The 57,187-nt window shown below is 66.3% G+C and carries 53 protein-coding genes and 1 rRNA gene (1 of these 54 cut by a window edge); 26 read left to right on the forward strand and 28 right to left on the reverse strand.

Annotated features, from left to right (window positions below):
- The 5 genes from ACFC4D_RS33470 to ACFC4D_RS33490 form a co-directional block, all read right to left on the reverse strand.
- Positions 1 to 85 (reverse strand): 16S ribosomal RNA (locus tag ACFC4D_RS33470); the annotation flags it as partial.
- Positions 86 to 536: 451 nt separating this feature from the next.
- Complete coding sequence (locus ACFC4D_RS33475; RefSeq protein ID WP_376069142.1) at positions 537 to 1,127, reverse strand: hypothetical protein; 591 nt, start codon at positions 1,125 to 1,127, stop codon at positions 537 to 539.
- 42 nt (positions 1,128 to 1,169) lie between these two features.
- Entirely contained in the window at positions 1,170 to 2,012 is an 843-nt protein-coding gene (locus ACFC4D_RS33480; RefSeq protein WP_376069767.1) for a ParA family protein, read from the reverse strand.
- Between the two features lie 277 nt (positions 2,013 to 2,289).
- Positions 2,290 to 3,225 (reverse strand): hypothetical protein, encoded by a 936-nt coding sequence (locus ACFC4D_RS33485; RefSeq protein ID WP_376069144.1) that lies wholly within the window; start codon positions 3,223 to 3,225, stop codon positions 2,290 to 2,292.
- Positions 3,226 to 3,341: 116 nt separating this feature from the next.
- On the reverse strand, positions 3,342 to 4,214 hold the full coding sequence (locus ACFC4D_RS33490; RefSeq protein ID WP_376069147.1) for an alpha/beta fold hydrolase: 873 nt from the start codon (positions 4,212 to 4,214) through the stop codon (positions 3,342 to 3,344).
- Between the two features lie 209 nt (positions 4,215 to 4,423).
- Between ACFC4D_RS33490 and ACFC4D_RS33495 the strand changes: the two genes are divergently transcribed.
- Positions 4,424 to 5,047: a hypothetical protein gene (locus ACFC4D_RS33495; protein ID WP_375968256.1), complete on the forward strand. Its 624-nt coding sequence runs from the start codon at positions 4,424 to 4,426 to the stop codon at positions 5,045 to 5,047.
- Positions 5,048 to 5,061: 14 nt separating this feature from the next.
- On the opposite strand, the gene tuf is transcribed toward ACFC4D_RS33495, so the two are convergent.
- From tuf to ACFC4D_RS33510, 3 genes are all read right to left on the reverse strand, one after another.
- Positions 5,062 to 6,258: an elongation factor Tu gene (tuf, locus tag ACFC4D_RS33500; protein WP_375968257.1), complete on the reverse strand. Its 1,197-nt coding sequence runs from the start codon at positions 6,256 to 6,258 to the stop codon at positions 5,062 to 5,064.
- A gap of 163 nt (positions 6,259 to 6,421) precedes the next feature.
- Positions 6,422 to 6,979 carry an RNA 2'-phosphotransferase gene (locus ACFC4D_RS33505; RefSeq protein WP_376069149.1) on the reverse strand — a complete coding sequence of 186 codons (558 nt, stop codon included), beginning with the start codon at positions 6,977 to 6,979 and terminating at the stop codon, positions 6,422 to 6,424.
- Between the two features lie 44 nt (positions 6,980 to 7,023).
- On the reverse strand, positions 7,024 to 7,629 hold the full coding sequence (locus ACFC4D_RS33510; RefSeq protein ID WP_376069152.1) for a GNAT family N-acetyltransferase: 606 nt from the start codon (positions 7,627 to 7,629) through the stop codon (positions 7,024 to 7,026).
- A 91-nt stretch (positions 7,630 to 7,720) separates the two neighbouring features.
- Between ACFC4D_RS33510 and ACFC4D_RS33515 the strand changes: the two genes are divergently transcribed.
- The 6 genes from ACFC4D_RS33515 to ACFC4D_RS33540 all read left to right on the forward strand — a co-directional run bounded on the left by ACFC4D_RS33515 (position 7,721) and on the right by ACFC4D_RS33540 (position 12,985).
- Positions 7,721 to 8,494, forward strand: a complete 774-nt coding sequence (locus ACFC4D_RS33515) for a TetR/AcrR family transcriptional regulator (RefSeq protein WP_376069770.1) — start codon at positions 7,721 to 7,723, stop codon at positions 8,492 to 8,494.
- A 91-nt stretch (positions 8,495 to 8,585) separates the two neighbouring features.
- Complete coding sequence (locus ACFC4D_RS33520) at positions 8,586 to 10,091, forward strand: leucyl aminopeptidase (RefSeq protein WP_375968260.1); 1,506 nt, start codon at positions 8,586 to 8,588, stop codon at positions 10,089 to 10,091.
- A 123-nt stretch (positions 10,092 to 10,214) separates the two neighbouring features.
- Entirely contained in the window at positions 10,215 to 10,553 is a 339-nt protein-coding gene (locus ACFC4D_RS33525) for a WXG100 family type VII secretion target (RefSeq protein ID WP_376069156.1), read from the forward strand.
- 7 nt (positions 10,554 to 10,560) lie between these two features.
- Entirely contained in the window at positions 10,561 to 10,833 is a 273-nt protein-coding gene (locus tag ACFC4D_RS33530) for a WXG100 family type VII secretion target (RefSeq protein WP_376069159.1), read from the forward strand.
- A gap of 160 nt (positions 10,834 to 10,993) precedes the next feature.
- Positions 10,994 to 12,370 (forward strand): hypothetical protein, encoded by a 1,377-nt coding sequence (locus ACFC4D_RS33535; protein WP_376069161.1) that lies wholly within the window; start codon positions 10,994 to 10,996, stop codon positions 12,368 to 12,370.
- 18 nt (positions 12,371 to 12,388) lie between these two features.
- Complete coding sequence (locus ACFC4D_RS33540) at positions 12,389 to 12,985, forward strand: hypothetical protein (protein WP_376069164.1); 597 nt, start codon at positions 12,389 to 12,391, stop codon at positions 12,983 to 12,985.
- Here ACFC4D_RS33540 and ACFC4D_RS33545 read toward each other — a convergent pair.
- Complete coding sequence (locus ACFC4D_RS33545) at positions 12,975 to 13,301, reverse strand: oxidoreductase (protein ID WP_364650579.1); 327 nt, start codon at positions 13,299 to 13,301, stop codon at positions 12,975 to 12,977. The genes ACFC4D_RS33540 and ACFC4D_RS33545 overlap by 11 nt on opposite strands.
- Positions 13,302 to 13,691: 390 nt before the next feature.
- Here ACFC4D_RS33545 and sucB point away from each other — a divergent pair, with 390 nt between their 5' ends.
- From sucB to ACFC4D_RS33575, 6 genes are all read left to right on the forward strand, one after another.
- On the forward strand, positions 13,692 to 15,431 hold the full coding sequence (gene sucB, locus ACFC4D_RS33550; RefSeq protein WP_376069167.1) for a 2-oxoglutarate dehydrogenase, E2 component, dihydrolipoamide succinyltransferase: 1,740 nt from the start codon (positions 13,692 to 13,694) through the stop codon (positions 15,429 to 15,431).
- Between the two features lie 8 nt (positions 15,432 to 15,439).
- Complete coding sequence (locus tag ACFC4D_RS33555) at positions 15,440 to 16,339, forward strand: TIGR01777 family oxidoreductase (protein ID WP_376069170.1); 900 nt, start codon at positions 15,440 to 15,442, stop codon at positions 16,337 to 16,339.
- A gap of 97 nt (positions 16,340 to 16,436) precedes the next feature.
- Positions 16,437 to 16,949, forward strand: a complete 513-nt coding sequence (locus ACFC4D_RS33560; protein ID WP_364650629.1) for an N-acetyltransferase family protein — start codon at positions 16,437 to 16,439, stop codon at positions 16,947 to 16,949.
- Positions 16,946 to 17,707: a lipoyl(octanoyl) transferase LipB gene (gene lipB / locus ACFC4D_RS33565; protein ID WP_376069172.1), complete on the forward strand. Its 762-nt coding sequence runs from the start codon at positions 16,946 to 16,948 to the stop codon at positions 17,705 to 17,707. The genes ACFC4D_RS33560 and lipB overlap by 4 nt, the downstream gene beginning before the upstream one ends.
- A 22-nt stretch (positions 17,708 to 17,729) precedes the next feature.
- On the forward strand, positions 17,730 to 18,806 hold the full coding sequence (gene lipA, locus ACFC4D_RS33570; RefSeq protein ID WP_376069175.1) for a lipoyl synthase: 1,077 nt from the start codon (positions 17,730 to 17,732) through the stop codon (positions 18,804 to 18,806).
- A gap of 210 nt (positions 18,807 to 19,016) precedes the next feature.
- A complete protein-coding gene (locus ACFC4D_RS33575) occupies positions 19,017 to 21,209 on the forward strand; it encodes an elongation factor G-like protein EF-G2 (protein ID WP_376069178.1) in 2,193 nt (730 codons plus the stop codon).
- On the opposite strand, the gene ACFC4D_RS33580 is transcribed toward ACFC4D_RS33575, so the two are convergent.
- Positions 21,206 to 21,526: a TerD family protein gene (locus ACFC4D_RS33580; protein WP_376069181.1), complete on the reverse strand. Its 321-nt coding sequence runs from the start codon at positions 21,524 to 21,526 to the stop codon at positions 21,206 to 21,208. The two genes, ACFC4D_RS33575 and ACFC4D_RS33580, sit on opposite strands and share 4 nt — an antisense overlap.
- 33 nt (positions 21,527 to 21,559) lie before the next feature.
- Positions 21,560 to 23,209, reverse strand: a complete 1,650-nt coding sequence (locus ACFC4D_RS33585) for an exonuclease domain-containing protein (protein ID WP_376069183.1) — start codon at positions 23,207 to 23,209, stop codon at positions 21,560 to 21,562.
- 243 nt (positions 23,210 to 23,452) lie between these two features.
- Between ACFC4D_RS33585 and ACFC4D_RS33590 the strand changes: the two genes are divergently transcribed.
- Complete coding sequence (locus ACFC4D_RS33590) at positions 23,453 to 24,199, forward strand: DUF4191 domain-containing protein (RefSeq protein WP_364650561.1); 747 nt, start codon at positions 23,453 to 23,455, stop codon at positions 24,197 to 24,199.
- A 173-nt stretch (positions 24,200 to 24,372) separates the two neighbouring features.
- Positions 24,373 to 25,239, forward strand: a complete 867-nt coding sequence (locus tag ACFC4D_RS33595; protein WP_376069186.1) for an alpha/beta fold hydrolase — start codon at positions 24,373 to 24,375, stop codon at positions 25,237 to 25,239.
- 69 nt (positions 25,240 to 25,308) lie between these two features.
- On the opposite strand, the gene ACFC4D_RS33600 is transcribed toward ACFC4D_RS33595, so the two are convergent.
- The 5 genes from ACFC4D_RS33600 to ACFC4D_RS33620 all read right to left on the reverse strand — a co-directional run bounded on the left by ACFC4D_RS33600 (position 25,309) and on the right by ACFC4D_RS33620 (position 28,783).
- Positions 25,309 to 25,596, reverse strand: a complete 288-nt coding sequence (locus ACFC4D_RS33600; protein ID WP_376069189.1) for a DUF6510 family protein — start codon at positions 25,594 to 25,596, stop codon at positions 25,309 to 25,311.
- 2 nt (positions 25,597 to 25,598) lie between these two features.
- Positions 25,599 to 26,408: a ferredoxin reductase gene (locus ACFC4D_RS33605; protein ID WP_376069191.1), complete on the reverse strand. Its 810-nt coding sequence runs from the start codon at positions 26,406 to 26,408 to the stop codon at positions 25,599 to 25,601.
- A gap of 15 nt (positions 26,409 to 26,423) precedes the next feature.
- Positions 26,424 to 27,023: a sulfite oxidase-like oxidoreductase gene (locus ACFC4D_RS33610; protein WP_376069193.1), complete on the reverse strand. Its 600-nt coding sequence runs from the start codon at positions 27,021 to 27,023 to the stop codon at positions 26,424 to 26,426.
- Between the two features lie 111 nt (positions 27,024 to 27,134).
- The gene (locus tag ACFC4D_RS33615; protein ID WP_375968274.1) at positions 27,135 to 28,034 is read right to left on the reverse strand and encodes an alpha/beta hydrolase; all 900 of its coding nucleotides are present in this window, start codon (positions 28,032 to 28,034) and stop codon (positions 27,135 to 27,137) included.
- A gap of 215 nt (positions 28,035 to 28,249) precedes the next feature.
- Positions 28,250 to 28,783 (reverse strand): RDD family protein, encoded by a 534-nt coding sequence (locus ACFC4D_RS33620; protein WP_364650541.1) that lies wholly within the window; start codon positions 28,781 to 28,783, stop codon positions 28,250 to 28,252.
- Between the two features lie 437 nt (positions 28,784 to 29,220).
- Here ACFC4D_RS33620 and glnA point away from each other — a divergent pair, with 437 nt between their 5' ends.
- The 4 genes from glnA to ACFC4D_RS33640 all read left to right on the forward strand — a co-directional run bounded on the left by glnA (position 29,221) and on the right by ACFC4D_RS33640 (position 33,143).
- Positions 29,221 to 30,657, forward strand: a complete 1,437-nt coding sequence (glnA, locus tag ACFC4D_RS33625) for a type I glutamate--ammonia ligase (RefSeq protein WP_375968275.1) — start codon at positions 29,221 to 29,223, stop codon at positions 30,655 to 30,657.
- Positions 30,658 to 31,090: 433 nt separating this feature from the next.
- Positions 31,091 to 31,558, forward strand: a complete 468-nt coding sequence (locus ACFC4D_RS33630) for an SRPBCC family protein (RefSeq protein ID WP_376069195.1) — start codon at positions 31,091 to 31,093, stop codon at positions 31,556 to 31,558.
- 45 nt (positions 31,559 to 31,603) lie between these two features.
- A complete protein-coding gene (locus tag ACFC4D_RS33635) occupies positions 31,604 to 31,999 on the forward strand; it encodes a hypothetical protein (RefSeq protein ID WP_376069198.1) in 396 nt (131 codons plus the stop codon).
- A gap of 298 nt (positions 32,000 to 32,297) precedes the next feature.
- Positions 32,298 to 33,143 carry a tyrosine-protein phosphatase gene (locus ACFC4D_RS33640; protein ID WP_376069773.1) on the forward strand — a complete coding sequence of 282 codons (846 nt, stop codon included), beginning with the start codon at positions 32,298 to 32,300 and terminating at the stop codon, positions 33,141 to 33,143.
- Here ACFC4D_RS33640 and kstD read toward each other — a convergent pair.
- From kstD to ACFC4D_RS33685, 9 genes are all read right to left on the reverse strand, one after another.
- On the reverse strand, positions 33,136 to 34,803 hold the full coding sequence (kstD, locus tag ACFC4D_RS33645; RefSeq protein WP_376069200.1) for a 3-oxosteroid 1-dehydrogenase: 1,668 nt from the start codon (positions 34,801 to 34,803) through the stop codon (positions 33,136 to 33,138). The two genes, ACFC4D_RS33640 and kstD, sit on opposite strands and share 8 nt — an antisense overlap.
- Positions 34,804 to 34,846: 43 nt before the next feature.
- Positions 34,847 to 35,440: a TetR/AcrR family transcriptional regulator gene (locus tag ACFC4D_RS33650; RefSeq protein WP_375968280.1), complete on the reverse strand. Its 594-nt coding sequence runs from the start codon at positions 35,438 to 35,440 to the stop codon at positions 34,847 to 34,849.
- 103 nt (positions 35,441 to 35,543) lie between these two features.
- The gene (locus ACFC4D_RS33655) at positions 35,544 to 36,425 is read right to left on the reverse strand and encodes a LysR family transcriptional regulator (RefSeq protein ID WP_375968281.1); all 882 of its coding nucleotides are present in this window, start codon (positions 36,423 to 36,425) and stop codon (positions 35,544 to 35,546) included.
- Positions 36,422 to 37,192: a TetR/AcrR family transcriptional regulator C-terminal domain-containing protein gene (locus tag ACFC4D_RS33660; RefSeq protein WP_364650518.1), complete on the reverse strand. Its 771-nt coding sequence runs from the start codon at positions 37,190 to 37,192 to the stop codon at positions 36,422 to 36,424. The genes ACFC4D_RS33655 and ACFC4D_RS33660 overlap by 4 nt, the downstream gene beginning before the upstream one ends.
- 293 nt (positions 37,193 to 37,485) lie before the next feature.
- On the reverse strand, positions 37,486 to 37,953 hold the full coding sequence (locus tag ACFC4D_RS33665) for a hypothetical protein (protein WP_364650515.1): 468 nt from the start codon (positions 37,951 to 37,953) through the stop codon (positions 37,486 to 37,488).
- 331 nt (positions 37,954 to 38,284) lie between these two features.
- Entirely contained in the window at positions 38,285 to 40,123 is a 1,839-nt protein-coding gene (locus ACFC4D_RS33670) for a hypothetical protein (RefSeq protein WP_376069204.1), read from the reverse strand.
- A gap of 41 nt (positions 40,124 to 40,164) precedes the next feature.
- Positions 40,165 to 41,934, reverse strand: a complete 1,770-nt coding sequence (locus ACFC4D_RS33675; protein ID WP_376069207.1) for a hypothetical protein — start codon at positions 41,932 to 41,934, stop codon at positions 40,165 to 40,167.
- Between the two features lie 148 nt (positions 41,935 to 42,082).
- Positions 42,083 to 43,645 (reverse strand): flavin-containing monooxygenase, encoded by a 1,563-nt coding sequence (locus tag ACFC4D_RS33680; RefSeq protein ID WP_376069209.1) that lies wholly within the window; start codon positions 43,643 to 43,645, stop codon positions 42,083 to 42,085.
- Positions 43,642 to 44,277, reverse strand: coding sequence for an SRPBCC family protein (locus ACFC4D_RS33685; RefSeq protein ID WP_376069211.1), 636 nt, complete (start codon positions 44,275 to 44,277; stop codon positions 43,642 to 43,644). The genes ACFC4D_RS33680 and ACFC4D_RS33685 overlap by 4 nt, the downstream gene beginning before the upstream one ends.
- Positions 44,278 to 44,452: 175 nt before the next feature.
- Here ACFC4D_RS33685 and ACFC4D_RS33690 point away from each other — a divergent pair, with 175 nt between their 5' ends.
- The 3 genes from ACFC4D_RS33690 to ACFC4D_RS33700 all read left to right on the forward strand — a co-directional run bounded on the left by ACFC4D_RS33690 (position 44,453) and on the right by ACFC4D_RS33700 (position 47,582).
- Positions 44,453 to 45,121: a TetR/AcrR family transcriptional regulator gene (locus tag ACFC4D_RS33690; protein WP_376069214.1), complete on the forward strand. Its 669-nt coding sequence runs from the start codon at positions 44,453 to 44,455 to the stop codon at positions 45,119 to 45,121.
- A gap of 51 nt (positions 45,122 to 45,172) precedes the next feature.
- Entirely contained in the window at positions 45,173 to 46,567 is a 1,395-nt protein-coding gene (locus ACFC4D_RS33695; RefSeq protein WP_376069218.1) for an ABC1 kinase family protein, read from the forward strand.
- A gap of 100 nt (positions 46,568 to 46,667) precedes the next feature.
- The gene (locus ACFC4D_RS33700) at positions 46,668 to 47,582 is read left to right on the forward strand and encodes an oxygenase MpaB family protein (protein WP_376069221.1); all 915 of its coding nucleotides are present in this window, start codon (positions 46,668 to 46,670) and stop codon (positions 47,580 to 47,582) included.
- Here ACFC4D_RS33700 and ACFC4D_RS33705 read toward each other — a convergent pair whose 3' ends face one another.
- Positions 47,583 to 49,547: a WD40 repeat domain-containing serine/threonine protein kinase gene (locus ACFC4D_RS33705; protein WP_376069224.1), complete on the reverse strand. Its 1,965-nt coding sequence runs from the start codon at positions 49,545 to 49,547 to the stop codon at positions 47,583 to 47,585.
- Between the two features lie 163 nt (positions 49,548 to 49,710).
- On the opposite strand from ACFC4D_RS33705, the gene ACFC4D_RS33710 reads away from it, so the two are divergent.
- The 3 genes from ACFC4D_RS33710 (at position 49,711) to ACFC4D_RS33720 (ending at position 53,755) form a co-directional block, all read left to right on the forward strand.
- The gene (locus ACFC4D_RS33710) at positions 49,711 to 51,363 is read left to right on the forward strand and encodes a CocE/NonD family hydrolase (RefSeq protein ID WP_376069227.1); all 1,653 of its coding nucleotides are present in this window, start codon (positions 49,711 to 49,713) and stop codon (positions 51,361 to 51,363) included.
- The gene (locus ACFC4D_RS33715; RefSeq protein WP_376069229.1) at positions 51,360 to 52,766 is read left to right on the forward strand and encodes a M20/M25/M40 family metallo-hydrolase; all 1,407 of its coding nucleotides are present in this window, start codon (positions 51,360 to 51,362) and stop codon (positions 52,764 to 52,766) included. Before ACFC4D_RS33710 ends, ACFC4D_RS33715 begins: the two co-directional genes overlap by 4 nt.
- Positions 52,767 to 52,915: 149 nt before the next feature.
- Positions 52,916 to 53,755, forward strand: coding sequence for an alpha/beta hydrolase (locus ACFC4D_RS33720; RefSeq protein ID WP_376069231.1), 840 nt, complete (start codon positions 52,916 to 52,918; stop codon positions 53,753 to 53,755).
- Positions 53,756 to 53,759: 4 nt separating this feature from the next.
- Here the strand turns inward: ACFC4D_RS33720 and ACFC4D_RS33725 are convergent, their stop codons facing one another.
- Both ACFC4D_RS33725 and ACFC4D_RS33730 read right to left on the reverse strand, forming a co-directional pair.
- Positions 53,760 to 55,205, reverse strand: a complete 1,446-nt coding sequence (locus tag ACFC4D_RS33725) for a metallopeptidase (protein WP_376069234.1) — start codon at positions 55,203 to 55,205, stop codon at positions 53,760 to 53,762.
- A gap of 102 nt (positions 55,206 to 55,307) precedes the next feature.
- A complete protein-coding gene (locus tag ACFC4D_RS33730) occupies positions 55,308 to 56,345 on the reverse strand; it encodes an endonuclease/exonuclease/phosphatase family protein (protein ID WP_376069237.1) in 1,038 nt (345 codons plus the stop codon).
- 199 nt (positions 56,346 to 56,544) lie between these two features.
- Here ACFC4D_RS33730 and ACFC4D_RS33735 point away from each other — a divergent pair, with 199 nt between their 5' ends.
- On the forward strand, positions 56,545 to 57,187 hold the 5' portion of the coding sequence (locus ACFC4D_RS33735; protein WP_376069240.1) for a class I SAM-dependent methyltransferase. The gene runs 176 nt beyond the window's last position; the window shows 643 of its 819 coding nt (coding positions 1–643); it begins with the start codon at positions 56,545 to 56,547; the stop codon falls past the right edge of the window.

Raw genomic sequence — 57,187 nt, forward strand, 5'->3', positions numbered from 1 at the left:
ACCCCGAAGGGCCTTACCGCTCGACTTGCATGTGTTAAGCACGCCGCCAGCGTTCGTCCTGAGCCAGGATCAAACTCTCCGTTGAAGACTCTCAACTCGCTCCGAAGAGCTAATTGGAAGAATTAACCAGAGTCCGAAAACCTTGGCAAAATCAAACGCCAGCAAAAGTATTTGCTGACTAAATGTCCGAACCTCCTCACACGGGGGTGTGGAAGGCCGGAACCAATAAATTATTGGCACTGACATTCATCGACACACTATTGAGTTCTCAAAGAACACACGCACACAAGATCTCACCACTCGGTAGAGCAGGGATTTCGTTGAGGCAACTTTTACAGCTTAGCCCACCCGCCGCAGCAGAACCAAATCCGCTGGTCAGGTCGAGCTAGTGTGATAGTCAGGCGCTCCTCGTACAACCTCGTTTCCCAGGCCCTTGGGGCTCCGGGTCGGTGTCCGTGTCGCTCTGACTCGAATAAAGTTACGTATCGCTACGATCAAAGTCAAATCGCCTCCTGACCTGCGGGTTTTCCGGACGATCACGATGCCGGGGTCTGCTCGTCCGCTTCCTCCCGGCGGATCTCCTCCACTTCGGCGAGAAGATCGTTCGCCAGCGCCGCGCAGTGATAGCGGGTGTAGGGGGATTGGCGGCGCATCAGGGTTCCGGTCAACTGCGCGGCCAGATAGTCGAAGTCCTGGTCCTGAAGGAGGGCGTCGAAATCGATGTCGTCTTCCAGGAGCGCGGCGAGGTCGAGGTTCCAGGACCAGACCCGGGCGGTGCGGTAGTCGGGACAGCGGGTCCACACGCCTGCAGCCTCCAGGGCCAGTCGCTCATCGGACCAGCCGTCGGGGGCATCGATATTGATGGTGATCTCGACGGCGATGCCACCCTCCTGTTGGAGCTCGGTGACATAGAGGGTCTCCAGTCCCCCGCAGTTCAAGGTGAGCAGGCGACGCCGGCCCTTGGCCTTCTCGGTCGTCGGGAGCGCGGAGACGTTCCACTGCTCGGGTTGTGTGGCGGCCGGATTCGCGATCGACGCGTGGATGTACGAGGCGACTACGCCGCGGATCTCCGGATAGACGGGATGGCTGCTCAGCTCCGCGAAGCGTGGATCCTGTTCTTGCGACACCGGATAGGAATACCAGGCTGCGCAACCGCGGTGGATCCCTGGTCAGCGACCCCAGGCGAGCTTGATTCTGGTGGTGGCCATGAAGTCCGCCGTCAGCTCGCGCAGTGCCAGGAACTGGCCACCCTGACCGTACTTCTGGCGAAGTGTGCCGAAGTCGGTGAACTCGGCGGCCGCGGCGATCTGATTCGACTCGGGGATGCGGGTGGGGAAAAGGCGCGGGAGGGTTGGGTTCTCACGCAGGGTCTCCAGGATGCGCTGATGAACCGTGGAGGAGCGGCGGTATTTGGTGATCACCACACCCAACTCGGTGATCGGCGCGGACCATGCGGTGGAGAGATGGCGCAGGTGCGATTGCAGCGGCGGGATGCTGTAGGTCGACATAACGTCGGGGATGGTGGGGATGAGATAGCCGTCGGCGATGCGCAGGCCGTTCTGAGTGATCGGGCCCAGATTGGGCGGGCAGTCGATCAGGACGAAGTCATAGCCGGAGAGCACGCCGGTCAGGGCGGCGGCCAGCACGGTGGTCGGGTCCAACGTGGTTAGACGGGCCATATCGTCTTGCAGGGCAATCAGCTTCGGGGAGGATGCGAGCAGGTCCACCGAGGTGACGGCCTGCATCGGCGATACCCCGTGCTGGACCAGCTCGGTAGCATCGCGCGGGCGGCGGCCGGCCAGGGCGTCGGCGAAGACGGCGGCGAGGGTGTGGTCACCGGAATCCAGTTCGGCGGAGCGCTTTTCGCCGACCATCATGGTGGTCAGGTTGCGCTGCGGGTCCAGGTCGATGAGCAGTACGCGCTTGCCGAACTCGGCGGACAGGATCTCGGCCAGGGCCGCTGTGGTGGTGGTCTTGCCTACCCCGCCTTTGAGGTTGAACGTGGCGACCACGTACGGACGGGCCTGGCCGGGAACGGCTTTGGTCTCCCAAATGCGCTGCGGGCGGTCGAAGTGCAGGGAGCGGTTCGGGGACTTGAGCCAGTCCCAGCCGAAACCCTCGGCCGCGATCGGCTGCGATCGCGCAGCATCATCCGGAACCACATCACCACGCAACTCCACCAAACCAGCACCCTTCATCACATCGACCGCCGTGGCGGTCGGGCATCACACTAGTTACTCGAGGTGCGCCGAGGGGGCGCGACACGAGAAGCCGTGCGCTGGTGCTGGTTCATGTCCCGATGAGTTCCGGGTAGAGGCCCGGCAGCGGTGGTAGCGGTGTGCCGCGCCGTCGCAGCGTGATGATGAGCTCTTCGATGCGGCGGGCAGCACGGAACCAATTGTCCAGGCGGTTGCGGGATTCCGTGCCGAGCACCGCTGTCGGGTCACAGCAGCAGGGCAGAAACGCCAGGTCGGCGGGATCGGTGATCGGTGCCGGGCGTGAATTCGCGGCAGCCGGGCCGACCGAGTCTCGCCACGCGCGTGCGGCGGCATCGACGGTGTCGAACGCATCGGCACGGAGTAGTTCGACAGGACCTGCGATGTATTGGCCGGACCAATCGATGGCGTTCGGCTCGAGCCGCTCATCGGGCTTGGCACTCAGGTCGAAGAGGTAGACGTGCCGATCCGTGCCACCGGGATACTCATAGCCCGCGATGAATGCGGTTCTGGCTCCATCAATGACGCTCAACCGCCAGACCTCGCCGGTGGCCTGCACTCTGCAGGTGAGCGGTAACCACGGCGGCTCGCAGTGCCCGGTGGTGGCGTCCAGCAGATCCTGCACCGGATCGATGAGGAAATCGACAGGGGCTATCGCGAGCAAGCCGTGCAATAACCACCAGGTGGATTGCTGATCCGGATCGGTGTGCGCCGCAGGATCACTCGCGCAGGCGACCACCGTGGTGACCAATTCGGTGAACCACGAGTCGAAGTGCGGGGCGGCGGTGTGGGTGTTGAGCACCCGGTGCAGTTGTTCGCCGAGCAGGGCGGCGGTCGCCTGCTCCAACTCCCTGGGGCGTTTGGCGAACAGCACGGTGCGGCGGCGACGGAGGATATTCCGAATCGACGGGTCGAACCAGGACGGGTACGCCGCCGCGCGTTCGCGGCGGCGGGCGCGGGCCGCTATCTTGGCTCGGCGCTTGGACTTTCGAGCTCTCGAACTGGGCATGCATCGAGCTAAACAGGCTGGTGGGCCCGGGTCACGCGGGATCGAAGCTTCGCGCACCAACACGCCGAAATCGAATGGCGTGTTGGATGACGCGCGAGAGCTGATCGGACAAATCCCTACTCGGACAGCGACTTCCGCAGGGCAGCGGCGAAGCCGTCCGGATCACCCTGCTGGCCGTATTCGCCACCCAGGAAGCCGGCGTGATTGCTGGGGTAGACCGTCGGCTCCACACCGATCAGCTCGGCCACGCCGAGGCCGCCGCGGTGCGCAAACTCGCCCTCGGACTCGACTCCGACCGCGATCACGATGCGGGTGGACGCGGCGCGCAGGGCATCGAAATCATGCTCGTAATGGGTGCAGGAGATCAGGTTCTGGCCGAGTAGCGCGTCAGTGCGGGTGCCGTCGTCCTCGGTGGGGAGACCGAACATGGCGGGATCGACGGGCTGATCGCCGAAATCGGCCGGAATCTCGCCCTTCAGGCCCACCACGGCGATGAACTGCGCCATCGCGGGGCCGAAACCCTTCTCCTGATAGGTCTTCGAGATGGCGGTCGTGGCGGCGAGCGCCTGCTCACGCTCCGGCAGCACCTGGGCGGCCGGGGGCTCATGCGCCACCAGGACGCGGACCTGCTCCGGGTGCTTGGCCACCAGCGCAAGGGAATTCACCGCACCGCCGCTGCTGCCGAACAGGTCGACCGGTGCGCCGCCGAGGTCGTCGATCACCCGGTGCAGATCATCGGCATGCTGATCGGGCGTGGACTCGGTGCTCGGATCGGCCTTGGTGCTGCGGCCGGTGCCGCGCGGATCGTAGGTGACGACCGTGCGATCGGGGAAACGGGCTGCGAGACTGACGAATCCGGAAGCGTCCATCGGCGACCCGACCACCAGCAGTGCGGGCTGATCCCCTGCCGTACCGGTCTCCGGCTGCCGCACGTCATAGGCGATTACCGCGCCGGGGGCTTCGACGGTGTAGGACTTGATCTCGGACATCGGGTGCTCCTTTTAGTTCGGTTGCTTAGTAGACGGGGCAGGCGAGCAGAACTAATCGGTCGGCCGAGAGGGACTCGCGACAGACGACGGTCCGTTGCGGTGGATCACCTGGCAAACACTCGGCGAGTCTGCGTGGGCAGACTGCCCGGGTGGTGCTTTCATGGGGCGGTTTAGGGAAGCGGTACAGCACAATCCGAGGAGATCCGATTATGCGTGGAAGCCGTTCTACTCGTCGTATTGCCGCCACGGCCGTGGCGGCTGCGGCATTTGTCGGAATCGCGAGCGCGCCCGCCAGCGGCGCGCCGGCGTTCGATTGGACCGCGGCGATTCAGGGATTGCAGGCCACCGCGGCCGGGAATCCGGTTGCCGAGCAAGCTGTCAGCAGGCTGATCGCGTCGGGGCAGCGAGCCGGGGAGGTGGCGCTTCCCGCGCAGCCGTTCCAGATTCCGGCGCAGTCCGATATCGGGCGCGGGGATGGGCCCGGGGTGACCGGATCCGGGATCGCGCTCGGGACCGATGGGTTCCGGTTCGGGTTCTTCGGCGGGCCGGGGACCATTTCGCCGAATCAGGGCGGGGCGAAGCTCGAGGTGATGTGGTTCAACCTGTCCAACGGTCGCAGCGGGACCAATCTGCTGATCGAGCATCAGGATGTGCCGGTGGACACCACGATTCGCACCGCGGTCATGGATCCGGGGCCGGGGATGATCGTGGCCGCGGTGTACGGCAGCGTGTGGCATCGCTGGTCCGTGCCGGTCAGCGATGCCAATCCCGATGGGTTCGCGTATCAGAAGAGCACGATCTCGGTGCCCTCGTTCGGAGCGGTCTACAACTGACGCGCGGGTGCGGGCTACTTGATGATCTTGGTGATTTGGCCCGCACCCACCGTCCGGCCGCCCTCTCGAATGGCGAATTTGAGGCCCAACTCCATGGCGATGGGCTGGATCAGCACCACCGACATGGCGACATTGTCACCGGGCAGCACCATCTCGACATCCTTGGGCAGCGTCACCACGCCCGTGACATCCGTTGTGCGGAAATAGAATTGGGGACGGTAGTTGTCGAAAAAGGGGGTGTGACGGCCACCCTCCTCCTTTGACAGGATGTACGCCTGGCCCTCGAATTCGGTGTGCGGAGTGACCGATCCGGGCTTGATGACACATTGTCCGCGCTCCACGTCCTCGCGTTTGATACCGCGCAGCAGCAGGCCGACGTTCTCGCCCGCACGGCCCTCATCCAGGAGTTTGCGGAACATCTCGATGCCCGTGACCGTGGTTTTCGTTGTCCTGGGCCGGATTCCGACGATCTCCACATCGGAGTTCACCTTCAGCACACCGCGTTCGATACGCCCGGTGCACACGGTGCCGCGACCGGTGATGGTGAAGACGTCCTCGATCGGCATCAGGAACGGCTTGTCCACCTCACGGACCGGGGTGTCTATCCAATTGTCCACCGCGTCAAGGAGATCGGTGATGCCGCTCCCCCATTCGCCGTCCGGATGCTCCAGCGCCTGATAGGCCGAGATGCGCACCACCGGGGTGCTGTCACCGTCGAAGTCGTATTCGCTCAGTAGTTCGCCGACCTCCAGCTCGACCAGTTCGAGGATCTCCTCGTCTTCGACCATGTCGCACTTGTTCAGTGCCACAACCATTTTCGGCACGCCGACCTGGCGGGCAAGGATGACGTGCTCCTTGGTCTGCGGCATCGGGCCGTCCGTCGCGGCGACCACCAGGATCGCGCCGTCCATCTGGGCCGCGCCGGTGATCATGTTCTTCACGTAGTCCGCGTGCCCGGGGCAGTCCACATGCGCGTAGTGCCGGTTCTCGGTCTGATACTCCACGTGCGCAATGGAAATCGTGATTCCGCGCTGACGTTCCTCCGGCGCTTTGTCGATGGCGTCGAAGGGCGTGAACGGATTCAGATCCGGATATCTGCTGTGCAGCACTTTGGTTATCGCGGCGGTGAGCGTCGTCTTGCCATGGTCGATATGGCCGATGGTGCCGACATTCACATGCGGCTTGGTGCGCTGGAACTTCGCCTTCGCCACGGAGACCTCCTGTGCGATCCGAGGCGGGCACTCCATGGTCGTGGACACCGCGCGGTATGCCCGACAGCGGTGTCATATCCAGGGTATTTGCCGCATCCGGGCGGCGGGTTCGGATCCGGGTCAATCGGACGTCGATGCGGATTGACGGCTCGCGACGGACCGATTACCGGGGCGTGGGCAGCAATTCGAGGAATTGCGGCGGCACCGCGTCCACCAGCCATACGCCATTGCCTGTGACGAAGAATTCGTGACCGGCGGCCCGCATGGCGACCGTATCGACCCGCAACACCGCCGGACGGCCATGTCTGCCACCGACATTCACCGCGGTGGCGGTATCGGCGGACAGGTGCACCGCATGCCGCCGCATGGGCAGTAGACCCTCGGCCATGATCAGGCCGAGGGTGCGTTCGGCGGTGCCGTGATAGAGGATTTCCGGCGGATCGGCGGGTGTGTACCCCAGGTCGACCTCGATCGAATGGCCCTGGCGGGCGCGAATCGAGGTGCCGGAATCGTCGAATTCGAAGCGTTTCTTATTGTTCTGCTCGACCACCAGGTCGAGCTGGGTGCGGGTGAAACCGCGATTGTGCGCGGCGGCCTGGCGCAGCAGGTCCTGAACCCGCACCCACCCCGCCTCGTCCGGGCGCAAGCCGATGGCATCCGGGTTGTGCCGGAGCCAGCTCGACAGGCGTTTGGACAGGCGGACCATTTCTTTCTCATTCATGTTCGGCCCACCGTCTCGCATCGGCGGGCCGGACGCAACCGAATTCAGCTCTGAAACCACATGGGGCGCAAGGTCGGACCGTCATCGGGGAGCACGATCTGATCGCCGATGCGGGCGAAGCCGCAGCGCTCGTACAGGCGCTGCGAACGCTCGGTGCTGGCTTCCAGATACGCGGGGGTGGTGGCCGATTTCACGCGGTCGGTGATGATGGCCGCGCCCGCGCCCTTACCCCGAAACTCCGGGAGAGTCACGATGACCTGGAGGTACTGGTGCGGGAACTCGCGGGGATGACGCGCGGCCAGGGCCGTGGTGACCGCGGTGATGCGCTCGAACGGGCGGCCCGGCACCTGTCCGGCGAGGGCGCGCAGTTCCGCGGCTTCGGCCTCGAAGCGGTCCGCGGAGGTGACCGTCTGCCAGATCGACACCGCCCAGATATCGGAGCCCGAACCCGCGAGCCAGACCTGATCCTCCTTCAGGGCATTGGTGATCATCTCCGGAGCGCGTTCGTTGCGGAAGTACTCGACGGCCTCGGGGCTGTCCTCGAGGACCCAGGCGGTGACCGCCTCATCGAGTGCGGCGCGGGCGAAGACGCGCGCCACCTCGGTCGCCTCGGACAGTTCGGCGCGACGGACCCGCGGCTGGTTCTGCATGCTTTTCCTCCTCGGTGCGAACGGTGTTCCGATTCCCAAAGTAGGGGTCGATACGAGGGTTTACGACCAATTCGTCACACTTGGTGGTGTGATGAAATGCGTGGTGTGCGGTGCGGAGATTCCGCAGCGGGAACGCGGACGGCGGCGGCAATACTGCTCGCGGTCCTGCCAGGCCCGCGCGTACCGGGGGCGCAAGATCGCGACTCCCCCGCAGCGCAGGGTTCGGCCGGAGCGCCTCACGAATGTCGGAATTGTCAGGGCGGCAATCGAATTGGCGGATCGGGACGGGATCGACGGACTGTCCATGCGGCGGCTGGCGACCGAGCTCGGGGTGGCCACGACCGGACTGTATCGGCATTTCGCCGATCGAGACGCGCTGCTGGCGGAGATGGCCGAATACGTGATCGGGGCACGGCCCGCACCCGCCGCCGCACCGGGATGGCGGGCCCGGCTCACCGCCGAGGCGGTCGCGGAATGGCAGCTCTACCAGTTGCATCCGTGGATGCTGCCGGTGCTGGCCCAGACTCGGCCGCCGCTCGGGCTCGCGCTGCTGGACACCCTGGAGCGGTCATTCGCGGCGCTGGATCTGCCGGGGATGAATCGGGACATCATGCTGTCGATCTATCTGTCGCTGTCGGGGCTGGTACAGGGGCTGGCACTGCTGCCCGGATCGGAACGGACGCCCGTGGGGGTGAGTTCGGAGCATCCGATGCAGCTCGTCACGCCCGAGACGCATCCGACGCTCGTGCGCTATCTCGCCGATGACGCGGACGGGCTCGATACGGACTTCGATCGATTGCTCACCGAGGGCATCGAGTTACTGCTCGACGGTGTCGAAGCCCGCTATTTCGCGCCGCGGGCATAACGGCCCGACCGGGGCGTATCGCGTTCACCGGGAGCGAATACGGGGCGCGCCGGGCGGGTGGGCGCGGGGGTCGCGCAGTAGCCTGGGGCGCATGACAGCTGTTGCAGATCGTTCGCTCGGGCCGGAACTGGTGCGCACCGAGAGCCTCGGCGCGGCCGATGCTCTGGTCATCGGACTCACGTCGTCGGAGGACGGGCCGGTTTTCGCGCCCGCGGACGCGTTCGAAGATGTACTGGATGCCGATACGCGTGCGGCGCTGCTGAGTTCGCTGCGGGCGGTCGGGGCCAAGGGCAAATCCGAGGAGATCACCCGGGTGCCGGCGCCGAGTGGGCTGGATGTGGATTTCGTGCTCGCCGTCGGGCTGGGCGCGGTGGAGAAGATCGACGCCGAACAGGTGCGCAAGTCCGCGGGTGCGGCGGCGCGGGCGCTGACCGGGGTCGGGACCGCGGTCACAGTGCTGTCCGGGGTGGATTTGGGTGCGGCGGCCGAAGGGTTCTATCTCGGGGCGTACCAGTTCACCGCGTTCCGGTCGGCCAAGAGCGCGCCCAAGGCCGATGATCAGCCGGTGCGGCGGATCGAATTCCTGGTGCCAGACGCGGGATTCGGGGAAGAGGAGCTGTTCCGGTCGCAGGCGATCGCCGAAGCCGTCGCCACCGCACGGGATTTCGTGAATACGCCGCCGAACGAGCTGTTCCCGGCCGAATTCGCGGATCGCGCAGCGGAATTGGCTGCCGCCGCCGGGTTGCAGGTGGAGATTCTCGATGAGAACGAGCTGGCGGCCAAGGGGTACGGCGGGATCATCGGGGTCGGCAAGGGGTCGTCGCGGCCGCCTCGGCTGATTCGCATCACCTATGCGGGCGGGGATCAGCGGGTCGCGTTGATCGGCAAGGGGATCACGTTCGATACCGGCGGCATTTCCATCAAGCCCGCGCAGAGCATGGAGAATATGACCTCCGATATGGGCGGGGCGGCGGCGGTCATCGCCACCACGCTGCTCGCGGCTCGGCTGAGCCTGCCGATCACGGTGACCGCCACGGTGCCGATGGCGGAGAATATGCCGTCCGCCACCGCGCAGCGGCCGGGTGATGTGCTGGTGCAGTACGGCGGGACCACCGTCGAGGTGATCAATACCGATGCCGAGGGGCGGCTCATTCTCGCCGACGCGATTGTGCGTGCGGGAGAGGATGATCCGGATTACATCATCGATGTCGCTACCTTGACGGGGGCGCAGATGGTGGCGCTCGGCACCCGGACGCCGGGTGTCATGGGGACCGATGAGTTCCGGGATCGGGTGGCTCGGATTTCGCAGTCGGTGGGTGAAAACGGTTGGGCCATGCCGCTTCCCGCCGAACTGCGCGGGGATATCAACTCCAAGATCGCGGATCTGGCGAATGTCGCTCCGCATCGGTGGGGTGGAATGCTTTCCGCCGCACTGTTTCTCAAGGAGTTCGTGCCGGAGGGTGTGCAGTGGGCGCATCTCGATGTCGCGGGGCCGGCGTACAACACCGGTGGGGCGTTCGGGTACACGGGTAAGGGTGGGACGGGTGTGCCGGTGCGCACGCTCATCGCTACGCTCGAGTCGATTGCCTCTGAGTAACTGAAGGTCGGCAGGGCTGCTTCTGGCAGCCCTGCCGTGGTGTTGAAATTCCTACAATCTGGCTATTCACATGCGGGGCAGAATATTGCCCACTTGTCGCCCGCAACAGCTAATCTCGTGTGCGTGGGCATTGGGGTGGATGTCGATCCGGTCGAGTTGCGTGCTGCGGCCGATGCGTTGGAGGGGTCCGCGCGGGAGCTGAGCGAGCGCGTCGATTCGCATATGCGTGCGGTGCGGGAGTTCATCGGCGGGGAATGGGTTGGGGCGGCGGCCGGGTCGCATGAAGGACCGTGGGCCGAGTGGGAGCGCGGCACTCGACGGATCATCGACTCGTTCCATGCTGATGCGGGGCTGCTACGACGAGCCGCCGGGGAGTTCGAGGCGCACGATCGGTCGTGGGCGTCAGCCGTCGAGTCGGCGGGGGCGAGTCTGGATCTGCCCGGGGCGGTGAGCCTTGGGTGACTATCGAGTGGATCTCGATGGGCTGCAACGGCTCATAGACGCTACGGCCACGCTGGAAACATCGATCGAACAGCAGGTCCGGACGATCGAAGAGCGCGTCGACGCGTTGCATGTGGCCTGGACCGGTGAGGCAGCCGCCGGGCATCGCGCCGCGCATGACGCGCGGGTCGCAGGTGTCGCTGAAATGCGCGGGGCCCTTGGCGAATTGCGCGGCAAGCTGCATACCGCCCGGGACTCCTATCGCGCGGTCGGTGAGACCAACCTCGGAATGTGGCCGTGAGCGCGCAGGGAGTCGGCCATGGCGAGGCGTGCCGTGAGCAACGATGCTCGAGGTGGCCGTGAGCGCGCCCGCGGTCCCGCTCATCCTCTGCCGAGCCACCGAGTACCGCTCCGCCGCAGAGGTATTCGGCACCATCGCGCAGGACGCCGCCTCCACTCACATGGCCCTGCTCGGCGTCCTCAACGCCGGAGCGGGCATGGCAGGCAGCGACAGCATCGGCCAATCCTGGGCCGCCGCATACGACGAAGCCACAGGACTCGCCCTCGCCACCTCCGAACGCCTGATCACAGCGTCCGCCACCACCGCCGACCTCATAACCACCGGCGCGCACAACCACGAAACAGGCGAAGCCGCCGCGAATTTCAACGACCTGACTCCCCCACCCGCTCCCCCGGCCTGGCCGGTCCCCTGCGTAATTCCCCAAGCCCTGCCGGCCGCAGGCGACGGCATCCCCGAACCCTTCGGCTGGTCCTTCATCAAAGACCTCGTCGGCGCGGCCTGGCCCAGCGGCCACCAGGACAAACTCCGCGAAGCCCAAACCGCCTGGCTCACCACCGCCGCCGACCTCCGCACCCTCGCCCTCCGCATCCCCGACGCGTTATCCCTCCTCAACAACCAGCAATCCCCCGAAATCCCCACCGCCATCTCCACCTGCACCGACCGCCAATCCGACCTGCACACCCTCGCCGACATCTGCCAATCCCTCGCCGAAGCCTGCGGCACCTACGCCCAGCACCTCGACCAAGCCCACCACCAAATCCTCGAAGAACTAAAAGAATTCGCCGTCGAAACCGCCTTCGCCGAAACCCTCTTCGCCGTAGCGATCCCCCTGACCGGCGGCCTTTCCGAATTCGGCAACGTCGCCCTCGCCGCCCGCCTCACCTACAAAGCCGAGCGCGTGGCCACCATAATCAGCGAACTGGCCACCCGCGCAACCGCAATCACCGCCAGAACGTTGACGCCTCTCACCGCGCGCATCGGACCACTGCTGGCAAAGATCCGAAAGTGGGTGGAAGAAGCACAGCCCAAGCTGGTTTCCATCAGCCGACGCGCCGTACCGGTCCGAACACTGAGAACTACCTCGATGGATCGCCGATACCTGGGCGAACAGCTGCCGGGGAACTCCGTATGGCCGGGCCAACAGGTGACCTATCTGAATGCTGAAGAGCGACAGCGGTTTCAGCTGTTCATTCGCGATGGAAAAATGTACGACGCGGATGGCAATCTGTTCGACACCACGCTTGCGGCGTCTCACTGGAACGGCGCAGGCAAAGCGATCTTCGTGATGGACAAGAACGGTAGTATCTACGCGTCGCTCTACCATGGTCCAGGCGAGTTCCACCATTCCAGTTTCCTTGCGGGAGCGCCTGTTGCCGGAGCCGGTGAGCTTCAGGTGGCAAACGGAGAACTCCGATTGATCACCGATGCCAGCGGTCACTACCGGCCCGGACCCGATTTCACGAAGCAAGTAATCGAAGAGATGCGACGACAGGGTTTGACGATCGATCCAGCGCAGATCATCACGACGCCGAGATGACGTGGAGGCCAAAGAACAATGACCCAGCAGTGGCGCGGCGTCGTGAACGCCGTCCTCTACGGTGTGCAATTCTCCGATACCCTCGGACCCGAGGAAGTGAGTCGAGTATCGACTGCATTGCTCACCGGACCACTGGGGGCCCTCACTCTCGACGAGAAGTACGGGGCTTTGGTAGCAGCCCTTGAGTCGAATGAGGAGCTGGACACCGTTGTTCGGATCAAGCACTCGGAATCCGAGCTGCGGGACTTTCTCGGCAGAGTCGTCACAGAGCTCGACGGGAGGCGTCCATGGACCGAGCCGGCATTTCGCGAACTGCCGCTATCCGAGTGGACGCGTTTCTCCGGATTCGCCCCCGTAGCTCGGGTCGATCTCGCGTGGCCCGCCATTCAAGGTCCACTGCGCCGAATGCTCAAGAAACCGGCGGGGGACGATCGCTACTGGCTGCTGCTCCGAATGAGGTCGGGAACCGAAATCGCACTCGTCTGGCCGGGTTGGGCGGGCGAATCCGCGACCGCGCTGCTGGCGGATCAGGCGACACCTGCGCGGAATGTCGTCGAGGAAGTTCTGGGCGCGACAGCGCTCACTCCGTCGAATATTTCGATCATCAATCGCTGAGCCGGGCGCGTTGTTGTTCTATGCGGCGGCGGGCGTCGTGGTCTCGCATGCGTTGGGGGTAGCCGGTTTTGCGGACGTCGTAGACGGGGATGTTCAGGGTGGTGGAGAGGCGGTGGGCGCCTCGTTCGCCTACTACTCGGCGGGTCCATTCGCCGTCGTGGGCTACCAGGACGGCGGTTACGTCGGTGACCGTGGTGCGGGGTTCTATGAAGGCTTCTACGCCGTGGTGTGACCTGGTCCAGGTGATGAGGTGGGTCAGGTCGGACGGGGTTGTGGTCTTCGAGGAGCTTCGGGATAGGAAATCCAGGAAACTCATGGGGTGCCTCCTTCCCGGACGGGTGGGGCGCCGCCGGTAATTCGATATTGCCAGCGGTGGGAATGGGTGGACAGGGGGTGGCGGGGGTTCGAAGGCGCTGCTCAGGGACTTCTTGGGTGGCGTTCAGGAGCGGGCGGCTATTACCGCTGTTGGAATGGCGTTCGAGGGCCTCACCATCGGGTTTGTGACGCCGCGAGGTTCGGGGAAGGGCCGCCCTGTGACACGTTGCACGCGGCGGAGTGCAAGGATGGCAGCTGGAACAAGAACCAACATGGATCTCCGGATGCCACAGAATGATCGGTGGCGGTTGGACCCACATCGCGACCCGCGATGAAAGTCCGCCGGGGACAAACTGTTTAACCCGACGAGCAGTCAGAGGAGTCAACGGACATGGCCTTCTCCGTCCAGATGCCAGCTCTTGGTGAGAGCGTCACCGAGGGCACTGTGACCAGGTGGCTGAAGCAGGAAGGGGACACGGTCGAGGTCGACGAGCCGTTGCTCGAGGTATCGACCGACAAGGTCGACACCGAGATCCCGTCTCCCACCGCCGGCGTACTGGTCAAGATCGTGGCGCAGGAAGACGATGTGGTCGAGGTCGGTGGCGAACTCGGCGTGATCGGTGACGCGGGCGAGGCTCCGGCCCCCGCTGCCGCCCCGGCTCCGGCCGAAGCACCTGCACCTGAGCCCGAACCCGCCCCGCAGCCAGAGGCCGCCGCACCGGCGCCCGCTGCCGCAGCCCCCGCACCCGCCGCCGAAGCCGCTTCCGGCACGCCGGTGAAGATGCCCGAACTCGGCGAGTCCGTGACCGAGGGCACCGTCACCCGCTGGCTCAAGCAGGTCGGCGATTCGGTCGCGGTCGATGAGCCTTTGCTCGAGGTCTCCACCGATAAGGTCGACACCGAGATCCCTTCGCCCGTCGCCGGCACGCTGCTGGAGATCACCGCGCAGGAAGACGATGTCGTCAATGTCGGCGGTCAGCTCGGCGTAATCGGAAGTGGCGCACCGGCTGCCGCTCCCGCGCCCGCCCCGGCGGCACCCGCTCCGGAACCGAAGCCCGCCGCTGCTGCCCCGGCTCCCGCGGCCGCCGCACCGGCTCCCGCGCCCGCCCCGGCTCCGGCGGCTCCGGCCCCGAAGCCCGCCCCGGTTCCGGCCGCGGCGACCCCGGCGGACGAGCCCTCCACCAATGGCGGCGGCCCCTACGTGACCCCGCTGGTCCGTAAGCTCGCCACCGAGAACGGCGTCGACCTCGCCACCCTCACCGGTTCCGGTGTCGGCGGCCGCATCCGCAAGCAGGATGTGCTCGCCGCCGCGGAGGCCAAGAAGGCTCCGGCTCCCGCCGCTGCCGCACCGGCCGCGGCTGCTCCGGCCGCCGCGCCCGCCGCCGCTGCCCCGAAGTCGGACCTGGCGCACCTGCCCGGCACGGTCCAGAAGGCCAGCCGGATCCGCAAGATCACCGCGGCCAAGACTCGTGAGTCGCTGCAAACCACGGCGCAGCTCACCCAGGTGCACGAGGTCGACCTCACCAAGGTCGTCGCACTGCGCACCAAGGCCAAGGAAGCGTTCAAGGCGCGCGAGGGCGTGAACATCACGTTCCTGCCGTTCTTCGCGAAGGCGGCGATCGAGGCGCTCGGGGTGCACCCGAACGTCAACGCCTCCTACAACGAGGAGACCAACGAGATCACCTACCACTCGGTGGTCAACCTGGGCATCGCCGTGGACACCGAGCAGGGTCTGCTCTCGCCGGTCATCCACAACGCCAACGACCTGTCGCTGGCGGGCCTGGCGCGCGCCATCGCCGATATCGCCAACCGGGCGCGCAACGGCGGCCTCAAGCCGGACGAGCTGTCGGGCGGTACCTTCACCGTCACGAATATCGGTTCGCAGGGCGCGCTGTTCGACACCCCGATCCTGGTTCCGCCGCAGGCGGCGATGCTGGGCACGGGCGCGATCGTCAAGCGCCCCATGGTGATCAGCGATAGCGGCAGCGAATTCATCGGCATCCGCTCGATGGCCTACCTGCCGCTGACCTACGATCACCGGCTCATCGACGGCGCCGACGCGGGCCGCTTCCTCACCACCATCCGGCACCGGCTGGAAGAGGCGGCCTTCGAGGGCGACCTCGGCCTGTAAGGGTTGGTATGAAAGTCGTGGTCGCCGGTTCCTCCGGATTGATCGGGACGGCGCTCGTCGCGGCCCTGCGCCGCGACGGACACCAGGTGGTTCGCCTGGTGCGCCGTCCCGCCCACGCTCGCGATGAATTCCAGTGGGATCCAACGCGAGCCGACCTCGACGATCGTGCGCTGCGTGATGCCGACGCCGTGGTGAATCTCTGCGGCGCCGGTATCGGGCGACGGCGCTGGAACGGCAGTTACAAACAGGAATTGCGCGACAGCCGCGTCGTTCCGACCGATGTATTGGCTTCCGCGGCAGCAACCGCGGGGGTGCCGACGCTCGTGAACGCGAGCGGCGTGCACTACTACGGCGGTGGCAGCGGCGATCGCGTCATGACCGAGAGTTCGCCCGCCGGAACCGGATTCCTGGCCGGACTGTGTCAGGACTGGGAAGCCGCGACCCGCCCCGCCGCCGAAGCGGGTGTGCGCACGATTCTGTTGCGCAGCGCGGTCGTGCTCGCCAAGCAGGGCGGCATGCTCGCAATGCTCTATCCCCTTTACTTTTTGGGCCTCGGCGGCCGATTGGGCAGTGGGCGGCAATACGTTCCGTGGATCTCGCTCGATGACGAGATCGGCGCGATAATCTTCGCGCTCACCAATGAGTCCCTGAGCGGCCCGGTCAATATGGTCGGCCCGGCACCGGTGACGAACGCCGAATTCACCCGCGCGATGGGCCGCGCCCTGCATCGGCCGACCCCGCTGTTCGTGCCCGCGTTCGCGCTGCGCGCGGCGGTCGGCGAATTCGCCGAAGAGGGAATCCTGCACGGCCCCAGGGCGATTCCCACCGCGCTCGAAGAAGCGGGCTACCCCTTCCAGCATCACACCATCGGCGCGGCGCTGGCCGCCACGGTCGGTCACCGCTCCTGATTCACGCCGCTGTGACGGGCGCGATACAGATCACACGGGGTGCGCGGATAGCGTGTTGCGGGTGAGCAATGAGACCTCTCAGCCGGTAGCCACCGAACTGCTGGTGCGCGATGCGCGGGAAAGCGATCTGCCGGAGATCCTGGCGATCCACAACAACGCCATCGCCGAGACCACCGCCATCTGGGATACCGAACCGGCCGACCTCGCCGAACGGCAAGCCTGGTTCGATGCGCGGACCGCCGCCGGATGCCCGATCCTGGTCGCCGAGATCGACGGCGCGGTCGCCGGGTACGCCAGCTACGGCCAGTTCCGGCCCAAGTCGGGTTACCGCTTCTCCGTGGAGAATTCGGTGTACGTCGCCGATCGTTTCCACCGGCGGGGAGTGGCGAAAACGCTCATGACCGAACTGCTGGAGCGGGCGCGGCGCGGGGACGTGCACGTCATGATCGCCGCCATCGAAACCTCCAACCAGGTCTCCATCACCCTGCACGAGAAGTTCGGCTTCGCGATCGTCGGGCAGATGCCTCAGGTCGGGCAGAAGTTCGGCCGCTGGATGGACCTGACGCTGATGCAGATCATCCTCGACGATGGCGTAGCGTCGCAGAGGTGAGCGACAGCAAGACGGTCACCGCCCCGGCACACCGTGGGGCATCGGCCCGGTTCGACAGCACACCCCTGCTGGTCCAGGAACTGGGTCTGATCGAGTACACGCGGGCGTGGGAGTTGCAGCGCGGCATTGCCGCCGAGCGCGCCGACGGCATCGGCCAGGATCGGCTGCTGCTGCTCGAGCATCCCTTCGTCTTCACCGCCGGACGGCGCACCGAGGCCCAGGATCTGCCCATGGACGGCAGCCCGGTGGTGGAGGTCGATCGAGGCGGGAAAATCACCTGGCACGGGCCGGGGCAATTGGTCGGCTATCCGATCATCCGGCTTGCCGAACCGGTCGACGTGGTCAAGTACGTGCGCCGGTTGGAGGAAGCCCTCATCCATGTGTGCGCGCAACTCGGGCTGGAAACCGGTCGGGTGGAAGGGCGTTCGGGTGTGTGGCTGCCCGCCTCGGAATTCCTGCCCGAGCGCAAGGTCGCGGCCATCGGTGTGCGGGTGCAGCGCGGGGTGACCCTGCACGGGGTCTCACTGAACTGCAATTCCTCGCTCGACGGTTTCAACGCGATCGTGCCGTGCGGTATCCGCGATGCCGGGGTCACCACGCTGACCCGCGAGCTCGGCCGCGAGATCACCGTCGCCGAGGTGAGCCCGCTGGTCGCCGAGGCCATCGCGCGCGCCCTCGACGGCGATCTGCCCATTACCGAACACCATCTGCCCAGGACCGCCGCCGTCACCCCACCGGTGGCCGTCAAAGCCGAATGATCACGAGCGTAGGGTGAGTTGAGTGACCTCCGTCGATACCCCGACATCGAACACCCCCGATCCCGCCGCACCCCGGCCGGGCTCGACCGCCGCCTCCGCACCCGCCGGACGCAAACTGCTGCGCATCGAGGCGCGTAACGCCGAGACCCCGATCGAGCGCAAACCCAAGTGGATTCGCACCAAGGCGACCATGGGCCCGGAGTACACCGAGCTCAAGGGCCTGGTGAAACGCGAAGGGCTGCACACGGTTTGCGAGGAAGCGGGCTGCCCCAACATCTTCGAATGCTGGGAGGACCGCGAGGCCACCTTCCTCATCGGCGGTGAACAGTGCACGCGGCGCTGCGACTTCTGCCAGATCGACACCGGCAAACCCGCCGCACTCGATCGCGACGAGCCCCGGCGCGTGGCCGAATCGGTGCAGGCCATGGGACTGCGGTACTCGACCATCACGGGTGTCGCCCGCGATGATCTGGAGGACGGCGGCGCCTGGCTGTACGCGGAGACCGTGCGCGCGATCAAGCGGCTGAACCCGCACACCGGCGTCGAACTGCTGATCCCGGATTTCAACGCCGTGCCCGAACAGCTCGAAGAGGTGTTCTCCACTCGTCCCGAGGTGCTCGCGCACAATCTGGAGACGGTGCCGCGCATCTTCAAGCGGATTCGCCCGGCGTTCCGGTACGGGCGGTCGCTCGCGGTGCTCACCGCCGCGCGCGAGGCCGGGCTCGTCACCAAGTCGAATCTGATCCTCGGTATGGGCGAGACCCCCGAGGAAGTCACCCAGGCCATGCGCGATCTGCACGAGGCCGGATGCGACATTCTGACCATCACGCAGTACCTGCGGCCGTCGCCGCGGCACCATCCCGTCGATCGCTGGGTGAAGCCGGAAGAGTTCGTGCAGCACTCGGATATGGCCAATGAGATCGGTTTCGCCGGTGTCATGGCGGGTCCGCTGGTGCGTTCCTCGTACCGCGCGGGCCGGTTGTACGCGCAGGCGATGGAGCATCACGGGCGCGAAATCGCCCCGGAGATGGCGCATTTGGCGCAGGGCGGCGCGGCTTCCCAGGAGGCCACCAGCGTGCTCGCACGCTTCGGTTCCTGACGGGACCGCCGCGCCACCCGAGATCATCGGCGCGGATTCACTCCTTCTCGCACACCGGCTGGAATTCACCTCGAATTCCGGCCGGTTTTGTTGTGCGGACGCGCGCACCCGGATGTGGCGTGCCGACGCCATCTCGCCGGAATCGTGGACGGGAGCGGGCTGCGGTGGGAAGCTCGGAGTACCGCAGCAATCGACCCCGGAGCGAGCCTTATGGTCGAGCGAACCGCGTCGGCAGGCGCGAATGGCAAGGCAGTCACGGCCGAACGGCCCGACGATATCCGCAATGTGGTGCTGGTCGGCCACAGCGGATCGGGCAAAACGACGCTGGTGGAGGCCCTCGCGGTCGCCACGGGCGCGGTGCCCCGAGCCGGACGGGTGGAGGACGGCACCTGCGTCTCGGATTACGACGATATCGAGCAGCGACAACATCGCTCGGTGCAATTGTCGGTGGTGCCGATGGGCTGGGACGGGACGAAGGTCAACCTACTCGACACCCCCGGATACCAGGATTTCGTCGGGGAGCTCAGGGCCGGTCTGCGAGCAGCGGACGCGGCCCTTTTCGTGCTCTCGGCCGCCGCCGGCGTGGAGGGCGTGAGCGGGACGACGCTGGCGCTGTGGGAGGAATGCGCGAGCGTCGGCATGCCGCGCGCCATTGTGCTCACCCATTTGGACACCGCGCGAGCCGATTTCGAGGAGATGACCGAGACGTGCGGGCAGATCCTCGGCGGTGGACGGGCGGAATCCATACTGCCGCTGCATCTTCCGGTGTACGGGGCCAAGGGCGCGGACGGGCATCGGCCGGTCACCGGGTTGATCGATCTGCTGACCCAGCATGTCTACGACTACTCCGCGGGCGCGCACACCGAAACACCCGCCTCCGATGAGCAACTGGAGCAGCTGGAGCAGGCGCGCAATCGGCTCATCGAGGGCATCATCGCCGAATCCGAGGACGAGACGCTCATGGAGCGCTACATCGGCGGCGAGGAGATCGACCTCGCGACGCTGGTGCCGGATCTCGAAAAGGCCGTCGCACGAGGCAGTTTCCATCCGGTGCTGATCGCCGCGCCGCCGCCGGAGGGCGCGAAACAGGGGCTCGGGACGGTGGAGATCCTGGATCTCATCACCCGCGGATTCCCCACTCCCGCAGAACATCCCGTATCGGCGCTGTGCGGCGGCAAAGCCACGCCGCTGGTGTGCGATCCCAAAGCGCCACTGGCCGCCGAGGTGATTCGCACCGCCTCGGATCCCTATGTGGGGCGAATGTCATTGGTGCGGGTGTTCTCCGGGACACTGCGTGCCGATGACACCGTGCACGTCTGGGGTCATCGGATCGGGGCGGAAGCGGTCGATCACGACTCCGATGAGCGCATCGGCGCGGTCTCGATTCCCTTCGGGAAACAGCAGCGGCCGCTGGGCCAGGGCATTGCCGGTGACATCGTATGCGTCACCAAACTCTCGCATGCCGAGACCGGGGATACCCTGTCCGCCAAGGATTCTCCGCTGCTCATCGAACCGTGGTCGATGCCGGATCCGCTATTGCCGGTCGCGGTGAACGCGCACAGCAAGGCCGATGAGGACAAGCTCTCGATCGGGCTGTCCCGGCTGGTGGCCGAGGATCCGACGGTGCGGCTGGAACAGAATCCGCACACCCATCAGCTGGTGCTGTGGTGTCTGGGTGAAGCACATCGCGATGTGGCGCTGGAGCGGTTGCGCTCGCGATTCGGGGTCAATGTCGATGTGATCGAGCATCGGGTGGCGCTGCGGGAAACGTTCGCCAGCACCGCTTCCGGTAAAGGCAGGCATGTCAAACAGTCGGGTGGGCACGGGCAGTACGCCATCTGCGAGATAGAGGTCGCTCCCCTGCCCGGCGGCTCGGGTATCGAATTCGTCGACAAGGTGGTGGGCGGCGTGGTGCCGCGCCAATTCATCCCCTCGGTGGAGAAGGGCGTTCGCGCGCAAGCGGCGCGGGGTGTCGCTGCCGGGTATCCGCTGATAGATGTGCGGATCACGCTTTATGACGGCAAAGCCCACTCGGTCGACTCCTCCGATGCGGCCTTCCAGATGGCGGGCGGCCTGGCCCTGCGCGAAGCGGCGAGCGCCGCCAAGATGAACCTGCTCGAACCCATCGCCGAAGTCCGGGTGATAGTCGCCGACGAATACGTCGGCCCCATCCTCGTCGACCTATCCGGTCGCCGCGGCCGAGTCCTGGGCACCGAACCGGTCACATTGGGCCGCACCGAGATCCGAGCCGAAGTCCCCGAACTCGAACTCTCCCGGTACGCGGTCGACCTGCGCTCCCTGGCACACGGCGCGGCCTCCTTCACGCGCAGCTACACCCGCCACGAACCGATGCCGGCCCAACTGGCCGACACCATTCGCGACAAGACCAAATCGGCGGGCTAGGCGACGCTGATGCCGTAGCGCGTCGCCAACGCCGCGAGATCGGTGGCATAGCCCTGTCCCAGGGCCCGCAGTCGCCAGGTCTCACCGCGCTGATACACCTCCGCGAGCAGCAGCGTTCGCTCCTCGGTGGCGGCATCGAGGGTGGCACGGGCGATCACGGCCTGGTCGCCACCGGGCGCGGCTTCGATCTCGATGGCTCCCACATCGCCGAACGTGATGCCCGGACCGTCGATGGCGGCGGCGATCGCGATGCGGCGGCAGTATTCGGGCAGATGATCGAGCGAGATGGTCAGCGATTGCTCGCTGGGCCCTTCCACCGCCAGCTCCACCCCCTCGGCGGATCGCTGGTTTTAGAACACGAAATCCGGGTCACCGGTGACCATTTCGTCATCGGTGAGCAGGAAGGCGACCAGATCCACCTCCCAGCCGCCGTTCTGTTTCCACGAGGCGCGCAGGGTCCATTCGCCACCGCATTCGTCGACCGGAAGGTCCATCACCTGGCCCCGGGCCAAGGACAGCGCTTCGACCGTGATCGGTTCGGGCACGATCGGTTCGGATGGGGCGGGCAGGCCGGGTTCGGCGTCCGGCCGGGGTTGATTCGGGTGCACTGCGGATTCCTGGTGGGCGGCTGTGAATTCCCCGGCGGTCAGCGATTCGGGGCCGTGGATCGGCAGGCCGACGCCCGCCGCCCTACTGTATCGGCGGTCGGACGCGGCGTCGGACAGGGCCAGCACATCGGTGACGCTCGCCGAGAGATTCACCGCGACGGAGGCTCCGCGTGCGATGAGATCGGCCGTGGCGGCGGCGCGTTGATCGTGGGTGCCGCCGAGCACGAGAAACCGGCGGCCCGATAGTGGTCCCGAAGGGCGTTGCCGAGCCGCCGATTTCGCGGAACCGGTGGATGCGCCCTCGACGGAACCCGACCTGCCCTCGACTGTGGCGGACGCACCCTCGGCCACGCCCGACGCACCCCTGGCGGTACCGGTCCCACGCTCAGCGGTGCCGATCGCGCCCTTGGCTGTGCCGGATGCGCCTGTGGCCGTGCTCGATATGCCCTCGACCGTGCTGGTCGCGCTCGCGGTACCGGTCGCGCCCTTGGCGGTGCCGGGTGCGATATCGGTGAGCAGCGCCAGGAACGCCGATTCGGTGAGCAGGGCGGTGCCGAATTCGACGGCGTCGCGCACCTTGCGGCTCTGCGATCGCGACTCGTTCGTCACCAGCACGCTGGTGCGACGGCTGAGCGAGGTCGTGACATCCAGACCGGCGGCCTCGGCGCGAGCCGCCAAAGCCGAACGCTCCATATGGGTTTCACCGGTGATCGCGATTTTCATGCCCTGCACCAGGCGGCCGTGTTCCTGGAACCGCCCGGGATAGGCGAAGGAGCACAGCATCTTCGGGCCGGAGCGAGTCGTCGGCCAGCGCCGGGAGGAGCGCCGCTGGTCGCGTTGCGGCGGCATGAGCGGGGGCGAGACGCCGAACCGCCGGGCGTCGGACATCAAACCGTGCAGGACGCCCGCCAGTACCCGTGTGTCATCGAGTGCGTCGTGCGCGCGCGTCTGCCGCACGCCGTAGTGCGCGGCGAGCGTGCCCAGTTTGAAGTTCGCGGTGGGCGGTGCCAGTCGGCGCGCGAAGGCGAGCGTGCACAGCTGCCGTTCGACCGGCAATATCGCACCGGCGCGGGTGAATTCCTCATGCAGGAAGCCGTAGTCGAACGAGGCATTGTGCGCGACCAGAACGCGGCCGGTGAGCAATTCCGCGAGCCGCGGCCGGATTGCCTCGAATGTCGGTGCGCCGTGCAGCTTTTCCCGGGTCAACCCGTGGATCTCCACCGGGCCGGGATCACAGCCGGGGTTCACCAGGGTGTGGAATTCGTGCTGTACGCGACCGTCGTCGGCGAGCGTCAGCACCGCCACCGACAGCACCCGATCCTCGGACGCGGACAACCCGGAGGTTTCGACGTCGACCAGCGTGAACGAACCGAATTCGGCATTGGCATGCACTGTGATCGGACTGCCCTCTCGGCTCGAATTGGACTCTCGCCGTGTGGAATCCGAGAATCGTCCGGGGCCGTTACCGCTCGTCCGGCGCGTCGCGGAAGCCGACCACGCGGTCCGGTGAGCGGGTGAGCACTCGCCCGGGATGGCAGCGCCTCCGGCGCGGCGAACACTGAGACTCAGGTCACATGGCCGCGTCCGAATGGTCCCGTCGCGAACCGGGCGGTACCGGGCCACTATCCTGGACGCATGGCAGCAGGTAAGGGCGGCAATAACCCGTCGAAGGAAGCGAAGGCCGCGGCTAAGGCGGCGCGCAAGCAGGCGTCGAAGGAACGCCGCCAGCAGCTGTGGCAGGCGTTCCAGATGCAGCGCAAGGAAGACAAGCTGCTGCTGCCGCTGATGATCGGCGCGTTCGTCGGTGTGACGGTGCTGTTCCTGGTGGTCGGGTTGATCTTCGGGTTGCAGTGGTTCCTGCTGCCGATCGGATTGCTGCTGGGCGCGCTGGCCGCGTTCATCCTCTTCGGCCGCCGCGTACAGAAGAACGTGTACGCCAAGGCCGAGGGACAGGCCGGAGCGGCGGCATGGGTACTCGACAACCTGCAGGGCAAGTGGCGGGTGACGCCGGGCGTCGCGGCCACCACCCAGCTCGACGCGGTGCATCGCGTGGTCGGACTGCCGGGCGTGGTGCTGGTCGCCGAGGGCTCGCCGCAGCGGGTGAAGTCGCTGCTCGCGCAGGAAAAGAAGAAGGTATCGCGACTGGTCGGCGATACGCCGATCTACGACGTGGTCATCGGCAACGAGGGTGATCAGGTGCCGCTCAAGGAGTTGCAGCGGTATCTCACCAAACTGCCGCGCAATATCGACGCCAAGCGGATGGACCTCATCGAGGGCCGGCTGTCTGCGCTCGCGACGCGCGGCGGACCGGCGCTGCCGAAGGGTCCGCTGCCCGCGGGCGCGAAGATGCGCGGCGTGCAGCGCAGTATTCGCCGCCGCTGACGTCATCGAACTAGCGAGGCCCCACATCCTTCCGGATGTGGGGCCTCGCTCATTTTCCGGCGAAGAGTCCGTCGGCGAAAAAGTTCGGTCGCGCGGGAATGATCCGTGAACCACTAACCTTCTAACTATCGATAGCCGGTTATACGGATCGGCGCGAGCGTTAGGACACAGCGATGACCACCGTGCGACACCACACCCGCGAGATCCAGGGCCAGCAGGTCTTCTATCGGGAAGCGGGCGATCCGGCGAACCCGACACTGGTACTGCTGCACGGGTTTCCCACCAGCTCCGCCATGTTCCGGCCACTGCTGCACGACCTGAGCGACCGCTACCACTTGATCGCGCCGGATCACATCGGGTTCGGGCAGTCGTCGATGCCGCGCGTGGACGAATTCGAGTACAGCTTCGAGAAACTCACCGCGATCACCCTGGAACTGCTCGACACCCTCGGCATCGAGCGGTTCGCGCTGTACATCCAGGATTACGGCGCGCCGATCGGATTGCGCATCGCATCCCGCAATCCGGAACGGGTCACCGCGCTGATCGCGCAGAGCGGCAACGCGTATCTCGAAGGGTTCACCCCGTTCTGGGAGCTGCTGTTCGCGCACGCCGAGGATCGGGTCGCGAATGAAGCGGCGGCGCGGGAACTGCTCACGGGCGACGCCACGAAATGGCAGTACACGCACGGTGTTCCGGCCGACCGGCTGTCACTGATCAGCCCGGATACCTGGACGCTGGATCAGGCGTATCTGGATCGCCCGGGCAACAAGGAGATTCAGCTCCAGCTCTTCGTCGACTACAAGGTCAACCTGGACAGCTATCCGGCCTTCCAGAAGTACTTCGCCGAATACCAGCCGCCCACCCTCATCACCTGGGGTGCGAATGACGAGATCTTCGGAGCCGACGGCGCTCGCGCCTACCTGCGCGATCTCCCCGACGCCGAACTCCACCTCCTGGACGCCGGGCACTTCGCCCTCGAATCCCACGGCCCCGAAATCGCCTCGCTCATCCGCGATTTCCTGGGCCGCAGCCTGTCCTGACCAAAATCAGGGGGTAATGGCATCCCGCGAGAGCTCAGCGCCGCCATTACCCCCTGACCGAGCGGCCGACTATTCCTCGGGAATCGGGAGGCAGAGGGCCGCGCCCTCTCCCAGATCGAGCCAGCGGCCTGACGGCGTGGTGGTGATGCGCAGGACCACCGCCGAGCAGTGCGAGCAGCGGGCCACGGTGCCGGGGCAGCAGAAGTAGACCAGGGCCCGGGCCACCGGTTCCACCACTCCGCATGCGCCGCAACGACATCCGCAGGAGGTGAGGTCGGCCGCGAAGATCTCCGAGAGCAGCCCGGCCAGGACATTGCCGTCGAGATAACCGTTCGGGGAGGTGTACTGGGGCGACATGGCTACCTTCCCGTCGGTCCGAAGCGTTCGGTTCTGATCAGAGCCGGATCGTGCCCGGCGGAAACCAGTGCGGCGGCGGCGAATTCGACGAAGGGGGTCGGTCCGCAGACGTAACAGGTGACATCGGCGGCGGGCGGCAGGGAGTGCTTCGCGATCTCTTCCGCCGTCAGCCTGCCGGGAGCACGGGTGTCGCCCGGCGGGGCGCTTCGGCTGTAGGCGAGGAACACATCGATATCGTCATCCGGTAGCGCGAAACCCGTAGTGAGCGTGTCTGATTCGAGCTGGCCGGAAGCGCTGGGCAACGAGGTTCGGCTGCGGTCCAGCCCGGTTGGCTCGCGGCCGAACAGTTCGTCGCGGTAGTAGACGTCTTCGGGCGGGCGCAGGGCATAGATGAGCCGGAAAGGGTTGGGCGAGGTCGCTTTTCGGCGGGCTCGGAGGATTGCCGCAAGGGGGACGACGCCCGAGCCGCCCGCGATGAGGGTGGCCGGGCCGCCGGTGTCCGGATTCCAGGTGAACCAGCCGCCGACCGGGCCCCGCGTCTCGATCTGCGCGCCGAGGGGGAAATCGTCGACGAGGTAGGTGGAGACTTCGCCGTCGGGGACGCGCTGAATCGTGAGTTCGATGTCATCGCCGTCGGCCGGGGCGGCGAGGGAATAGGTGCGTTCGGCGTGATAGCCGTCGGGTGCCGTCAGCCGGACGTCGACATGCTGGCCTGGAAGGTGACCTGGCCAGCCGGGAACGCGCAGGGTGAGGGTGCGGGCCGATGGGGTTTCGAAGTGGGCGGCGGTGAGTTCCGCGGGCTGCCAGCGCATTTCAGCCGCCGGCCGTCAGTCGCCCTGATAGCGCTGTTCGCGCCACGGGTCGCCGTAGCTGTGATAGCCCGCGGTCTCCCAGAAGCCGGGCTCGTCGTAGTCGAGCAGGCGGATCGACTTCACCCATTTGGCGGATTTCCAGAAGTACAGGTGCGGGACCAGCAGGCGCGCTGGGCCGCCGTGCTCCGGATCGAGGTCCTGGCCGCCGAAACTGTGCACGATCCAGGCCTTACCGTCCAGCAGATCCTCCAGCGGGAGGTTGGTGGTGTAGCCGCCGTAGCTGGTGATCGCCGCGAATTCCGCTTGGGTTTCGACGTTTTCGAGCAGCGTGTCGATCGAGACGCCCTGCCAGGTGGTGTCGAGCTTGGACCACCGTGTCACGCAATGGATGTCGACGTGCGGTTTGCTCTGCGGCAGTGACATGAATTGCGGCCAGCTCCAGGCGTATTGGCGGCCGGTCTCGTTGGTGACGGTGAATTGCCAGCGGTTCAGGTCGACGCGCGGGGTGGGGCCCGCGGACAGCACCGGGAAATCCTCGGTCAGGTATTGGCCGGGCGGCAGCCGGTCGGTCTTGGGCCGGGGGCGGCCCTGGAAGCCTGGCGAAAAGACATTCATGTGATCCCTCCGGCGGTACGGGGTACATGGCCGCGTCTGCCTCGCGGCATCTGAAAAGACTACGCCCCACCCGACCGGGAACCCGGCCTTTCGGGCGCGGGATCACCCATTTCAGCGGACGTGCGAGCCCAGGAAGCGCACGACGTCGGGGGTGATGGTGCTCCAGTATTCGTCGTTGTGCGCGCCCGGCGTCACCAGCGCGACCTCCAGCCGCGCCCGGCCCATGAACTGGCGGCAGCCGTCGATGAAGCGGTCGCGGTCGCCCACCCAGACGCCGGTGGGCGACGGGCCGAGCTTGGCGATGTTCTGCAGCGGGTCCAGGGCGGACCATTCCTCGGCGGTGGCGAACGCGTTGCGCTTGCTCATCTCGTTCCAGGAGGTGATCAGGCCCGGCGAGATGGCGGCGATGGCGTTGGTGGGACGGCCGCGTTCGGCGCGGCGGCGGCCGTAGACGAGCGCGCCGAAGCCGCCCATCGAGGTGCCCGTGCAGGCGAAGGGTTCGGTATTGAGCCCGCGCGCACCGAGCCAGCCGGGTGCCTCGTCGAGCAGCATGGTCATCGGGTCGTCACCGGAAAAGTGCTGGTGCCAATAGTTGTCGCCACCGTCGATGGCCATGAATCCGAAGGCGGGCACCAGGCGGGCGGCCACGGCCGCGGCGAGCACCCCGCCGATATCGCCGATGGCGGCCGTGCGGGCGGTCCCGTGCAGACCGTGCAGCAGCAGCGACATGGGCAGGCCCTCGGTGGGCACACCCGGCGGCACAATGGTGATGACATCCACCTGACGCCCGCGCGCGGCCGAGTACACGCGATCGGTGCGGACGATGGGTTCGATGCCGAAAATGGTTTGCGGACCGTGCGGCAGGGCATTCTGCAGACTGTCGCCGTCGGGCGCGGCGTTGACGCCCGCGCTCACCGCGGCACCGGTGGCCGCCAAGCCCAGCAGACCGGTGGTCGCGAGCAGCGACCGCCGGCTGAAACTCCGCGCGGCAGCCCGGTAGCCCGTACCCATCGATCCTCCATCAGCACATCAACAGCTATCCGCCGATTCGCAAGCTCATCGAGCGCGCCCCGGCGGACCGCCTGCGACCCTACCGATCGAAGGCAACACGGGGTGAACAATGGGCTACGGCCGCACGGACATTTACATGGCAAAGCCATGATGTACCTGGATGTATGAGTTATTCATGAGGATTCGGATCCCGCCGAATCGAATGGACGCGCTGTTCAGCGGCTATAGACGAGGGCGGTTCCGGTGGCGCGGTCGTGCATGCCGCGGCCGTCGCCGTCGGTGAAGAGGGCGGGCACCACGAATACCAGGATCGCTTGCCGGGCGAGTGCTCGAACGAATCCGACCGGTCCGTCGATATCAATGCGGCTGACCCGGATGCGCAGGAAATACTGGCCCGGGGTGAACCCGAACAGCGTCACCGTGGCAATCCCCAGCACGAACCACACCCCGAGATTGGGCGTGGCGAGCGAATTGATGATCACCTCGAAATGCGAGGGCGGCGTCTTGCCCGGATTCGCGCTGACGAATTTCGCGATGAGCGCATCGGCATTGGGGCGGACCAGAATCGCGGTCAAACCGAGCGAGATGAACCAGTCCAGGATCAGCGCCGGAATGCGCCGCGTCATCGGAGCGAGCGCTCCCACACCGGTTTTCGGCAGCCCCAGTTCCTTGCCCTGGTAGTCACCGGACGGGCTGTCTCCGGAATCGGCGTTCGGGCCGGAGAGCCAGGAGCCGGTGATGCGTGCCATGGGTCCACCTTATTCGCCGCCGCTCCCCCGGCATCCGCACCCCTGCCTCGCACGAGATGCGCGGACGCCGAATCGGTGCGAAGCTACCTCGCACATGCCGACGACCGGACGGCATGCGGGTTAACCGGACGGCTGCCGCGAGCGGTGAGGATTCTCACGGCCAGCGCGCCCGACACGGCAAGACCCCTATCTTTTCGGAGTCTTATCGGTGTTGCGACCGAGGTCGATGGCAGGATATCGGTGCTGGTCGAACGCCACTCGGCGACCGACGCGTGCGCTCCGGACCCTCGGGGACACCGCCGAACCCCCGGCCAGCTGTACGTGTAACACTGGCGAAACACAGCCTTGATTGCGGGGAAACACGGCGTCCATAGCGTCTGGTCGCGACGAACCCATGCAGTTGAACTGGCTGGGAACCGATCCGTAAGGAGTACTAAGTGGCGTTCAGCACGGCCGACGAGGTCATCAAGTTCCTCAAGGAGGAGGAGGTCGAATACGTCGACGTACGGTTCACCGACCTCCCCGGAGTGCAGCAGCACTTCTCGATCCCGGCGAAGGCTTTCACGGCCGATCTGGCTGAAGAGGGCCTCGCGTTCGACGGTTCGTCCGTCCGCGGCTTCCAGTCGATCGACGAGTCGGACATGCTGCTGCTGCCCGATTTCAGCACCGCTCGGATCGATCCGTTCCGTGCCGCGAAGACGCTGAACCTGAACTTCTTCGTGCACGACCCGTTCACCCGTGAGGCGTACTCCCGCGACCCGCGCAACATCGCGCGCAAGGCCGAAGAGTTCCTGCGCTCGACCGGTATCGCCGACACCTGCTACATCGGTGCCGAGGCCGAGTTCTACATCTTCGACTCGATCCGCTACGACTCGGCCATGAACGGTTCGTTCTACGAGATCGATTCGATCTCGGGTTCCTGGAACACCGGCGCCGAGTACAACTCGGACGGCACCCCGAACCGTGGCTACAAGGTTCGCAACAAGGGTGGTTACTTCCCGGTCGCGCCGTACGACCACTACGTGGATCTGCGCGACAAGATCTCGACCAACCTGCAGAACGCGGGCTTCGAGCTGGAGCGCGGCCACCACGAGGTCGGCACCGCCGGTCAGGCCGAGATCAACTACCGCTTCAACTCGCTGCTGGGCGCCGCTGACGACCTGCAGCTGTTCAAGTACATCGTGAAGAACACCGTGTGGCAGGAAGGCAAGACCGCCACCTTCATGCCGAAGCCCCTCTTCGGTGACAACGGCTCGGGCATGCACGCCCACATGTCGCTGTGGAAGGACGGCAAGCCGCTGTTCCACGACGAGGCCGGTTACGCGGGTCTGTCGGATCTGGCGCGTCACTACATCGGCGGCATCCTGCACCACGCCCCGTCGCTGCTGGCGTTCACCAACCCGACGATCAACTCGTACCACCGTCTGGTGCCGGGCTACGAGGCCCCCATCAACCTGGTGTACTCGCAGCGCAACCGCTCGGCTGCCGTGCGTATCCCGATCACCGGTTCGAACCCGAAGGCCAAGCGCATCGAGTTCCGCGCGCCGGACTCCTCGGGTAACCCGTACCTGGCGTTCGCCGCCATGCTGATGGCCGGCATCGACGGCATCAAGCGCAAGATCGAGCCGCTCGCCCCCGTGGACAAGGACCTCTACGAGCTCCCGCCCGAGGAGGCCAAGAACATCCCGCAGGCCCCCACCTCCCTCGCGTCGGTCATCGACCGCCTCGAGGAAGACCACGAGTACCTCACCGAGGGCGGCGTGTTCACCGAGGACCTGATCGAGACCTGGATCGACATCAAGCGCACCCAGGAAATCGCCCCGGTCAACCTGCGCCCGCACCCCTACGAGTTCGAACTCTACTTCGACGTCTAAATCGTCCCTGTAGCACCAGAATTCACGGAGCCCCATTCGCCTCAGCGAATGGGGCTCCGCCCGTTTCTCCGATAGAAAATGAACCATGGCACGTAAACCCCGATCGCTGCGGGAGCAGTTGGGAACACCGACCGGACTCGTGCTGTACCGAACGCCCGATCGGTGGCGATGGGCCGCGTTCTTCGATCGTGGCGGCATTTTGGACGGGGCGTTGGTGACTCCCGCTCCGGGCGCTGACCGATCGGAGGCTCAGGACGAGTTGCGACGGGTGATCGAGGAGGTCTTCCGGTGTGGGCTGCGGTTGAGGTGGGAGACTGCGGAACAGCCTGATCGGTGGGTGGCTGGAGTTGTTGGGGTGGAGTGGGATACGCCCGGTGGGGAGGGAGTCTCGTAGCTAGAATCTGTTCTAGTTCGGGATATGGAAGGTGTGGTTATGGTGGTTTTGGTTGTTGATGGGGGGCCGTTTCAGGTGAGTCGGGCGGTGGAGGTGGGGGCGCCGGCTGGGGAGTTGTTTGCGATGGTGGGGGATCCTCGGCGGCATTGCGAGGTGGATGGGTCGGGGACGGTGCGGGAGAACGTTCGGGTGCCGGAGCGGATGGGGGTGGGGGCTCGGTTTTCTACGAAGATGCGGATGTATGGGGTGCCTTATCGGATGACATGCGTTGTGACCGCGTATACGCCGGATGAGGTTGTCGAGTGGCGGCATCCGTTCGGGCATTTGTGGCGGTGGGAGTTTCGGGCGCTGTCGCCTACGCGGACGCTGGTGACCGAGACGTTCGACTATCGGGGGACGCCGATCAAGAATCGGGTGAAGTATTACGAGGCAACGGGTTTCGTGCGGGGGAATATCGCGGGGATCGAGGCGACGCTGCAGGGGTTGCAGGATCGGTTCGGGAGCTGAGGTTCGGCGGCCGTCGAGGTTTCGGTGGTCGGTAGATTGGGCTGTATGGGTGATGACAGCGTTGTCGATGAGGTTCGGGTGTTGCATGCCGATCTGGCGGAGTGGCTCGGGACGGCGGGGGCCACGGGGGCGCTGGAGCGGTTCGTCGGACAGTTGGACGGCGAATTCTCGATGGTGACGCTCGAGGGGCAGATCGCTCGGTACGAAGAGCTCAGTGCGGGGTTGAGAGGCGCGGGGAATGCCGCGCCGGGGGTGGCGATCGAGATCACCGATATCGAGGTGCTGCATCGCGCGGGGGACGGTGTTGTCGTGCGGTTCAAGGAGATTCACCGGTCGGCGGGCGCGGAAGCCGCGCGGTGGACGACCGCCGTGCTGGTGGCCGATGCGGCGGGGCGCAATGGGTTGCGGTGGCGCAGCGTGCATGAGACCGCCATCGGCTGAGCCCGATTCGAGCCGAATCCGAGTCGGCATGTTACTGACCGGAATACGAATTGTGTGACTAGTCGAAATATGTTTCGCTAGAATAGATTTGCGCTCCCGCGCGTTCTAGGCGATGCGATTCCGCTGCGGTAGAGCCAGTCTCGGTGAGAGGGCCTCGGGTCCTGTTGTGCGGGTGCGGTTCACCGATTCGGATGGGCGCTGGTAAGCCGCGTTTAGCGTCGCGCAGATGAAATTCTTTGATATTGCTCGAAGTCGACGGTCCGCTTTCTCGGTTGCGATTGTTCCGCTCGCGGTGGCGATGCTCAGCGCGGGTTCGGTCGGGGCGGCCGATGCCGCGCCGGATGCCGCCGGTGCCGGTGGCCCCGCCAAGATCGAGTTGCAGGGGGCGGTGAATGTTCGGGATCTGGGCGGATATCGGACCTATGACGGCGCGAAGGTCAAGAGCGGGAAGGTTATTCGATCGGACGCGCTGGGCAAACTGACCGATGCCGATGTGCAGAAGCTGGGGTCGCTGCACCTGCAAACCGTGATCGATCTGCGGACCCCGGCGGAGGTGCAGGCCCTCGGCGCGGACCGCCTGCCTTCGGGAGTTCCACTGGTGGCGCGCCCCATTGACGACACCGGGATGTTCACGAAGATGTACCAGGCGATCGGCTCCAAGGATCCGGTGCAGCAGGAGGCATTGCTCGGCGGCGGCAAGGCCGAACAGATCATGGGCGATGTCTACCGGAGCTTCTTCACACCGGATTCCCTGTCCAAGTTCGGGCAGAGTGTCCGGGACCTGGCGAACACCGGCAATGCCACCCTGTTCCACTGCACCGCCGGTAAGGACCGCACGGGCTGGCTGTCCTATGTGACGCTGCGCGCCATCGGAGTGCCCGAGGGCACGGCCCGGCAGGACTACCTGCTGTCGAATCAGTACCGGGCCGCGGCCGATGCCGCACTGCGGGCGCAGCTGAAGCAGGGTGGCATCATGCAGAACCCGGATCTGCTGATCCCCCTGCAGGAGGTGCGTGAGGACTACCTGAATATCGCGGTATCCCAGGTGGATTCCCAGTTCGGCGATTTCGGCAAGTTCCTCACGCAGGGCCTCGGACTCGATGCCGGGACCATCCTGAAACTGCGCAAGAACCTGGTCAGCTGACGCGAGCGGCGTCGAGGGCGGCCAGGTAGCCGAACACCAGGGCGGGACCGATGGTCGCGCCGGGCCCGGCGTAGGTGTGCGCCATGACCGGCGCACTGGCATTGCCCGCGGCGTAGAGCCCTTCGATCACCGAACCGTCGTCCCGCAGTACGCGGGCGGCGGTATCGGTGACGAGGCCGCCCTTGGTGCCGAGGTCGCCGGGAACGAGTTTCGCGGCATAGAACGGACCCTGTTGCAGCGCACCGAGATTCGGATTGGGCCGGTTGCGCGGATCACCGTAGTAGCGATCGTAGGCGCTCTCACCCCGGCCGAAATCCTCGTCACGGCCGGTGTGGGCGAAGGTGTTGAAGCGGGCCACCGTCGATTGCAGCGCATCCGCCGAAATACCCAGCTTGTCTGCCAATTCCGCCAGCGTATCGGCGCGGGTGAGCGCTCCGGATTTGAACCATCGGCCCGGCAGCGGCTGACGCGGCGGCAGCCCGGCGAATAGATACCGGTTCCGGTAGCGCTGATCGAAAATCAGCCAGGCGGGCAGGTTTTCACCCGGCCCGGGACCGAGCCCGTTCTCACCGCCGTACATGCGGTGGGTCGCTTCCACATAGGGCAGCGATTCGTTCATGAACCGTTCGGCGCGATCGTTGACGATGAGACTGCCGGGGAGATTGCGTTCGGCCAGGCAGAACCAGGGCTGACGCGGCAGCCGAATGGACGGCCCCCACCACGAGTCATCCATGAATCGCACTGCCGCACCGAGGGATTGGCCCGCCCGGATGCCGTCACCGGTGTTCCCCTGCGCGCCGACCGTCCATTCGGTGCCGATGGGGTCGCGCTGATACTGCTTGCGCATGGATTCGTTGTGGTCGAACCCGCCCGCGGCGATCACCACGCCCCCCCGGGCGGTGATGACCTGTTCGACGCCGTCGCGCAGCACCACCACACCGCTGACGCGATCATCCTCGACCCGGAGTTCGAGCACCGGAGTATTCAGTCGCAGTGGAACATTCACCGCGTTCAGACCCTCGCGCAGCATGGCGCTGAGCGCCTGTCCGCGTGCCAGCAGATGCTGCCGCAGCAGTTGCCCCTTCGCCCAGCGCGCACCGATGCGAAGCACCCGGAAGGGCGCGCGCGGATTGCGCAGCCCGAGGTGGAATTGCCGGAAGTCTGCCTGGGTGGCGACGAAATTCTTCGCCGCGGCAGCGTAATCGGGTTCCAGGGTGGCCAGGTCGGCACCCACACCCTTGGCGTCGTACGGCTTCGGCTCGACCGAGCGACCGTGTGCGCGCCCGCCGGGGGCCTCCGGGTAATAGTCGGAATACCCTGGCACCCACTGCAATTCGAGCGCGGAATGCTCGGTGAGGAAGTCCAGGGCCTCCGGTCCGCGATCGATGTAGGTGTCGATGCGTTCGGCGTCACCGTATTCCCCGGTGATCGATTTCAGATAGGTGCGAGCGGATTCGATATCGTCCGCCGGAGCCTGTCGCCGGAGTACGGAGTTCCCCGGTATCCACACTCCCCCGCCGGAGCGGGCGGTGGAGCCGCCCCAGTGTGCGGCCTTCTCCAGGATTATCGCGGATAGCCCATGGTGGGCGGCGGTGAGCGCGGCGGCCATTCCGGCCGCGCCGGAACCGACCACGACCAGGTCGAATGCTTCATCGGACATGTTTGTACCCCAGGTGTGAGTGTGACGGTGAAGAGGTCCGCGCTCAGTGCGCGGTACGCCACTGTTCGCCGATGACGGCGTTCAGTGCGCCTTCGACGCATACCGGCAGCGAGGCTCCCGGATGATCGGTGCTGCGCAGCCATTGCAGGTATCCGAATTCGGCGGCGGCGAGCATGAGGTGCACCAGCAGTCCGGGCGTGCTGTCGGCCCGCGGATCACGCGACATGCGTTGTGCCACCAGCTCTATCAGCCGGGCACGGTGTTCGGGGGTGATGAGAGCCACCCGGTCGAGCAGATGCGGTGCGGTGGCGAAGGCGGATCGCCACTGTTCGAGTTCGGCCGCGGCGAGGGTATTGGATCGCGTCAGAATCGACTGTGCCAGTGCGATATCGGCCGGTTCGGCCGCATCGCGCTCCTCGAGCAGCGTGGTGATGCCCGCACCGCCCTCGCGCACCGGTTCGAGCAGCAGATCCTCTTTGCTGCGCACATGCCGGAAGTAGGTGCTGGGCGAGATGCCCGCCGCCGCCGCGATCTGCTCGGTGGTGACCTCGTCGAATCCCTTGTGCGCGAACAGTTCGAAGGCCGCGCGCTGTATCTCGGCTCGAATCTGCCTGCGTTGCCGTTCACGTAGTGACATCGGCGTTCCTCCAAGTCGTGCGCGGCTGCGGGATCGACCACCGCGATCTACCACGCCGTGACAGTATCTTGTTTCATGACAGAGACTGTCAAGAAGGAACTTGCTACCGCGCCAGGCTCGCCAGCTCCCGGACCCGCGGATTGTCGGTGTCATTGCGCCACAGCAGCACCACGTGCACATCGGACATGCCGGTGAACGGTACGAACACCACATCGGGGTGGACGAAATGCAGGGCCATGGCGGCGGTGGTCACGAAGACGCCCGCGCCGTGCGCCACCGCACCGAGCATTTCGGGTTCGGTGATGGCGGTGATGCCGCGCCGGATGGGCCTGCCCGACGGGGTGACCTCCGGCGGCCAGAAGCTGCGCGCCAGTTCCGGCGGCACCGAGGGCGGCCCGATGATGGTGAGTTCGGCGAGATGCTCGATATCCAGCGAGGGCGCGGCGGCGAGCGGATGTTTGCGGGCGATGGCCAATCGTCGTGGGAAGACCCCGATTTCGGGTCCGACGGTGAGGTCGGGCTGTTCCACCGGCAGCAGACAGGTCTGGATATCGACCTCACCGCGGCGCAGCGGTCCGTAGACATCACTCCAGGACAGCTGGGTGAGCGTCACCTCGCAGTCGGGGTAACGCTCCCGCAGTCGCAGCAGCGGACCGTCCAGCGTGCTGAAGTACGGACCCAGGAATCCGATGCGCAGGCCGTCCGCGGCCGCACGGGTGCCGACCACGGCGCGGCGCAGATCGTCGAAGGCGGGCCGGACATCGCGAAGCAGCCTCTCCCCCAAGGGATTCAACTCGACGCGACGGCTGGTGCGTTCCACCAGTCGCCGTCCCACCCGGCGTTCGAGCGAGCGCAGCAATTGGCTCACCCGGGGCTGGGACAGTCCCATCCGCTCGGCGGTGCGGCCGAAATGCAGTTCCTCGGCGAGGACCACGAAGGCTTCCAACTCGAGCGGATCGATGCGGCCGAACTCCACGCCGGTCATCCCGCCCACCCCGGCAGCCGGGTCGCGAGCCCGTCGAGGATGCGCTCGAGTCCATACCGGAATTTGGTCTCGCGCACCGCGCCGATACCCGATTCCGCCCGCGCCACAATGGATTCCCCGATGCGCCGGTGCGCGGAGGTGATGCGCTCCAGGGTGGGCAGCAATTGGTCGACGAGTTGCTGTTCGTCCGCACCGCTGCGCGCGACCGTGGTGAGCCAGGCCGCCTCGCTCAGGCAGATGCCGACCACATAGCCCATGACGGTGCTGATGGCGGTATCGGTTTCATTGCGCGGGAATTCGGCGGCGTCGAACACCCGGAGCAGGAATTCGTTGAGCCGCAGCACATTCGGCCCCAGATAGGCGAGTCCGACCCCGGGCAGCGCCTCCGCGATCCACGGATGCCGCAGGATCACCTCGCGCATGCTCTCCGCGCAGGTGGTGACCGCTTCCCGCCACTGCCCGGCGACCGCGAGTTCGGGAATGGCGATCTCGCCGTATACCGCGTCGACCGCGAGTTCGATGAGCTGATCCCGGGTGGCCACGTGCCGGTAGATCGAGGTCGCGCCCGCGTTCAGGCGGGCACCGAGGGTGCGCATACTCAGCGCCGCCATACCTTCGGCGTCGAGCAGCGTAACCGCCTCGGACACAATCAATTCCCGGTTCAGCGCCGGTCGCGGCCGGCGCTGCGGGCGGGTCCACACCGACAGGCCGGGATGCGATGCGGAGATGATGCCCTCCTGCTGCGGTAGCTCCGCTCGACGATCCACCGCACCTCCGTTCCGGCTCGCGGTCGCGCCCGGAGGCGACGGAAACCGCACGCGGATCACAGTAGCGCACAGTGTGCGCATCTGCGAACGATCGACGCAATCGTCCTACGACCGGGGACCGGAACATGCTCCATCAGCGTCGATAGCCGATACGAATGATCAACCCGGTGAACGGGCCGTGCGGGAACCAGCGCGCGAACGTACCTGGCGGACAGGCTGATCAGTCCCGCGGACGAATGCATCCCGCGCACGAACCGATCGAATCTCAACGGACGAACGCACCCGATGAACGGCTAGCCGAGACCCCGGCGAGCGATCGGCCCGAGCGCGCTGAGATCGAGATCGCTATTGGCCTCGGTCCAGCCGGAGGCGCGAAGTTCGGTGGGCGAGGCGATACCGAGGGCGTCGTGCAGGCCGATGACGGCCGACAACGCCAATTCGGCCAGCCGGCTCGGCGGGATGGGCCAGAGCAGGGTCTGCCGCCAGTTCTCTATTTCCCGTTTCGGCACCGGCGCGGTCCAGCCCAGCTCGCGCAGCCGCTGGGCGGCGGGCTCCGTAATCGGTTCGGCGAGATAGTAATTGCCGGTGAGCTCGGCGGAAAGCCGGATGTCGAACTGCTGGAACTGAACGTATCGATTTCCGGTCGCGGCAATGACGAGCGTGGCGCGCGAGGGTAATTCCGCGAGTACGCGCGCGAGGGCATTCGCGAACACGTCCCAGTCGGTTATCGCCTTCTGGTCGTGCCGCGCCCTGGTGCCCATCCTGGCCGATCATACGCCGTCAGAACCACCGGGACACCGAATAATCATGGCGCACTTGCGCTACCGCCGCGCGATCCCTCCGCCGAGCACACCGAGCGGTGAGCAGGCGATCGCGCGCGCGGTGCGTTCATCCGGCGTAAAACTCTGCCGTGCAATGAATTCGCGCAGCTGAGCTCGCATAACACTCAACAAGGCCCCTGATCGCGCCATTGGCAAAGCGTGCACCGAGCTCATCGCACTCCCGTTCTCTTCGATTCTCCCGAAAAGAACACTCTTCCAAACAAAAGCCCAGGTGGCCGTTAATCTCTCGTGAAAATCAGCGCACGAACCATCAGGGCCGGGTCAGGAAGTCGGCGATGAGAGTGCTTGCCATCTCGGGCATTCCATTGTTCTGCCGTTCCGCGGCGGTGATCACGTCGTAGTGGCGATACCCGGGGATCAGCTTGGCGTTGGCGGGCAGCAGACCCGCGTAACCCGCGTTCTGCAGCGGCGAATCACCCGCCAGCAGGGTGAGATTGCGCTGCCCGGCGGGGGTGCTCTGCCAGCGATCACCGTGCAGCAGGAAGTTCAGCACCCCACCACTGCGGTTCTGCAGCTGTTGCAACTCACCGTCCCGGCCGAGGCCGAGCGCGAAGATCGTATCGGTGATGATGCGCAGCGGCGTGAACTCCTCGAAGAAGTCGGTCGGCTGCCAGCCCGGGTTCATGGCGTGCGCGAATTCGCGGATATCGGTGACCTCGTGATCGCGGTCGGTCGGGTTGCCGCGCACCGGATCGATCCCGTCGATGGTGGACGCGGGCACCCGGTCGTAGTTCTTCCATCCGCACAGCTGCCCGTGATCGACCGGGGTGTAGTTCTGCCCGTAGCCGACTCGCATGGGAATGATGAACAGCGTCGGCCCCAGCACCGGCACCGAGGCCAGCCCGTTCGGCACCGGATAGGTCTTGCCCGTGGTCGCGCAGTCGTAGAATCCGAGCCCGGCCTGCATGACGTACTCCGCCGAGTTCTGATCGAACAGCATGCCGAGTTCGGCGGTGTTGGTGAGCCGGAAGTCGCGCGGCAGATTGTTGCCGGTGAACAGGTCCAGATAGTCCTTGCCGTACATGAGCCGCATCCACGGTTCGGCGCGCAGATCGGTCGGCACCAGCGTCTTCAGATCGCTTTCCGCGTCCGGCTGCTGATCCGCGGCCATGGCGGCCAGCTGGTAGGCGTTCATCACCTCGCTGGCGGCCATGACCGGCCACTGCGCCACGCCCAGACCGTTTTTCAGCAGGGCGTCGACCGCGGGTCGCAGCGCGCCGCCCACCGCGGACATGAACGCGTCCAGCGGTGGCACGCCGGAGAAGCCCGCCGGATCGGTCATGGCGAACCCGTCTTCGGGGACGCTGCCGCCGCCGCACAGGTTGAAGCCCGCGTCCTCGACGGTGGCCGGATTCCGATCGAAATCCCATGCCATCATCGGGCCGACCAGGAACGCGCCGAGCGAATGCCCGCCGCAGAAACTCTTGTGCCGGTCCCCGGCATCGGGCAGCAGGTATTGGATCACCACCCGCCAGTCGTCCATGGTGAGTGCCAGCCCGTATTCGCCGAGGTAGCTCAGGTCCTGCGGGGTCTGGTAGCGGTAGGACCGGCCGTCCACGGTTTTGCCGTGGAAGTAGTAGTCCGCCGCGACGCGGTAGTCCCCCGCCTGCTGTGCGGCCGTCCAGCCGGTGTGGTCCTCGGCGCAGTTGGCGCGCCGATCCATCGAAATGTATTCGGCGAACTTGCCGTTCGCGGCGGCCTTGCGAACCACCTGCGGCGCTTGCGGATTCAGGTTCGCCGCACCGGAGAAGGTGCCCGGCTGCATGGTCAGCACGGCGTCCGCGTCGGAACTGCGCTCGGGCCCGCTCCTGGCGCGATATCGGACGAAGGAAATCCAGTCGCACGCTTCGGGATGCGCCATGGTGGAGTACGGGCTCGGATAGTGCAGCCGGACGTAGGTCGCCTCCACATCGTCGCCGAGCCCGGGATCACCGGTGATGGGGCTGATCTCGGCCCGGTCCGCACCGGCCGGAAGCTCCGGTGCGGCAGCCGATTCCGGGATCGGGACGCCCGCGAACAGCAGCAGTGCGGTGACGGCCAGGGGAATCCCGATGGACAGCGCGGTCCTGATGCGATGGGTGAGCGGCATCGCTCTCCGCCTTCCGGGGTATTCGGTGGTGAATGCTGTTGTCATCGCAGGCTCTTCACGAAATCGGCCAGGGTCTGCGCACTGGCGTCGGGCCTGCCGTCGTTCTGCACCCGGGCCGCGCCGATGGTGTCGACGTGGCTGTAGCCGGGCAGGGTGACCACCTGCGCGGTGGGCGGCGGCGGCACCACGATGCCGACGCCCTGCTGTACGAAACCGTCACCGGCGTAGGCGATATAGCTGGGCTTGGTGCGAGCCATATTGTGGTAGCGCAGGTTCGTCATATCCCCGCCGCGCGCACCGCCGTAGCCCGCGCCGATATCGATGAACAGGCGCGCCGGGGTGTAGGTCTCCCAGTACGCGTACGGTCCACCGGTGCCGAGTTGTCTTGCGGCGTCCCGGATATCGGATGCCTCATGATTCGGCGAGGTGTACGGCACATCCCGCACATCGTCGTAGTTTCGCCAGGTGTAGAGCACCGTGGGATCGGTCGGCCGCACTCGCGGCTGCGGACCGGCGACCGCGCGCAGGAAACCGCCGAGCAGCGGAACCTGGGTGACAGAACCCGGTACCGGGAAAGCCTTGTCCGACACCGGACCTCCGGACAGCGCACCGACGCCCTGCTGGAACAGCGCGAAATTGCCCGAGTTGTTGTCGATGAACTCACCGAGCAGCGCGGTATTGGTGAACCGGTAGTCGCGAATACTTCCGGAACCGTCCGCGCCATTGGTGACGAACCCGGACAGTGACCCGGAGAACATGTAGTCCAGCGTCGCGTCGATATCCAGATCGTGCGGAAGGTGTTTCAGCAGTTGGCTTTCCGCGTCCGGTTCCAGATGCGCGGCCAGCCCGGCCAGCCGGTAGATCATGAAGGTCCGCGCCCCGACGATCGGCACCGAGACCAGCGCGCGCGGCAGCAGGCCCACATTCGCGACGGCCTTCACCACATCGTTGGTCGGCCCGACAATGGCGTTGGTGAGATCGTGCAGGAACGGCGTGTTCTGAATGGCCACCGGATCCGAGGTGATCATGGTGTCCTGGGCGGCGAAGGCGGCGCACTGGTTGTAGCCCGCATCGCGGGTGGTGGCCGGATTCCCGTCGAAATCCCAGTCCGAGAAGAACCCGGTGACCAACCCGCCGAGCGAGATGCCGGTGCAGACGTATTTGCGCTGGCGCACAGCCTGATCCGGAATCTCGTTCAGCATGATCTCGTACTGATCCCGGATGACGCGCTCCATACCCATACCGTCGAGCACGGCCAGATCCGGCGACTCCTTGAATCCCGGGAACAGCTTGCCGTCGATCGGCTTGTGATTGAAGTAGTAGTCGACCGCGTCCAGGTAATTGCCGGTGCGCAGCGCGTAATCGAATCCCTCGTTCTCGTCGAGGCAGGCGCTGCGTCGCGCCAGCGCCCAGAACTCGATGTGCTGCCCCGAAGCCTGCGCCGCGGCAACGGTATTCGCGGCGACGCTGTCGGAATTCACCGCACCGCCCATCGCGCCCGGCTGCTGCACGATGACATGGTCCGCATCGCCGGACCGCTCCGGTCCGCCCACCGGCCGATACCGCAGGTACCCGGCGCGATCGCAGGCCGCCGGATGGGCCGGAGCCCCGGCGGGCAGCGGCAGGAAATAGCTGACGCTGGAGACGATCACACCGTCCCGGACCTCCAGCACCCGCTCCTGCCGATCGGTCGCGATGCCGATCGGCTCGGGTTCCTCGGCCGCGGCGCCACCCATCGGCAGCACCGCGGTCGCCGCCGCCACGGCGACCGCGAGTACGGCCCATCGCCGCAAATTGTCGAGCGCAGGCACGCACCGGCCCCTTTCGTAAATCCCAATGGCATGACGACGGGCGCGGTGAACCGCTCGACCACATCGTCGACGCACAGCACATCACCGGCGCGTACACGGGCACCATTGACATTTCCGAGAAAGCGGAGCGCACCGATAGTGCATATGCTCAGCCGCGCGCGAGCTCCACGGCCGGGACGTCCGCGGGATCCTCGAATACGACGGCGGGGCGATAGCTGTAATCGTCACGGTCGAATCGGGTGGCCTTGCGATAGGTCTTCAACAGCGACCACGGGCGAATGTACGGGGATTTGCCCTGGGAATTGACGAAATAGCTGTTGGAGCCCTCGCATCGGGTTTCCAGGTAGTAGGACAGGTTTCGGCCGCTGCGCAGCATGTCGGCATGGAATCGGCGCTGCGACTCGGGGCGCACTTCCACGACGGTCGCACCCCGTCGCCGGGTCTCGTCGATGACGGTGGCGATATGGCGCATGGCGTTCTCCACGAAATAGTGGAAGGCCGTACCGGTCCAGGAATACGGGCCGATCATGATGAACCGGTTGGGCACCTTCGCGACCGAGGTGCTGTAGTACGCCTGCAGTCCCTCGGTGTTGTAGAAGACGCCGAGATCGAATCCGTCACGGCCGATGACGGTTCCGGGTTTGTAGCTCTCCGGATCGGAGAAGACCTCATAGCCCGTGGCCAGGATCAGGGCATCGATCTCGCGTTCCACACCGTCGGCGCCGCGAATGCCGGTCGGGGTGATCTCGCTGATGCCCGCGGTGATGAGGTCGACGTTCTCGCGATTGAGCGTGGGCAGATAGTCGCCGCCCGCTCCGCCGCGAATACAGACGATGCCGAAGTCCGGTCGCAGCACCTGTCGGGTTGCCTTGTCCCGCACCTTGATTCGCACCCATCCGGCATAGGCGTTGCGGCCGACGAGATCGACCGCGCGCGCCGCCGAACGCCAGAGCGGCGCGGGCGTGTAGATGGCGACCCGCAGCGCCGAATCGATGACGGTCTGGGCGATGCCGTTCGCGATCGCCGAACCGCCGGGCAGTGCGAGCAGGCGCTGCATCCACGGCCGCAGCACGAAATCCGGCTTCGGCAGATACACCTGGGGAGTGCGCTGATAGATATCCAGCCGCTCCACCCGCTCCGCGAGTTTCGGCGCGATCTGCATGGTGCTGGCCCCGACACCGATGATGCCGACCCGTTTACCGGCGAAGTCGTAGTCGTGATCCCAGTGCGCCGGATGCATGGAAACACCGGTGTAGGAAGCCAATCCGGGGATGTCCGGGGTGGTCTTGGGATTGATGTACGCACCGACCGCGCTGATCACGAAGCGCGCGGTGAGTACCTCCCCGGATTCGGTGTGCAGCTGCCACAGTCCGTTCGCGTCATCCCATTCCTCGCGAATGACGGTGGTGTGGAAGCGCATTCGGCGCGGCAGGTCGTAGTCGGCGGCGACCTTTTCCAGGTATTCCAGAATCTGATCGCGTTTGGCGAAGAGCCGGTCCCAGTCGGGTTTGCGGGCGAAGGAGAATTGGTAGGTGGTGCTCGGGATATCGCAACCCGCGTCCGGATAACTATGGCTGTACCAGGTGCCGCCCAGCCCGCCCACGCGGTCGATGATCAGGAAATCGTCGATGCCGATCTCCTGGAGTTTGACCCCGGCGCAGATGCCGCCGATGCCCGCCCCGATGACGATTACCTCGTATTGCGGTGTCATTTCACGCCTTTCCCGGTGCGACGGTTACCCACCGCCGCGGCGGCCTTGCCATTGGCCTGGACAACTCGCGGTGGCGGTGGGAGGGTCCGCGCGACCTGCCGCACGCGCCGGTCGAACAGCGGGCCGATACCCCCGATCCGATAGGCGGCGCGCCACAGCGGCGGAGCCCAGGTGGAGAAGCGCAGCGGCAGGCGCGGGGTGACCGCGACCGTCCAGGCCAATCCGGTCCGGTCGTTCCCGATATCGGTGAAGGTCATATCCTCGGCGTACTGGCTGACCAGCAGGTATTGCATCCAGTTCCCGCTCACCACACCGAAGGTGATGCGCCGGTTCGGTTCGTAGCGCCAGAATTTCTCGCGCTCGACCCACAGGAACCGCAGTGGTTCGAAGACCGATCCCATATCCCGCACCACCCCGACCCCGCGCAGGGGCGAGTCGTAGCGCACGCCGACGCGCGGGAACGGCAGCCAACTCCAAGCGCGATCGTCGTCGATGGCGGTCCACACCGCGCGCACCGGGGCGTCGAAGGTGCGCTCGATGGTGAAAACCAGTGCGGCGGTGTCGAAGACCGAATCGTCGACCGGTTGCCGCGCGGCGTGCTGGGTGTGCAGGAATGAAGTGATGCCCGTCATGGAGCGACTCCTTTGTCTCACAACGTCCGATAGCCACGAATGCCGGTCTGACGTGCACTCAATTAGCGGACGAAGGTGTCACTAAACTAAACCGTCCCAGACAGATGCGCAAGAGTCGGATCCCGCGCACCCGCATCCGGCGGCATCACCGGGACGGGCGCATACGATGTGCTCGATGACCGAACCAGCCAAGCGCGGACCCGGACGCCCCCGCGATGAGCAGAACACCGAGCGGCGCCGGCGCGAGCTGATCGCGGCCGCCTACCGCGTGTTCACCACCAAGGGCTACGCGGCGGCCTCCACGGCCGATATCACCGCCGAGATGGGCATCGGCTACGGCACCTTCTACCGCTATTTCGACAGCAAGCGCGCGATTCTGGACGAGGTCGTGGACTACGGCCTGGATCGGCTGCTCACCGAAATCGCCGGGGACGTCTTCGAACCCGCGCTGCTGGACCGCGAGTTCACCGTCGAGGAATTGATCCAGACCTGGTCCGGCGCGGTCGAGCGGATGTGCCATATCGCCGAATCGGATCCGGCGCTGATGAACGCCATGCTGTTCGAACTGCCCGGCATCGACGATGAGCTCAACACCAGAATCCTGGGCCTGGGCGGCATACTCGCGGCGACCGTTGACCGATTCCTTTCCCGGGCAGTCGATTCCGGCGTCATCCGGGACGACGTTGACACCGGCGAGGTGTCCTGGATGCTGCTGGCCCTGACCATTCCGCCGGTCATGCGCACATTGCAGGGCCGCGGCGGATCGGATCGGCGCGCCTATATCGACGCCGCGATCGCGGTGCTCACCCCGGGCCTGCGCGCGCTCCAGCCGGAAACGGATTAGTCGACACCGACGTCTGTTAATCTCGCAGCTCTCGCCGGAATGAGGTCGCCGATGCCGAACGATATCCCCATCTCCCGGGCGCGACGCGGCGCCGAACTGGGCAAACTCGTTGCGGGCCAAGCGGTTCGAGGCGCGGGCGTGCGATTGTCGATGGTCCGCGATACCGAGGAACAGCGCATCGCCCGCACCGAACGCGCCCTCGTCGAGGCGGCCGAGGACATCGTGACGGTGCTGGGCAGCATGAAGGGCTTGGCCATGAAGGCCGGGCAATTGCTGTCCATGTTCGATCCGCTGGCCGCGTTCGGCGATCGCGCGGTATCGCCGCGACAGCGGGAACGCTTCCAGCGCAAACTGGCCGCGCTCTACGACCAGAGCGCGCAACTACCTTTCGAGCAGATGCGCACGGTCATCGAGGGCGATTATGGCCGCCCGCTCGACGAGGTCTTTGCCGAATTCGACGAAGAGCCGATCGGCGCGGCATCGATCGGCCAGGTCTATCGGGCCCGGCTCACCGACGGCCGCGCGGTCGCGGTCAAGGTGCAGTATCCGGGTATCGATATCGCGATCCGGGCGGATCTGAAGAACCTCGCGCTGGTGATGCGACTGCTGCGCGGCGTCGCACCGGCGGTCGCGGATCACACGCTGGTCCGCGAACTCGCGACCCATATCGCGGCCGAGATCGACTACCGCGCCGAGGCCGAACACCATCTGACCATCGCGCGAATCTTCCAGGGCCACCCGTTCATTCGCATCCCGGCCGTCGAAGTCGAACTGTGCACGGCCCGGGTGCTGGTCACCGAATTCGTCGAGGGCCTGCGCTTCGACGAGATCACCGCGCTCGGCGATGCCGAACGGGATCGGGCCGGCGAGATCCTGATGCGCTTCTACATCGGATCGATGGTGCGGGAACGACGTTTCACCGGCGACCCGCACCCCGGCAATATCCTGCTCACCGCCGACGGCGGGGTCGCCTTCCTGGATTTCGGCCTGTTCAAGCAGATGGACGCGACGGCGGTGGAATTCGAACTCGACTGCGCCCGCGCGGCGGCGGAGTACCGCGGCGCGGATCTGCGCGCACTGTTGGTGGATTACGGTGTGCTGGAACAGCACTCACCGGTGACACCGGAGGAGTGCCTGCGGCTGATGTACGAGGTGTCGGGCTGGCTGCTGACCGATGCCGAGACCCGCGTCGGCGCGGATTCGGCGTCGAACGCCCTGCTCGCCGTCATCGATCCACGCCGGGGCTATTTCGACAATCTGCGCCGCGAATACGCCCCCGCCGAACACGCACTCGCGCGCCGCGCCGAATACGGCACCCTCGCCCTGCTGGGCAAATTGCGCGCCACCGGCAATTGGCATCGCATCGCGCGGGAGTGGTCCCACGACGAGGAATCCCGCACCGAACTGGGCGCACTCGAACAACAATGGCTGCGCGCACGGACGTGACGGTTGCCACCCGGCCGACAAGATGAGAAGATTCGAACGTAACTCTCTCATCCTGTCGGAGTGTGGCGCTGCGGCAGGACCGTGATCAAAGGAGATCACCATGACCGCCGCCGTCGCGCCGATCGATCATGACTCCCGAGCACCCCGGCCCGAACGCCGTCCGTTCGCACCCGGCAGCCAGATGTGGGAGCAGACCGGGCTCATCACGTTCTCCCTCACCGCCGGCTCGGCCTTCCTGTTGCAGACCATGGAGCCGACCATCGCCGCGGTGGTGGACGAACATTCGAGTTTCCGCACCGATCCGGCCGGACGCGCCTTCCGCAGTATCGCCTCGGTCATGATGTGGATCTACGGCGGCGATGAGGCGCTGGCCGAAGCGGATCGACTGCGCGCCATGCACGCGAGCCTCAATAGCGTTGACGCGCACGGCAATAAGCATCAGGCGCTGTCCTCGGGGCCGTGGGCGTGGGTGCTGCACACCGCGGTCTTCGCCTTCACCGAGGGCAATAAGTACTTCTCCACCGTGAAACTCAGCGAGGCCGAGAAGGAGGCGTACTACCGCGAGGTGGTGCAGCTCATGCGCAATTTCTCGGTGGCGCCCAAGGAGATTCCGGCGACCTTCGCCGAATGGGAGCCGTGGTTCCGCGATCAGGTCGAGAACCACCTGGTGGCAACCAATGTCGCCGACGACTATCTGCGGGTGATCCAGAAGATCGCACCGCCCAAGCAGATTCCCGCACCGCTGCGCCCGCTGTGGCGCACCGCCACCAAACCCGTCGGCCGCCTGCAGTATTTCTTCACTGTCGGCACCACACCCGAGATCATTCGCGAAAAGCTGGGCCTGACATGGACTTCCAATGATGAGCGCACCCTGCGCGCGCTGGGCTGGGTGATCGGCCGCACCGTTCCGGTACTGCCCGAACGAGTGCGCTACTTCCCGATCGCCTATGAGGCGCGCCGCCTGGAACGCGACCGCGCCCGGCTGCGCAAGATCATCGACCTGCGGCCGATGTAGTCAGCGCAGCTCGGCGAGATTGCGCAGGCACACCCGATCATGGTGTGCCGCGGCGAAAGTGATGCCGTCGGGGGCGAACACCACCGGCGGCGGCATATCCGGGCCGAGCTGCCTGCGGCTGTCGATATCCCAGATGCGCACCAGCGCACGGGTGCTCACCGCGAGCAGCGCGCCATCGGCGCTGAAGGTCACCGAGCGCACCGGACCGGTCCCGGTGTCGAGCGGGAAGTGGATCGATTGCCCGGTGCTCCGGCTCCAGCACACCACCCGATCGTGATTGGCGACCGCGAAGCGGCTGCCGTCGACGCCGAACGCCGCCTCGACCTCGGTCCCGGTCAGTTCCATCGGCAGCAGCAATTCGACGCGATAGCGATCATCGGCGCAATCCCACAGCCGGGCAACACGATCGCTGACGGTGAGCAGCGTGCGACTGTCCGAGGTGAACAGCACGCGGCGGACGTGCTCACCCGCATGCGCCAGAATCGCGCGCTGCGCGCCGATGGCCGAACCCCGGGGCGCGGCCCCGCGGTGGTAGTCGCGCAGGATGACCTCGTCCCGGCGGGCGATGGCGAAGACGGTTGCGTCCGGGCTGAAGGCCAATGAGCTGTAGCCCAGACCGAAACCGGGATGCATCTCCAGCTTCCCGAATCCATTGCGCTCGGGCGTATCCCAGAGCAGTACCGATTGCGGGTTGGTGGCCGCCAGCACGGCCGCATCGGGGCCGAATACGGGTGTGGACGGCAACGCGGTGTACACGTCTTCGCAGATCCGCTGCGCGCTCTCGACGTCCCACAGGCGCGCACTACGACCGCTCGCCGCGGCCAGCAGACTGCCGTCGAGGCTGAAGGCCAGCGCGTGCACCGCGATATTCACCGCCAGCGGAGCGCCGATCTGCTTACCGCCGTGGGCATCCCAGAGCCGGACCGTCTGATCCGCGCCCGCGGTGACCACCCGCGCACCCCAGGGGTCGAAGGCGATGACGCGCACCGCGCCGGTATGCCCGATCAGATCGACCGCCGCACGCACCGGCGGCGGGTTCGACAGCGGCGTCGACCAGACCGGCGGCTCCGCTCCGGCGGCCGGTCGCACCGAATCACCCTGCGGCGGAGCGGTGCTCATCGGTTCCGGCCACAGCGGTTCGCGAATCGCGGCCAGCGCCGCCTCCGCCATTTCACCGCACGAGCGATAGCGCGCACCGGGCGATTTGGCCATGGCGGTCGCGATCACCTCGTCCAGTGCGGCGGGCACGTCCGGGCGGCTCGTGGATACTCGCGGCGGCGGAGTGTTCAAGTGCGCGTTGACAATCGCGAACACGGTGCGCAGCGGGAACGGCACCGCGCCGCTCAGCAGATGAAACAGCGTGCAGCCCAGCGCGTAGACATCACAGCGGTGATCCACCGGCCCGCCGCCGAGCTGTTCGGGTGCGGCATAGGCGAAAGTGGCGCGCACCGAACCGGTCGCGGTGGTGCGCTCCCCCAGTCCGCGGGCAATGCCGAAATCGGTGATCTGCACATGCTGCTGACCGGTGTGTTCGCTGATCAACAGGTTGGCGGGCTTGACATCCCGGTGCAGGATGCCCTTGCCGTGCGCGTAATCCAGTGCGGCCGCGGCCTGCCGGACGATCTCCACCGCGCGCGCGATCGGCAGCGGACCGGCTCCGGCCAATCGCTCGGCATCCGATCCGGAGACGAAATCCATGGCGATCCAGGGTGTTTCGCCATCGGTGCCGCAGTCGTGCACCCGCACGATATTCGGATGCTGTAGCGCGGCGGTGAGCCGGGCCTCGCGTTCGAACCGGGCCAGCGCCTTGGGATCACTGCTGCCGACATGCGCGGGCAGCACTTTCACCGCGACATCGATCTGCAATCGCGGATGCCGCATCCGATAGACCGTGCCCATCCCGCCCGATCCGGCTTGCTCCAGCACCGTATAACCCGCGAATACCGATCCCGGCTCGAGTACCACCGGTGACCCGCCTTTCCACCCCCGTACGAGCGCCCGTGTTTCGGACGTCGCCCGCACGATTATGTCCGAGGGATCCCGTGCGCACCCGCCGATCGCCGCCGTGCACCCTGTTTCCGGGGGCTGGTCTGCGACGACGTCAGGCACCAAGGTCACTATGGTGATCATGCGGATGGTGTTGTGGCGTGCCCTGCTCGGGCTGCTACTGGTGTTGGGAGTGCTGGCGGTGCCGGGGCAGGCGGTCGCCGATCAGGGGTTCGTGTGGAAGCAGGAGTACATCACCGCGGCCGATGGGACGCGGCTGCACGCGGATATTCTGCGGCCGACCGGGATCGCCGATGACGCGAAGACACCGGTGATCATGACCGTGAGCCCGTATCGATCACATCTGGCCTATCTCACCTCACCGCTGCTCAAGGGCGGGCCGTCGACCGAGAATCTGCCGGTGGCCGCCATGCTGGCCGCCGGGTACACCTATGTGATCGTGGATCTGCGCGGTTTCGGCGGCTCCAACGGCTGCCCGGATTTCGGCGGGCCGGGTGAGCGATCCGATGTGAAGACCGCGGTGGAGTGGGCGGCCGGACAGCCCTGGTCGACCGGCAAGGTCGGACTGATGGGGATCTCCTATGAGGCGTGGACCGGGCTGATGGGCCTGGCCGAGAAACCCGCCGGACTGGCGGCGGTCGCGGCGTTCGAACCCGTCGTCGACCCCAATTCGTACCTGTACATGCAGGGCATCGCATGGAAGTTCTCCGGTAAGCCGGTCACCGAAACCGGGGTCCGGCCGGGCGATTTCGCGGGACTCGAGCATCTGCTCATCGCCTCCACGCCGGGCAGTTGGGCGGATTCGCCGGAGTACCAGGCGAATGCGGTCAGCATCGATCCCGCCTGCTACAGCAATTACGCGAACCAGATCATGAATCATGATGCGTCCTCGGCGTTCTGGCAGGACCGGGATCTGGTGGCGAAGCTGAAGGGCAACACCATTCCACTGTTCCTGGGACAGGGATTCATCGACTACAACACCAAACCCGATCGCGTCTTCCAGCTCTGGAACGAGCTCGGACCCGGCGAGCACAAGGCGTGGTTCGGGCAGTGGGGGCATCGCACCTGCGATGACAAATGCGGCACACCGCAATTCACCTCCGAGCTGATCGGGTTCTTCGATCGGCTGGTGGCGGGTAAGGACGCACCGGTACCCGGACCGCGCATCACGGTGGGGCAGTTCGACGGTCGGTGGCGGTCCGAAACACAGTGGCCCCCGGCGGATATGCGGCAGGTGCCGGTGGATCTGCGCACCGGCGCGTACACCGATCGCGGCCTGATTCCCGGCCCCGATCGCGAAATCTGGTCGGTGAGTCAGCCTTTGGCGCAGGATCAGCAGCTCTCCGGCACGGTCACCGCGACCCTCGGCGTGGATGCGCCGCCGCAGGCGAGCGTGACCCTGGAAATGTACGACGTGGACCCGAACGGCCGCGGCATCGTCATCACCCGGGGTATCGCACCCGCGACCCCGACCACCGAGCTGCGGCTGCTGGCCCAGGATTGGCCGATCGCGGCCGGGCATCGCATCGCCTTCCGCATCACCGACATCCTCGACGACATCTGGGCGCATCCCGCATCGCTCGCCAAGGTCACCGTCACCTCCGCGCGCGTGCGACTTCCACTGCTCAACGCGGTGCGCACCCCGGATCTGACCGGCGGCATCTCCGAGGGCATCCCGAAGTGGAGCAATGAGAAGGCCCTCATGGTGCCCGCGGACGCGCTGAACAATGCGACAGTGAATATCGACTTCCCACCCAGGACCGGAGATCGATGACCCAGACCGCAGCCGCCACCCCGGCCGTCGACGACGCCACCGCCGAACGACTCGGGGCGGCGCTGCGCTGCGCCACCGTCTCGCGTGAGGATCCCGCCGAGACCGACCTCGGCGAATTCGAGCGCCTCACAGCTCATCTCGAAGCCTGCTTCCCGCTGGTGCACGCGCATCTCGAATGCGAGACCTTCGGCCACGCCCGGCTCTACCGCTGGCCGGGGAGCGGGGATGCCGCGTCCGGCTCGGGCGATGACCCTGCGGGCGGCATCGCGACGACCCAACCGGTCGCGGCGATCCTGCTCGCACATATGGACGTCGTCCCGGTCGATGACGAACGGGGCTGGACGCATCCGCCGTTCGCGGGGGTGGTGGATGACGACTTCATCTGGGGACGCGGGGCCATCGACGACAAGAGCCGGGTGATGGCGATCCTGGAGGCGGTCGAAGCGGCGCTCGCCGACGGGGTCCGGCCCGCGCGGACCGTATATCTGGCCTTCGGACATGACGAAGAGGTGTTCGGCAATACCGGGGCCGGGCGGATGGCGCAGCGGCTGCGGTCCGCCGGGGTCCGGGCCGAACTGCTGCTCGACGAGGGCGGCGTCATCACCACCGATGTGGCCGACGGCATCGACCTGCCCGTCGCCACGATCATGGTGGGCGAGAAGGGATTCGCGACCGTCCGCCTGTCGGTGACCGCGATCGGCGGGCACTCCTCCATGCCGGGCAGGCAGACCGCCGTCGGGCAGCTGGCCCGCGCGGTGGCCCGGATTCAGGACCGGCCGTTCCCGCTGCGGCTGACCCCGGTCACCGTCGATATGCTCACGCGGCTGCGGGGATTCATGTCCGAACCGCGCCGCACCCTGCTCGGCCTGATCGGTGTGGCCGGACCCGCGATCGCGCGCGTACTGGCCGCCGGGCCGACCACCGAGGCGCTGGTGCGCACCACCACCGCGCCGACCATGATCCACGGCGGCGTGACACCGAATGTGCTGCCGCAGCGGGCCGAGGCGTACGTGAATTTCCGTATCCTGCCCGGTGATTCGGTGGCGGATGTGGTCGCGCACTGCCGCCGGGTCGTCCGCGACAAGGGCGTCGCCATCGAACTGATGGGTCACGCGTCCGAACCCTCCGCGAATCCTGCGGCGGGTCCGGCCTTCGATCTCATCGCCGACCTCACCCGCGCGGTGGTGCCCGGCGTCGCGGTCACCGTCGGCCTGGTGCCCGGGGCCACCGACTCCCGCTATTACGACGATCTCGCCGCCACACGCTGTAATTTCGCGCCGATCATCCTCACCGCACAGGACCTCGAGCGCATCCACGGCACCGATGAGCGCATCTCCCGCGCCAATTACGCGCGCCTGATCACCTTCAACCGGCTCCTGATCGACCACCTCGCCCGGCGCTGAACCCGCGCGCACGAATTTCGGGGCGTGACGCGGCGGGCGCGGCGGCGGTGCGCGAGAATGACTCGGCCGGGTGGCGACAAACCGGGCGAAGCGCCCCGGAATGTGCGCGGTCGCCCCGGCGTGCGATATCCGACCGAGAGGGAGCGACGATGACCCGAAACGAGACCGGCGAATTCCAGGGCAGCGCGGGGCGGGTGTACTGGCAGGCCTGGCTGCCCGACTCCGAGCCCCGGGCCGTTGCCGTGATCGTGCATGGGTACGCGGAGCATTCGGGCCGCTACGCCCATGTGGCGGCGCGCCTGAACGATGCCGGGATCGCCGCCTACGCACTCGACCACATCGGGCACGGGCGGTCCGAGGGCGGGAAGGCGAATGTCGTCTCCCTCGACGGCGCGGCCGACAATGTCAAAGCGCTGCTGGATATCGCCGTGAAGGAACATCCGGGACTGCCCAAGTTCGTCATCGGGCACAGCATGGGCGGGCTCACCGTCGCCTACCTCGCCACCCGCGCACCCCTGGACGTCACCGGCGTGGTGCTCTCCGGTCCCGCGATCGTGGTCGACGCGGGCAATGCGGTACAGCGACTGCTCGCACCGGTCGTCTCCAAGCTGCTGCCGAATCTGCCCGTGCTGAAACTGGATTCGAAGCTGGTGAGCCGCGATCCGGAAGTGGTGCGCGCCTACGACACCGACCCGCTGGTGTACCACGGCGGGGTGCCCGCCCGCACCGGCTCCGAAATGCTGCGCGCCGGAACGTATGTGCTGGCGAACCTGGACAAGCTCACCGTTCCGGTGCTGGTACAGCACGGCACCGCGGACGGACTGGCCTCACCCGAGGGCGCGGATCTGATCGAGCGCGATGCGGCGTCGAAGGACAAGACCGTCATCCGCTATGACGGTCTCTTCCACGAGATCTACAACGAGCCGGAACAGGACAAGGTCATCGCCGATCTGGTGAATTGGCTGAACCAGCACATAGATCCGGCCTAGGCGATTACTTGTAGGTGCTCAGGCAGGCGTTGTCGCCGTCCAGCACTCCGGTGCGGAAGGCTTCCAGCCGCACGAAACCGCTGGGCACCACATTGCCGTTGACGTCCGAGGCGGCGAGGCCATCCGCGAGCAGTCCGGAGATGGCCTCGTCGAGATCCCCCGCGGAGAGCCGGATTTCGCCGCCCGGCTGACTGATCTTGGTGCTGAACGCCCCGGACAGGCAGGCGGTGCGCAGTCCGGCGGTCTCGGCACCGGTCAGCCCGAGCTTGCGATCCTGTTGCAGCGCAAGCATATAGCGGGAGATGAAGATGATGAACCCGTTGTAATCGCCCGCCACCATGGCCGAGAGCACCGCGCTGTCACCATCCCCGCGCGCCCTTTTGGCCAGTGCCGAGACATCGACGCCGATGGCATTGCCCGAGGGGCAGTACGAAACCGGTTTGGTCACGGTCACATTCGCGCAGGACTTGCTCACCCCGGTGTAGTCGTACACCGGCTGCCGGGTGATCGGATCGTTGGTCGCGAGAGTCTGGGCGATCATATCCAGCGATGAACGGTCCACCGGCAGTTGCTGATTCGCCTCATTGGGGGTGGTGTAGCTGGTCGGCAGGGTGCCGCGCCGGGAGGCCAGCTCCTTGCGTGTGATGGTCTTACACGCCTGCGCCCCATCGGTATAGCCCATCTGCACCGCGGTCACGCGCTCGAATGCCGAACCGTGTTCATCCTTGCTCGCGCCCGGTTCACTGTCCCGCACGGCGATGGTCGCGCCGAGTACGCCATTGAGGCCGTCGGTGGTGTTGAGCGTGAAATGCCGCGAATTCCCTTCCGCCACAGAGCGCAGGAAGACACCGGCGAAACAGTCCGCCTGCTGTTCCCGGATCACGTTCGCGGTGAAGAAGCCGTTGAGTTTGGCCTGCGCCTGCACCGAATGCCCGTATTCGTGGGCCAGCACCATGACCACCGACATGGCCCCGAATTTCTTGACCAGCTCCGGCAGCAGCGTGCCGCGATCCCAGCCGATGGTCTGATCGACCGTGCAGTACGCGGCATTCACCTCCTGAAAGGTGCTGGCACGGCAGAACTGCACGGCCTGACCGCGCGGGGCGGTGGAATCCCAGGAGATGAATCGGTTCACCGGGGTGAAGGTGCCGGGAAAAGTCTTGGCGTACTGGGCGGTCCAGTACTCCTGGAGATCGGCGAGGGTATTGAGCGCCAGCTTGTCGATGCTGCCGCCGTCCGCGTTCTCGGCGGTGAGCGTGGTATCCGGCACCCCGCTGCGCGGACCGTTCGGCCCGGTCGCCGACACCGCCCCGCTGAGTTCGAAGGGATTGTCCACCGGGGCCGTAATGTTCTGTGGCTCACTGTTTTTCACGACGGTACAACCGCCGATCACCAGTCCCGCCGCGAGCAGTCCGATGCCGAGCCCCAACCGCAGCCGTGTATTCCGCATAACGCCTCCCGAGTACCGCTCCGGGCCCAGCCGCGGTCCCGGCACCCCGAGCACGGCCGGACTCGGCCGGGCCGCGTCTCCGGGTTGCTCTCGTTGTATCGCTCAGAGGCGCAGGCGCGCAACGACAGCGCGATGATCGGATCGGGGAATTGTGAGTGAACGAACCTGCGTGGCATGCCCGCCCGCGACCAGCACCCGATCCAGACCCAGCAGCGGACCCCAGGACCGGTCGTCCGGCCAGGTCGGCATGGCGCCGATGCCGAGCAGCTCACCGGCGTCGGCGTACCTGCCGCGCAACAGCTCTCGGAAGGGAGCGTGATCGAAGGTGGCGTTGAAATCACCGCCCACGATCACCTGCCCGGGCTGTTGATCGAGCAGATCGCGAATCGTGCGCAGCTCGTTGCTCCAGGCGTCGAAGTTCAGATTCGGCGGGATCGGATGGAACTGGAAGACCGCGACCGGACCCCGATCGGGGTGAATCATGGTGGCGCGCACATTGTTCAGCAGGAAACCGGACAGCTTGCTGCCCGCCTCCAAGGGGTAGCGGGTGAAGATGCCCGAACCCGCGCCGCCGGCGGCGGCCTCGACGTGACGGTAGGGCAGCAGTTCAGCCAGACCCGCGCCGTCCAGGCGGGCGAGTGCCTCGGGCGTGAGCTCCTCCAGCGTGAGCACCTCGATCCCGTTCTCGCGCACGGCCCGCACCACCGCATCGGTATCGGCATTGCCGAACAGCAGATTCGATTGCATGACGGCCACATCCACGCCCGGCCCGGCGGTGCCGTCCGGCCACAGCATCGGCAATTGCGACCACAGCGCGGCGGCGGTGACGAGCAATGCCACCAGCGCACCGCGCCAGGCACGCGCGAGCAACAGGATCACCAGGGCGAGCACCGCGAACAGCATCAGGTACGGGGCGAAGGAGGCGGCGAGCATGGCCGACTCCGAGGACATCGTGTTGTAGTGCAATCCGACACCGGTCAGCCCGGCGAGCAGTGCGAGCCAGCCCAGCACCACCGCCGTCCAGCCGAACCAGCCCCTCGGGCGTTTCGACACGAGCATCGAGCGGATCCGGCCGCGCCGCCGCTTCGGCTCACGCGGCAGCACCACGGTGACCTCGTCCGCCTGCTGATATTCGACCACTGCTCCCCCATCCGGCGCGCACCGCGCCATTCGGCCATATGCCGCATCCCATTCGAGCGCGGCGGGACAAACCCGCCGAAACCCCCACCCACGGCAATCGCTGACCACCCTACTGCACGGTCGAATGCCGCTGACCTGCGTGCGACCCGCGTACAAATGAGGAGCGCGGGGCGGTGCGAGCGTGGCACAGTCAGTGGACGTGACCGATTACCGTACTTTCAATCGCGACAATTGGGACGAACGCGCACCTCTGCACGCCGCGTCCGCCGATTACGCCTTCGCCGAATTCCAAGCCGATCCGAGCTTTCTGAGCGAGGTGGTGCGCTTCGATCTACCCCGGCTCGGGGATATTCGCGGACTGCGCGGCGTCCATCTGCAATGCCATATCGGCACCGATACGCTCTCGCTCACCCGGCTCGGGGCCGATATGACCGGACTCGACTTCTCACCCGCCTCGCTCGCCCAGGCGCGAAAACTGGCCGAGGACACCGGAACCGCCATCGAATTCGTGGAATCCGATGTGTACGAGGCGATTCCGGTGCTCGGCGCGGAACAATTCGATCTGGTGTACACCGGAATCGGCGCACTGTGCTGGCTGCCCGATGTGCGGCGGTGGGCCGAAACCGTGGCCGGATTGCTGCGGCCGGGCGGGCGACTGTTCATTCGCGAAGGGCATCCGGTGCTGTGGTCCATCGACGAGACACAGGATCGGCTGGTGATCGGATACCCGTATTTCGAGACCGCCGCGCCCACGGTCTTCGACGACGGGAGCACCTACGTCGACACCGACGGGGAGATCACCAAAACCGTTACGCACGAATGGAATCACGGCCTCGGCGAGA

It is taken from the genome of Nocardia sp. NPDC056000 (assembly GCF_042269265.1).
Taxonomy (GTDB): domain Bacteria; phylum Actinomycetota; class Actinomycetes; order Mycobacteriales; family Mycobacteriaceae; genus Nocardia.

Excerpts from the sequence above, each read along its gene's own strand:
- ACFC4D_RS33485 (WP_376069144.1), bottom strand. The coding sequence starts at position 3,225 with ATGCCCAGTTCGAGAGCTCGAAAGTCCAAGCGCCGAGCCAAGATAGCG.
- ACFC4D_RS33490 (WP_376069147.1), bottom strand. The coding sequence starts at position 4,214 with ATGTCCGAGATCAAGTCCTACACCGTCGAAGCCCCCGGCGCGGTAATC.
- ACFC4D_RS33495 (WP_375968256.1), top strand. The coding sequence starts at position 4,424 with ATGCGTGGAAGCCGTTCTACTCGTCGTATTGCCGCCACGGCCGTGGCG.
- ACFC4D_RS33505 (WP_376069149.1), bottom strand. The coding sequence starts at position 6,979 with ATGAATGAGAAAGAAATGGTCCGCCTGTCCAAACGCCTGTCGAGCTGG.
- ACFC4D_RS33510 (WP_376069152.1), bottom strand. The coding sequence starts at position 7,629 with ATGCAGAACCAGCCGCGGGTCCGTCGCGCCGAACTGTCCGAGGCGACC.
- ACFC4D_RS33515 (WP_376069770.1), top strand. The coding sequence starts at position 7,721 with ATGAAATGCGTGGTGTGCGGTGCGGAGATTCCGCAGCGGGAACGCGGA.
- ACFC4D_RS33520 (WP_375968260.1), top strand. The coding sequence starts at position 8,586 with ATGACAGCTGTTGCAGATCGTTCGCTCGGGCCGGAACTGGTGCGCACC.
- ACFC4D_RS33535 (WP_376069161.1), top strand. The coding sequence starts at position 10,994 with ATGGCCCTGCTCGGCGTCCTCAACGCCGGAGCGGGCATGGCAGGCAGC.
- ACFC4D_RS33540 (WP_376069164.1), top strand. The coding sequence starts at position 12,389 with ATGACCCAGCAGTGGCGCGGCGTCGTGAACGCCGTCCTCTACGGTGTG.
- ACFC4D_RS33545 (WP_364650579.1), bottom strand. The coding sequence starts at position 13,301 with ATGAGTTTCCTGGATTTCCTATCCCGAAGCTCCTCGAAGACCACAACC.
- sucB (WP_376069167.1), top strand. The coding sequence starts at position 13,692 with ATGGCCTTCTCCGTCCAGATGCCAGCTCTTGGTGAGAGCGTCACCGAG.
- ACFC4D_RS33555 (WP_376069170.1), top strand. The coding sequence starts at position 15,440 with ATGAAAGTCGTGGTCGCCGGTTCCTCCGGATTGATCGGGACGGCGCTC.
- ACFC4D_RS33575 (WP_376069178.1), top strand. The coding sequence starts at position 19,017 with ATGGTCGAGCGAACCGCGTCGGCAGGCGCGAATGGCAAGGCAGTCACG.
- ACFC4D_RS33590 (WP_364650561.1), top strand. The coding sequence starts at position 23,453 with ATGGCAGCAGGTAAGGGCGGCAATAACCCGTCGAAGGAAGCGAAGGCC.
- ACFC4D_RS33595 (WP_376069186.1), top strand. The coding sequence starts at position 24,373 with ATGACCACCGTGCGACACCACACCCGCGAGATCCAGGGCCAGCAGGTC.
- ACFC4D_RS33600 (WP_376069189.1), bottom strand. The coding sequence starts at position 25,596 with ATGTCGCCCCAGTACACCTCCCCGAACGGTTATCTCGACGGCAATGTC.
- ACFC4D_RS33605 (WP_376069191.1), bottom strand. The coding sequence starts at position 26,408 with ATGCGCTGGCAGCCCGCGGAACTCACCGCCGCCCACTTCGAAACCCCA.
- ACFC4D_RS33610 (WP_376069193.1), bottom strand. The coding sequence starts at position 27,023 with ATGAATGTCTTTTCGCCAGGCTTCCAGGGCCGCCCCCGGCCCAAGACC.
- ACFC4D_RS33615 (WP_375968274.1), bottom strand. The coding sequence starts at position 28,034 with ATGGGTACGGGCTACCGGGCTGCCGCGCGGAGTTTCAGCCGGCGGTCG.
- ACFC4D_RS33620 (WP_364650541.1), bottom strand. The coding sequence starts at position 28,783 with ATGGCACGCATCACCGGCTCCTGGCTCTCCGGCCCGAACGCCGATTCC.
- ACFC4D_RS33630 (WP_376069195.1), top strand. The coding sequence starts at position 31,091 with ATGGTGGTTTTGGTTGTTGATGGGGGGCCGTTTCAGGTGAGTCGGGCG.
- ACFC4D_RS33635 (WP_376069198.1), top strand. The coding sequence starts at position 31,604 with ATGGGTGATGACAGCGTTGTCGATGAGGTTCGGGTGTTGCATGCCGAT.
- ACFC4D_RS33640 (WP_376069773.1), top strand. The coding sequence starts at position 32,298 with ATGCTCAGCGCGGGTTCGGTCGGGGCGGCCGATGCCGCGCCGGATGCC.
- kstD (WP_376069200.1), bottom strand. The coding sequence starts at position 34,803 with ATGTCCGATGAAGCATTCGACCTGGTCGTGGTCGGTTCCGGCGCGGCC.
- ACFC4D_RS33650 (WP_375968280.1), bottom strand. The coding sequence starts at position 35,440 with ATGTCACTACGTGAACGGCAACGCAGGCAGATTCGAGCCGAGATACAG.
- ACFC4D_RS33655 (WP_375968281.1), bottom strand. The coding sequence starts at position 36,425 with ATGACCGGCGTGGAGTTCGGCCGCATCGATCCGCTCGAGTTGGAAGCC.
- ACFC4D_RS33665 (WP_364650515.1), bottom strand. The coding sequence starts at position 37,953 with ATGGGCACCAGGGCGCGGCACGACCAGAAGGCGATAACCGACTGGGAC.
- ACFC4D_RS33670 (WP_376069204.1), bottom strand. The coding sequence starts at position 40,123 with ATGCCGCTCACCCATCGCATCAGGACCGCGCTGTCCATCGGGATTCCC.
- ACFC4D_RS33680 (WP_376069209.1), bottom strand. The coding sequence starts at position 43,645 with ATGACACCGCAATACGAGGTAATCGTCATCGGGGCGGGCATCGGCGGC.
- ACFC4D_RS33685 (WP_376069211.1), bottom strand. The coding sequence starts at position 44,277 with ATGACGGGCATCACTTCATTCCTGCACACCCAGCACGCCGCGCGGCAA.
- ACFC4D_RS33690 (WP_376069214.1), top strand. The coding sequence starts at position 44,453 with ATGACCGAACCAGCCAAGCGCGGACCCGGACGCCCCCGCGATGAGCAG.
- ACFC4D_RS33695 (WP_376069218.1), top strand. The coding sequence starts at position 45,173 with ATGCCGAACGATATCCCCATCTCCCGGGCGCGACGCGGCGCCGAACTG.
- ACFC4D_RS33700 (WP_376069221.1), top strand. The coding sequence starts at position 46,668 with ATGACCGCCGCCGTCGCGCCGATCGATCATGACTCCCGAGCACCCCGG.
- ACFC4D_RS33710 (WP_376069227.1), top strand. The coding sequence starts at position 49,711 with ATGCGGATGGTGTTGTGGCGTGCCCTGCTCGGGCTGCTACTGGTGTTG.
- ACFC4D_RS33715 (WP_376069229.1), top strand. The coding sequence starts at position 51,360 with ATGACCCAGACCGCAGCCGCCACCCCGGCCGTCGACGACGCCACCGCC.
- ACFC4D_RS33720 (WP_376069231.1), top strand. The coding sequence starts at position 52,916 with ATGACCCGAAACGAGACCGGCGAATTCCAGGGCAGCGCGGGGCGGGTG.
- ACFC4D_RS33725 (WP_376069234.1), bottom strand. The coding sequence starts at position 55,205 with ATGCGGAATACACGGCTGCGGTTGGGGCTCGGCATCGGACTGCTCGCG.